49 protein-coding genes and 5 tRNA genes (1 of these 54 only partly in view) are annotated in these 57,092 nt (G+C 39.9%); 33 read left to right on the plus strand and 21 right to left on the minus strand.

The annotated features are described in order from the left end of the window. Positions 1-365, minus strand: the 5' end (the start) of a protein-coding gene (gene nadB, locus H5182_RS10730) for an L-aspartate oxidase (RefSeq protein WP_145237612.1). Its footprint begins 1,261 nt before the window's first position; the window shows 365 of its 1,626 coding nt (coding positions 1-365); it begins with the start codon at positions 363-365; the stop codon falls past the left edge of the window. Positions 366-628: 263 nt separating this feature from the next. Here nadB and rpoE point away from each other — a divergent pair, with 263 nt between their 5' ends. The 10 genes from rpoE to pdxJ all read left to right on the plus strand — a co-directional run bounded on the left by rpoE (position 629) and on the right by pdxJ (position 9,181). Further along, the gene (gene rpoE / locus H5182_RS10735) at positions 629-1,210 is read left to right on the plus strand and encodes an RNA polymerase sigma factor RpoE (protein ID WP_145237609.1); all 582 of its coding nucleotides are present in this window, start codon (positions 629-631) and stop codon (positions 1,208-1,210) included. A 1-nt stretch (position 1,211) separates the two neighbouring features. Continuing rightward, positions 1,212-1,823 carry a sigma-E factor negative regulatory protein gene (locus H5182_RS10740; protein ID WP_145237606.1) on the plus strand — a complete coding sequence of 204 codons (612 nt, stop codon included), beginning with the start codon at positions 1,212-1,214 and terminating at the stop codon, positions 1,821-1,823. 4 nt (positions 1,824-1,827) lie between these two features. Continuing rightward, positions 1,828-2,784 carry a MucB/RseB C-terminal domain-containing protein gene (locus tag H5182_RS10745; protein ID WP_182731874.1) on the plus strand — a complete coding sequence of 319 codons (957 nt, stop codon included), beginning with the start codon at positions 1,828-1,830 and terminating at the stop codon, positions 2,782-2,784. A 12-nt stretch (positions 2,785-2,796) separates the two neighbouring features. Beyond that, positions 2,797-3,246 carry a SoxR reducing system RseC family protein gene (locus tag H5182_RS10750; protein WP_182731875.1) on the plus strand — a complete coding sequence of 150 codons (450 nt, stop codon included), beginning with the start codon at positions 2,797-2,799 and terminating at the stop codon, positions 3,244-3,246. A gap of 69 nt (positions 3,247-3,315) precedes the next feature. Next, on the plus strand, positions 3,316-5,103 hold the full coding sequence (lepA, locus tag H5182_RS10755) for a translation elongation factor 4 (RefSeq protein ID WP_182731876.1): 1,788 nt from the start codon (positions 3,316-3,318) through the stop codon (positions 5,101-5,103). 39 nt (positions 5,104-5,142) lie between these two features. Continuing rightward, the gene (gene lepB / locus H5182_RS10760) at positions 5,143-6,078 is read left to right on the plus strand and encodes a signal peptidase I (protein WP_182760008.1); all 936 of its coding nucleotides are present in this window, start codon (positions 5,143-5,145) and stop codon (positions 6,076-6,078) included. A 2-nt stretch (positions 6,079-6,080) separates the two neighbouring features. Continuing rightward, a complete protein-coding gene (gene rnc / locus H5182_RS10765) occupies positions 6,081-6,758 on the plus strand; it encodes a ribonuclease III (protein ID WP_145237595.1) in 678 nt (225 codons plus the stop codon). After that, on the plus strand, positions 6,748-7,680 hold the full coding sequence (era, locus tag H5182_RS10770; RefSeq protein WP_145237593.1) for a GTPase Era: 933 nt from the start codon (positions 6,748-6,750) through the stop codon (positions 7,678-7,680). The genes rnc and era overlap by 11 nt, the downstream gene beginning before the upstream one ends. A gap of 17 nt (positions 7,681-7,697) precedes the next feature. After that, positions 7,698-8,387 carry a DNA repair protein RecO gene (gene recO, locus H5182_RS10775; protein WP_145237591.1) on the plus strand — a complete coding sequence of 230 codons (690 nt, stop codon included), beginning with the start codon at positions 7,698-7,700 and terminating at the stop codon, positions 8,385-8,387. 62 nt (positions 8,388-8,449) lie between these two features. After that, positions 8,450-9,181, plus strand: a complete 732-nt coding sequence (pdxJ, locus tag H5182_RS10780) for a pyridoxine 5'-phosphate synthase (RefSeq protein ID WP_182731878.1) — start codon at positions 8,450-8,452, stop codon at positions 9,179-9,181. A gap of 69 nt (positions 9,182-9,250) precedes the next feature. Here pdxJ and H5182_RS10785 read toward each other — a convergent pair whose 3' ends face one another. Further along, on the minus strand, positions 9,251-9,442 hold the full coding sequence (locus H5182_RS10785) for a hypothetical protein (RefSeq protein ID WP_149980895.1): 192 nt from the start codon (positions 9,440-9,442) through the stop codon (positions 9,251-9,253). A gap of 54 nt (positions 9,443-9,496) precedes the next feature. Further along, entirely contained in the window at positions 9,497-9,670 is a 174-nt protein-coding gene (locus H5182_RS10790; RefSeq protein ID WP_145237585.1) for a DUF1328 family protein, read from the minus strand. A gap of 521 nt (positions 9,671-10,191) precedes the next feature. Between H5182_RS10790 and H5182_RS10795 the strand changes: the two genes are divergently transcribed. The 4 genes from H5182_RS10795 to H5182_RS10810 all read left to right on the plus strand — a co-directional run bounded on the left by H5182_RS10795 (position 10,192) and on the right by H5182_RS10810 (position 13,690). Beyond that, positions 10,192-10,437, plus strand: coding sequence for an OadG family protein (locus H5182_RS10795; RefSeq protein ID WP_182731879.1), 246 nt, complete (start codon positions 10,192-10,194; stop codon positions 10,435-10,437). A 10-nt stretch (positions 10,438-10,447) separates the two neighbouring features. Next, positions 10,448-12,232: a sodium-extruding oxaloacetate decarboxylase subunit alpha gene (gene oadA, locus H5182_RS10800; protein WP_182731880.1), complete on the plus strand. Its 1,785-nt coding sequence runs from the start codon at positions 10,448-10,450 to the stop codon at positions 12,230-12,232. Positions 12,233-12,243: 11 nt separating this feature from the next. After that, complete coding sequence (locus tag H5182_RS10805) at positions 12,244-13,374, plus strand: sodium ion-translocating decarboxylase subunit beta (protein ID WP_145237582.1); 1,131 nt, start codon at positions 12,244-12,246, stop codon at positions 13,372-13,374. A gap of 139 nt (positions 13,375-13,513) precedes the next feature. Beyond that, complete coding sequence (locus H5182_RS10810) at positions 13,514-13,690, plus strand: hypothetical protein (RefSeq protein WP_167542971.1); 177 nt, start codon at positions 13,514-13,516, stop codon at positions 13,688-13,690. Between the two features lie 486 nt (positions 13,691-14,176). On the opposite strand, the gene H5182_RS10815 is transcribed toward H5182_RS10810, so the two are convergent. Beyond that, a complete protein-coding gene (locus H5182_RS10815) occupies positions 14,177-14,602 on the minus strand; it encodes a hypothetical protein (protein ID WP_182760009.1) in 426 nt (141 codons plus the stop codon). Positions 14,603-14,982: 380 nt separating this feature from the next. Further along, a complete protein-coding gene (locus tag H5182_RS10820) occupies positions 14,983-16,296 on the minus strand; it encodes a peptidoglycan DD-metalloendopeptidase family protein (RefSeq protein ID WP_145237580.1) in 1,314 nt (437 codons plus the stop codon). A 150-nt stretch (positions 16,297-16,446) separates the two neighbouring features. Here H5182_RS10820 and tyrS point away from each other — a divergent pair, with 150 nt between their 5' ends. Then, on the plus strand, positions 16,447-17,646 hold the full coding sequence (gene tyrS / locus H5182_RS10825) for a tyrosine--tRNA ligase (protein WP_145237578.1): 1,200 nt from the start codon (positions 16,447-16,449) through the stop codon (positions 17,644-17,646). 63 nt (positions 17,647-17,709) lie between these two features. Here tyrS and H5182_RS10830 read toward each other — a convergent pair whose 3' ends face one another. The 4 genes from H5182_RS10830 to folE2 all read right to left on the minus strand — a co-directional run bounded on the left by H5182_RS10830 (position 17,710) and on the right by folE2 (position 21,074). Further along, positions 17,710-18,657, minus strand: coding sequence for a cobalamin biosynthesis protein (locus tag H5182_RS10830; RefSeq protein WP_145237575.1), 948 nt, complete (start codon positions 18,655-18,657; stop codon positions 17,710-17,712). A gap of 1 nt (position 18,658) precedes the next feature. Continuing rightward, positions 18,659-19,366 carry a 5'-methylthioadenosine/S-adenosylhomocysteine nucleosidase gene (gene mtnN, locus H5182_RS10835; RefSeq protein ID WP_182717012.1) on the minus strand — a complete coding sequence of 236 codons (708 nt, stop codon included), beginning with the start codon at positions 19,364-19,366 and terminating at the stop codon, positions 18,659-18,661. 102 nt (positions 19,367-19,468) lie between these two features. Further along, on the minus strand, positions 19,469-20,062 hold the full coding sequence (locus H5182_RS10840) for a DUF2726 domain-containing protein (protein ID WP_145237569.1): 594 nt from the start codon (positions 20,060-20,062) through the stop codon (positions 19,469-19,471). 91 nt (positions 20,063-20,153) lie between these two features. Beyond that, complete coding sequence (gene folE2 / locus H5182_RS10845; protein WP_182760010.1) at positions 20,154-21,074, minus strand: GTP cyclohydrolase FolE2; 921 nt, start codon at positions 21,072-21,074, stop codon at positions 20,154-20,156. Positions 21,075-21,287: 213 nt separating this feature from the next. Here folE2 and arcB point away from each other — a divergent pair, with 213 nt between their 5' ends. Then, entirely contained in the window at positions 21,288-23,612 is a 2,325-nt protein-coding gene (gene arcB, locus H5182_RS10850) for an aerobic respiration two-component sensor histidine kinase ArcB (protein ID WP_145237561.1), read from the plus strand. Positions 23,613-23,639: 27 nt separating this feature from the next. On the opposite strand, the gene arcA is transcribed toward arcB, so the two are convergent. From arcA to trmB, 5 genes are all read right to left on the minus strand, one after another. Further along, positions 23,640-24,356, minus strand: coding sequence for a two-component system response regulator ArcA (gene arcA / locus H5182_RS10855; RefSeq protein ID WP_016709833.1), 717 nt, complete (start codon positions 24,354-24,356; stop codon positions 23,640-23,642). A gap of 108 nt (positions 24,357-24,464) precedes the next feature. Next, a complete protein-coding gene (locus H5182_RS10860; protein ID WP_145237558.1) occupies positions 24,465-24,989 on the minus strand; it encodes a YfiR family protein in 525 nt (174 codons plus the stop codon). Then, positions 24,986-26,611, minus strand: a complete 1,626-nt coding sequence (locus H5182_RS10865; RefSeq protein WP_145237555.1) for a sensor histidine kinase — start codon at positions 26,609-26,611, stop codon at positions 24,986-24,988. The genes H5182_RS10860 and H5182_RS10865 overlap by 4 nt, the downstream gene beginning before the upstream one ends. 147 nt (positions 26,612-26,758) lie before the next feature. Beyond that, positions 26,759-27,784 carry a 16S rRNA (guanine(1207)-N(2))-methyltransferase RsmC gene (rsmC, locus tag H5182_RS10870; protein WP_182760011.1) on the minus strand — a complete coding sequence of 342 codons (1,026 nt, stop codon included), beginning with the start codon at positions 27,782-27,784 and terminating at the stop codon, positions 26,759-26,761. Positions 27,785-27,817: 33 nt separating this feature from the next. Continuing rightward, a complete protein-coding gene (gene trmB / locus H5182_RS10875; RefSeq protein WP_145237549.1) occupies positions 27,818-28,543 on the minus strand; it encodes a tRNA (guanosine(46)-N7)-methyltransferase TrmB in 726 nt (241 codons plus the stop codon). A gap of 166 nt (positions 28,544-28,709) precedes the next feature. On the opposite strand from trmB, the gene mutY reads away from it, so the two are divergent. Together mutY and H5182_RS10885 are read left to right on the plus strand one after the other, a co-directional pair. Beyond that, positions 28,710-29,777 (plus strand): A/G-specific adenine glycosylase, encoded by a 1,068-nt coding sequence (gene mutY / locus H5182_RS10880; protein ID WP_220493125.1) that lies wholly within the window; start codon positions 28,710-28,712, stop codon positions 29,775-29,777. Between the two features lie 30 nt (positions 29,778-29,807). Next, a complete protein-coding gene (locus H5182_RS10885) occupies positions 29,808-30,080 on the plus strand; it encodes an oxidative damage protection protein (protein ID WP_145237543.1) in 273 nt (90 codons plus the stop codon). A 49-nt stretch (positions 30,081-30,129) separates the two neighbouring features. On the opposite strand, the gene H5182_RS10890 is transcribed toward H5182_RS10885, so the two are convergent. Next, a complete protein-coding gene (locus tag H5182_RS10890; RefSeq protein WP_145237540.1) occupies positions 30,130-32,901 on the minus strand; it encodes a hybrid sensor histidine kinase/response regulator in 2,772 nt (923 codons plus the stop codon). Between the two features lie 513 nt (positions 32,902-33,414). Here H5182_RS10890 and H5182_RS10895 point away from each other — a divergent pair. The 11 genes from H5182_RS10895 (at position 33,415) to H5182_RS10945 (ending at position 43,338) form a co-directional block, all read left to right on the plus strand. Next, positions 33,415-33,490, plus strand: a tRNA-Phe gene (locus H5182_RS10895). A 72-nt stretch (positions 33,491-33,562) separates the two neighbouring features. After that, positions 33,563-33,638: transfer RNA gene (locus H5182_RS10900), tRNA-Thr, on the plus strand. A gap of 47 nt (positions 33,639-33,685) precedes the next feature. Next, a tRNA-Phe gene (locus H5182_RS10905) sits at positions 33,686-33,761 on the plus strand. A 58-nt stretch (positions 33,762-33,819) separates the two neighbouring features. Further along, positions 33,820-33,895 (plus strand) — tRNA-Thr (locus tag H5182_RS10910). 134 nt (positions 33,896-34,029) lie between these two features. Beyond that, positions 34,030-34,105 (plus strand) — tRNA-Phe (locus tag H5182_RS10915). A gap of 513 nt (positions 34,106-34,618) precedes the next feature. After that, the gene (locus H5182_RS10920) at positions 34,619-36,019 is read left to right on the plus strand and encodes an efflux transporter outer membrane subunit (RefSeq protein ID WP_182760012.1); all 1,401 of its coding nucleotides are present in this window, start codon (positions 34,619-34,621) and stop codon (positions 36,017-36,019) included. A gap of 2 nt (positions 36,020-36,021) precedes the next feature. Next, positions 36,022-37,323, plus strand: coding sequence for an efflux RND transporter periplasmic adaptor subunit (locus tag H5182_RS10925; RefSeq protein WP_145237533.1), 1,302 nt, complete (start codon positions 36,022-36,024; stop codon positions 37,321-37,323). Then, positions 37,320-40,403 carry an efflux RND transporter permease subunit gene (locus H5182_RS10930; protein ID WP_182760013.1) on the plus strand — a complete coding sequence of 1,028 codons (3,084 nt, stop codon included), beginning with the start codon at positions 37,320-37,322 and terminating at the stop codon, positions 40,401-40,403. Before H5182_RS10925 ends, H5182_RS10930 begins: the two co-directional genes overlap by 4 nt. A 114-nt stretch (positions 40,404-40,517) precedes the next feature. Further along, entirely contained in the window at positions 40,518-41,870 is a 1,353-nt protein-coding gene (locus H5182_RS10935) for a magnesium transporter (protein ID WP_182732439.1), read from the plus strand. A 173-nt stretch (positions 41,871-42,043) separates the two neighbouring features. Continuing rightward, positions 42,044-42,181 (plus strand): hypothetical protein, encoded by a 138-nt coding sequence (locus H5182_RS10940; protein ID WP_182732438.1) that lies wholly within the window; start codon positions 42,044-42,046, stop codon positions 42,179-42,181. Between the two features lie 239 nt (positions 42,182-42,420). Then, positions 42,421-43,338 (plus strand): tetratricopeptide repeat protein, encoded by a 918-nt coding sequence (locus tag H5182_RS10945; protein ID WP_182732437.1) that lies wholly within the window; start codon positions 42,421-42,423, stop codon positions 43,336-43,338. A 65-nt stretch (positions 43,339-43,403) separates the two neighbouring features. Here H5182_RS10945 and H5182_RS10950 read toward each other — a convergent pair whose 3' ends face one another. The 4 genes from H5182_RS10950 to H5182_RS10965 form a co-directional block, all read right to left on the minus strand. Beyond that, a complete protein-coding gene (locus tag H5182_RS10950) occupies positions 43,404-45,953 on the minus strand; it encodes a TonB-dependent receptor plug domain-containing protein (protein WP_404936214.1) in 2,550 nt (849 codons plus the stop codon). A gap of 104 nt (positions 45,954-46,057) precedes the next feature. Beyond that, complete coding sequence (locus H5182_RS10955; RefSeq protein WP_182734459.1) at positions 46,058-47,050, minus strand: sensor domain-containing diguanylate cyclase; 993 nt, start codon at positions 47,048-47,050, stop codon at positions 46,058-46,060. A gap of 179 nt (positions 47,051-47,229) precedes the next feature. Next, entirely contained in the window at positions 47,230-47,595 is a 366-nt protein-coding gene (locus tag H5182_RS10960; protein ID WP_145237518.1) for a DP-EP family protein, read from the minus strand. A 22-nt stretch (positions 47,596-47,617) separates the two neighbouring features. After that, on the minus strand, positions 47,618-50,866 hold the full coding sequence (locus H5182_RS10965) for a winged helix-turn-helix domain-containing protein (protein WP_182760015.1): 3,249 nt from the start codon (positions 50,864-50,866) through the stop codon (positions 47,618-47,620). 230 nt (positions 50,867-51,096) lie between these two features. On the opposite strand from H5182_RS10965, the gene H5182_RS10970 reads away from it, so the two are divergent. Together H5182_RS10970 and H5182_RS10975 are read left to right on the plus strand one after the other, a co-directional pair. Further along, positions 51,097-51,531, plus strand: coding sequence for a hypothetical protein (locus H5182_RS10970; RefSeq protein WP_145237512.1), 435 nt, complete (start codon positions 51,097-51,099; stop codon positions 51,529-51,531). Next, positions 51,528-51,725, plus strand: a complete 198-nt coding sequence (locus H5182_RS10975; protein ID WP_145237509.1) for a helix-turn-helix transcriptional regulator — start codon at positions 51,528-51,530, stop codon at positions 51,723-51,725. The genes H5182_RS10970 and H5182_RS10975 overlap by 4 nt, the downstream gene beginning before the upstream one ends. Positions 51,726-51,769: 44 nt before the next feature. On the opposite strand, the gene H5182_RS10980 is transcribed toward H5182_RS10975, so the two are convergent. Together H5182_RS10980 and H5182_RS10985 are read right to left on the minus strand one after the other, a co-directional pair. Beyond that, positions 51,770-52,972 (minus strand): MFS transporter, encoded by a 1,203-nt coding sequence (locus tag H5182_RS10980; protein ID WP_182734456.1) that lies wholly within the window; start codon positions 52,970-52,972, stop codon positions 51,770-51,772. 236 nt (positions 52,973-53,208) lie between these two features. Then, a complete protein-coding gene (locus tag H5182_RS10985; protein WP_182734455.1) occupies positions 53,209-54,096 on the minus strand; it encodes a LysR family transcriptional regulator in 888 nt (295 codons plus the stop codon). A gap of 104 nt (positions 54,097-54,200) precedes the next feature. Between H5182_RS10985 and H5182_RS10990 the strand changes: the two genes are divergently transcribed. Then, the gene (locus tag H5182_RS10990; protein ID WP_182734454.1) at positions 54,201-55,067 is read left to right on the plus strand and encodes an MBL fold metallo-hydrolase; all 867 of its coding nucleotides are present in this window, start codon (positions 54,201-54,203) and stop codon (positions 55,065-55,067) included. Between the two features lie 137 nt (positions 55,068-55,204). Further along, positions 55,205-57,092 (plus strand): TonB-dependent siderophore receptor (locus H5182_RS10995; RefSeq protein WP_182760016.1); only part of this gene is annotated, 1,888 nt, incomplete at its 3' end.

The following is a 57,092-nucleotide window of genomic DNA, read 5'->3' on the forward strand; positions in this document are numbered from 1 at the left end:
TCACGGGTTAAATGAAAGCGCTCTTTGCCTTTGCTATCAAACTCCATATCAAAAGGCACGCCTTGCTCGATTAGCCATTGCAAGCAATCATGGGCATTACTAGCGGTGTATTGCACGGCGGCTTTGTCACATAAACCACCACCGGCATCTAAGGTGTCTTGTACGTGAGATTCAATGCTGTCATTCTTTTTATCAAACACGGCAGCAATGCCGCCTTGTGCATAAAGTGTGGAACCTTCCGTCAATTCACCTTTACTGATCACGGTAACTTTACAGTGATTAGCTAAAGATAATGCTAATGAGAGGCCAGCTGCGCCGCTGCCAATAATAGCGACATCCGTGATATGGTGTTTATTTTGGTTCATGTCCGTGGTCTTTGCGGTTACAATGCCCAGATACTAATGTATAAACAGTAATGAGCAAATAATAATATTATGATAGGCGTATATGTATCATATTTGGCGCGACACTATTAGTGATTTTCAACTTTCGCCAACATATTTATATGCTATTTTATAAAAAAATAATATTAAACAGAACTTTTCATTCATGCAGCAGTCAGAGTATTTGTAAACAATGGCAGGATATGAATGACAAGCAATAATCAGACAGAGGAGTACCGGCTCGAATGAGCGAGCAGGATTTGGATTTAGCGCTAGTAAAAAGGGTCCAGCAGGGCGATAAAAATGCCTTCAATCTTTTAGTAAAGAAGTATCAGAACAAAATAGCCGGTTTGATTTCACGTTATGTATCAAATCAAGGCGATATTGCTGATGTTGCTCAAGAAGCTTTTATTAAAGCATACCGCGCACTTCCAAACTTTAGAGGGGACAGTGCCTTTTATACTTGGTTATACCGTATCGCCGTTAATTGTGCTAAAAATTACTTAGTGGCTCAGGGCCGCAAACCGCCAGCAAATGATATAGATGCTGACGATGCAGAGTTTTATGAAGGGTCTGATGCAATGCGTTCAAATGCATCCCCTGAAAACTTGCTACTAAGCGAAGAAGTTCGCGCAGTGATTTTTAACACCATTGATAGTTTGCCTGAAGATCTTAAAACCGCGATCACTCTACGAGAAATCGAAGGGATGAGCTATGAAGAAATAGCCGTGGTGATGGATTGCCCAGTCGGGACGGTGCGTTCGCGTATTTTCCGTGCCCGTGAAGCAATAGATAACAAATTAAACCCATTAATAGGCGAGTCTTAATATGACAAAAGCACACGTTAACAAGTTGGATAATCAGCATCTATCCGCATTACTTGACGGCGAACAATCATTAACTGATGAGGTTATTGCCCAGCAAGATGCGGCAACCTTAGGACGTTATGCGCTAATAGGTGACGTAATGCGTGCTGAGTCAGAAGATGCTTTCGTCTTTGATATAAGCGATAGTGTTGCGCAAGCGCTGGAAAGTGAACCAGTTTATGCTGATTTCACACAATCTGCGTCACAACCTGCACCATTGGCTGCCACGGGCACCGATAACGTAGTGGCGTTTAACTGGCGCAAACCAGTTGCACAACTTGCAATTGCAGCAAGTGTTGCCATGTTTGCAATTGTTGGTGTACAAACATTGCCACAAGGTGAAAACTCACCTAGCAATGAAATTCCGATGTTACAAACAACACCAGTAACAGGAATGGCATCACCAGTTAGCTATTCGTCAGAACCCGCTTTACAAAATGCAGAGCAAGGTTTGCGTGAGTTACAGCAACAGCGTATTGGCGCGTTAGTATTAGAACATCAACGCCAAGCACGAGTTGCATATTCATTAGAAAAAGCTCACACTGAGGCGCAAGCCGAAGAGGAAAAAAACTAATTAAATGAAAGTAATTACTTTTATTTTGTCGTTGGTATTAATGGCTCCAGCCTTTGCTGACGACGAAAACCCCGCAAAAGAGCTTCTGCTCAAAATGGCTGACGCCGTTCATAATCGTAACTTTGACGCATCATTTGTGGTCGTCAAAGGGAAGACAATGGAACCATATCGTTGGTTGCATGCAAAACAAGGTAATACAGAACTCGAGCATTTGAGCTTACTCAATGGCGCAGGCCTTGAAATGGTTCGTATTGATGATCAAGTTACTTATTTTGAGCCACAGTCTGAACCTTATTCAATAGATACTGATTCTATAGCAGGCCCAATCCCAGAAGTGTTATTCAAAGATGTTGAGCGTTTAAGCCAACATTACGATTTTGTGCTCGGTGGTAAAGGCCGTATTGCAGGGCGTGCTGCGCAGCTTGTGCGTATCGAATCAAAAGACGAGTATAAGTTTAATTATTGGCTGTGGCTTGATGCTGAGTCATCGCTATTACTAAAATCTGCTTATGTTAATCATGCCGGTGAGATGTTAGAACAACTACAGTTAACCCATATTAGTGTAACCGAAGAGCCCGCTGCGTTATTACTTGAAATGCTAAATCGTAAGTTTCCAACGCCATTACCAGCAGCGGCAATTACCAAAAATGAAGCAAGTACAGAAAGTAATAATTGGCAAATAGGCTGGTTACCGGAGGGGTTTAGTTTGTTAAAATCAGACCGTCATAAGCTTGATTTGAACAATGAACTGACGGATTATTATTTATACTCAGATGGTTTTGTCGAAATTTCAGTGTTTGTACAAAGACCATTACCTGGTCGCAGGCCAAGCGGTGCATTGTCATCCGGTGCCACGACAGTATATGTGCATAATAGCGGTAGTTTTGATGTGTCAGTGGTGGGGAATATTCCAGCAATGACTGCAAAAGCAATTGCTGAATCGGTTGCAAGACCCTTGTAATATAAGCTGATAATGATAGAACAAACCCTTACAGTGGTGTCGATTCAAGGCGCCACTGCGCATTTAGAAGCCCAACAAAAGCAAGCCTGTGAAGGGTGCAACGGCCGTTGTGGTTCTCAAATATTTAGTAAGTTATTTGGCACTGCTAAAAAAACCTTCCCCTATCGCTTTGAAATCCCTGTTGTGGTTGGGCAAAAAGTAACCCTAGCACTGGATGATAGCCACATGGTAAAGCATGCTTTTGCAGTGTATATGTTGCCTTTGGTATTAAGTCTGGTATTTGCGTTAGTGGCTGCTGAGGTTTTTTCTGTGCCTGAATGGTTGCAAATCATTGCCGCTATAGGTGGTGGTTTTACTGGCTTTGGCATTGCTAAAAGCCGAGTGAAAAGCCTAAAGCATGATGTTAAAGTAATAAAAATTCACCCAATTAGCCTCCCTTTAACTCAAATAGATGGTGATTGAAGCCAATTAAATGTAAAATTGCGGCTTTATACACTCAGTCCATTAAAATAGAAGTTTAGAATCCAGTTTATGAAGCATATCCGTAATTTTTCGATCATCGCCCATATTGACCACGGTAAATCGACCCTTTCAGATCGTTTGATCCAAGTTTGTGGTGGTTTAACAGACCGCGAAATGCAAAAGCAAGTATTGGATTCAATGGATATTGAGCGCGAGCGTGGTATCACCATTAAAGCGCAAAGTGTAACTCTAAATTATAAAGCCAACGACGGTGAAACTTACCAACTTAACTTTATCGACACCCCGGGACACGTTGACTTTACTTATGAAGTATCGCGCTCGCTGGCAGCGTGTGAAGGTGCATTATTAGTTGTTGATGCCGGTCAAGGTGTTGAAGCGCAAACTCTAGCGAATTGTTACACTGCCATCGAAATGAATTTAGAAGTAATTCCGGTATTAAACAAAATCGATTTACCACAAGCTGATCCACTTCGTGTAGCCGAAGAAATTGAAGATATTATTGGTATCGATGCCCTAGATGCCGTGCAATGTAGCGCTAAAACAGGTGTGGGTATTGCCGAAGTTCTTGAAATGATTGTTAAGGACGTACCGCCACCAGTGGGTGATAAAGACAAACCGCTACAGGCGCTTATCATTGACTCATGGTTTGACCCGTATCAAGGTGTTGTATCGCTGGTGCGTATTAAGCACGGTGAATTAAGAACGGGCGACAAGATAAAAATTATGTCGAACGAGCATATACACACTGCAGATCAGGTTGGTGTTTTTACACCAAAGCAAACCAACACCGGTATTTTAAGAACTGGTGAGGTAGGTTTTGTTATTGCGGGTATTAAAGAAATACATGGTGCGCCAGTAGGTGACACTATTACCCATCAAAAAAATGCAGCACCTGAGCGCTTACCGGGCTTTCAAAAAATTAAACCACAAGTTTATGCCGGTATGTTTCCAATTGCCTCGGATGAGTATGAATCTTTCCGTGATGCGCTTAATAAACTTAGCTTAAATGATGCGTCGTTATTCTTCGAACCAGAAAATTCAACAGCACTTGGCTTTGGCTTTCGCTGTGGTTTCTTGGGCATGTTGCACATGGAAATCATTCAAGAGCGTTTAGAGCGTGAATATGATATTGACTTAATTACCACCGCACCAACGGTAATTTATGAAGTTGTAACTAAAGAGGGTACGATTCAGATTGATAACCCATCTGATTTACCTGCTGTAAACGATATTTTAGAAATTCGTGAGCCCGTTGTTGAAGCTAATATTCTTGTACCACAAGAGTACTTAGGTAGCGTTATTACGCTTTGTATTGAAAAGCGTGGTATGCAAACTAAGATGAACTATCACGGTAAGCAAGTCGCTGTTACTTATGAACTGCCAATGGCAGAAGTGGTGATGGACTTTTTCGATAAGTTAAAGTCAACCAGTCGTGGTTTTGCCTCGCTGGATTATAACTTTAAGCACTTTCAAACATCAGACATGGTGCGCGTTGATATATTAATCAATGGTGAGCGCGTTGATGCGCTTGCGATTATTGTTCACAGAGACAGCGCGCAATCGCGTGGTCGTCAATTAGCTGATGCGTTGAAAGAACTTATCCCTCGTCAAATGTTTGATATAGCAATTCAAGCGGCAATTGGCGCGCATGTTATTGCTCGTACCACTGTTAAGCAATTACGTAAAAACGTAATTGCGAAGTGTTATGGTGGCGACGTGAGTCGTAAGAAAAAGCTACTTCAAAAGCAAAAAGATGGTAAAAAACGTATGAAGCAACTAGGCAATGTTGAAGTGCCTCAAGAAGCATTTTTAGCGATTCTTAAAGTTGGTAAGTAAGTTTCTTAACCAAATTACGTAAGATAAAGGATTTAATGCATGGCAGGTTATTTTTCAATATTTTTAGTTTTGTTAACTCTAGGCTCAGGCTTAATTTGGTTAATTGACCATTTTATGTTTGCACCAAAAAGGCAGCAACGCTTAGCTCTTGCGCAAAGCTCTGCTGGCGGCGAGCTTGATGAAGAAACTGCAGCATTAATTGCGCCAGAACCGACGATTACTGAAACGGCAAAATCAATTTTTCCGATGATTGCGGCTATTACGATTTTTAGATCGTTTATATTCGAGCCGTTTCAAATACCATCAGGTTCAATGATGCCGACACTATTAGTTGGCGATTTTATCTTAGTACAGAAATATTCGTATGGCGTGAAAGACCCTGTTTGGCGCACTCAATTAGTTGATGTTGCAGAGCCTGAACGTGGTGATATTGTGGTATTTAAATACCCATTAGACGAACGTATTGATTATATTAAACGTGCGATTGGTTTACCGGGTGATAAAATCGTTTACCGCGATAAGCGTTTATACATTCAGCCAAATTGCGAGCAAGGACAAACACAACAAGGTAACTTATTGTGTAATGAATTTAATAAAATTGATATGGAGATCATTAATCGCGATGAATTTAAGCAAGGCTCTATGGATTTAGTCCGGTTAGATGAAAATTTGACTACGCTAAAACATAATATTTTAATTAACCCTGAAGCGCTGGAAATGAAAGGGCGTTACTATCAACAACCGGGTACACGTTCTGATGAATGGGTAGTGCCGGCTGATCATTATTTTATGATGGGTGATAACCGCGATAACAGCCAAGATAGTCGCGTATGGGGCTTTGTGCCAAAAGAAAACTTGGTGGGTAAAGCTGTCTTTATATGGATGAGTTTTGAATTTGAGAATGGCCCAGATGACATTTTACCAGGCTGGGTTCCAACTGGTGTTCGTTTTGAACGCCTAGGTAATATTCAGTAACAATGAAAAAAAATGTAACAGAGTTATATAGCAAAATAGGGTATACCTTTATTGATCAAGTATTGCTTGAGCAGGCGATGACCCATCGCAGCCATAAAGGACAACACAATGAACGCTTAGAGTTTTTGGGCGATTCCATTTTAAGCTTTGTCATTGCCAATGCTTTATATAGTAAGTTCCCCAAAGCGCGTGAAGGCGATCTTAGCCGCATGCGTTCAACGCTTGTGCGTGGACAAACCTTAGCTGAATTTGGTTTAGAGTTTGGCCTAGGTGATTACTTACGCTTAGGGCCGGGTGAACTTAAAAGTGGTGGTTTTAGACGTGAATCAACTTTAGCTGATGCGGTTGAAGCAATTATTGGTGCGGTATTTTTAGATGCTGGCATTGATGTTTGTGGAGACTTGATTTTGGCGTGGTACGAATCTCGCCTTGATGCCATTTCGCCAGGTTTAAACCAAAAAGATCCTAAAACATTACTACAAGAATACTTACAAGCCCGCAAATTACCTTTGCCAGGCTATACTGTAGTAGATACTAAAGGTCAGGCACACAATCAAACGTTCACGGTTGAATGTATTGTTGAAGGTATGGATAGCATCATCTCAGTTGGCAGTTCTCGTCGTAAAGCTGAACAAAAAGCCGCTGAAAAAGCGTTGAAGATACTTAAAAATGAATCTTGATACATTGATCCAACCGCACACGCGTGATTTAGATACTTTTTGTGGCATGGTGGCTATTGTTGGCCGCCCAAACGTTGGTAAATCTACCTTGCTTAATGAAATTATTGAGCAGAAAGTAAGTATTACCTCGCGTAAACCGCAAACCACACGCCACCGTATTATGGGTATTCATACTGTAGGTAAGCACCAAGCCGTGTATGTTGATACACCAGGCCTGCATGTTGAAGAAAAGCGTGCCATTAACCGTTTAATGAACCGTGCTGCTTCAAGTTCATTAGGTGATGTTGAGCTAGTTATTTTTGTTGTTGAAGGTACTCATTGGAATGCTGACGATGAAATGGTGCTTAACAAAGTAAAGCAAAATGGCAAACCAGTATTACTTGTGATGAACAAAATTGATCAAGTAAAAGACCGTGACCTTGTGCTACCGCATATGAAGTGGTTAGGCGAAAAGTTTGATTTTGTTGGCATTATGCCAGTATCTGCGACTCAAGGTAAAAATATCAACCTGATCAAAGATGAAGTAACTAAGCGTTTACCACCGTGTGAATTTTACTTCCCTGAAGATTACGTAACAGATCGTTCAATGCGCTTTATGGCAGCCGAAGTGATCCGTGAAAAGTTGATGCGCTTTATGGGTGAGGAGCTTCCTTACTCAGTTACCGTTGAAATTGAGCAGTTTAAATGGCAAGAAAATGGCATTTGGCATATCAATGGCTTGATTTTAGTTGAGCGTGAAACGCAAAAACGTATGGTTATTGGTAATAAAGGCGAAAAGCTTAAAGTGATTGGCCGCGAAGCCCGTAAAGATCTCGAAGAAATGCTTGATAATAAAGTGTTTTTAGAACTTTGGGTGAAGGTTAAATCAGGTTGGGCTGACGACGAGAGAGCACTTCGCAGTTTAGGCTATGGTGAAGATTAATAGCCTAAGCGATATTTATGGATAGCGACTTCTACACGGCATATTTATTACACCGACGTCCTTTTAGTGACTCACAAGTAATGCTTGATATGTTAGTAGAAGGCGTTGGCCAGTTGCGCATGCTGGCGCGAATTAGCGGTCGCCAAGCAACAAAATACAAAGCTCAGTTACAACCCTTCCAAGCTTTACTGGTAAATTATACCGGTAAACACGACCTGAAATATATCCAACGATTTGAACTACATGGCACGCAATCCACACTAGTTGGGGATCAGCTTTATTGTGGGTTTTACCTCAATGAACTAACCAACCGCATTGTACCAATTAATGAACCAATTGATCATGCCTATCAATTGTATAAAACTCACCTACAACAGCTTAACCAGCACCCTAACTTACAAGCTGTATTACGTTCTTATGAATTTCAATTATTAGAATTATTAGGCTATGGCGTTGACTTTAGTTTTGATGCCGCAGGCGATCCAATTTCGGCAGAGCAAACGTATAGTTACTTTGCTGAATACGGCTTTGTTGCCCAAGAAAATCAAGGCAGTGGCTTTTCTGGCGCGCAGTTAAATGCAATTGCAGCTCATGACTTTAGTGCGCCGGATGTGTTATATATGGCGAAACAATTAAGTCGTCATTTAATGAAGCCTTTATTAGGCAAAAAACCATTAAAAAGTCGCGAGCTGTTTATATCCAAATAGTTTGGGTATTCACCAACAATCTTAATACGGTATTTTTAACCGTTATTTTTACAGGTAAAAAAATGAAAGATATTCTTTTGGGTATAAACGTTGATCATATTGCTACCTTACGCCAAGCTCGGGGTACAAGTTACCCAGATCCAGCACATGCTGCGAGTGTTGCTGAGCATGCTGGCGCTGATGGGATCACTATTCATTTACGTGAAGACCGTCGTCACATTCAAGATCGTGACGTGTATGTGATGGCTAAAACAATCCAAACACGAATGAACCTTGAAATAGCGGTTACAGATGAAATGATTGATATTGCTTTAGATGTTAAGCCAGCTTATGTTTGCTTAGTACCAGAAAAACGTGAAGAGTTGACCACCGAAGGCGGTTTAGACGTTGTTGGTAATCTAGATAAGATTAAAGCCGCGACAGCAAAATTAACTGACGCCGGTATAAAAGTGTCGTTATTTATCGATGCAGACAAAGCACAACTAGATGCAGCTACAGCCTGTAATGCCCCATATGTTGAAATTCATACTGGCGCTTATGCGGATGCGCAAACTGATGCTGAGATACAAAAACAACTTGAGCATATTCATCAAGGTGTAAAGTATGCAGCAAGTTTGGGTTTGATAGTAAACGCCGGCCACGGACTTCATTATCATAACGTGAAACCGATTGCTGCTATGAAAGAGATTTACGAACTAAACATTGGTCACGCAATTATAGCGCGTGCAGCCATAGATGGATTAGATAAAGCAGTACGTGACATGAAGCGACTAATGCTAGAAGCGAGAGCTTAATTTTAACTTCTCTTAAAATGCAAAAAACGACTCAAAAGAGTCGTTTTTTATTATTTGTATCTAACTGGATTAACAGTTAGTTTCTTTAGCGTTAACGCCTTCTTTTACTTCTTCACAGGCGTCTTCTACTTTGTTTTGTACGTCGGTTACAGCTTCATCGATGCGTTCACCGGCCTCTTCTGCATGATTGTCTTCACAACCCATGATAAAAAAACTAGCGAATAAAGCGATCACAGCAGTTTTAATAGTTGTCGATTTCATAATGTAATTCCTTGTAAAATTAATAAATGTGTTGTTATTTAAAATAAATTGTTATCACTTAGGGACATTGCCGCGCAACGCACCTGAAACGAGTGAAATAACTAACAATACAATAAAGATAAAAAAGATAATCTTAGCAATTCCTGCTGCGGCACCTGCGATACCACCAAAACCTAACACTGCAGCAATAAGCGCAATAACTAAAAATGTAATTGTCCAGCGTAACATTGTCGTCTCCTTGGTTTGTTAATTTGTTCAGAGTAAATAATGCCAGTTACATGCCATGTGTTTAAATCCTTTATTATCAATTGGATAGTGTTTATTTTATTTATTTTCATGAATTAGGTGGGAATTATTTACAGCTTTATCTGTAACTTATACTCGGCGTCCTGGAAAATAAATATTTCAGCATGATTTTTTGGTAAGACCAATTTCATGTTGAGTGCTTTTTCATTAATTTAACAGTTGTTGAGTAGTTCGGTTGGTAAGTTATTAAGGTGCAGATTAGATTTCACTTATAAGTTATAGCTATATTCAGTATTTTTATCATCTATATCCTATTAAATTATAGTAAAAAGCAGTGTGTTAACTTTGCTGAAGATATGTTAGCTTTATATTAATTGGTTTTACCAATTTACAAAGTGTTGGACTTGGTCTGTTTCTTTGATATAATTATTGCATAAATATTTAAATAAAGTGATTTTTTACCTATCTTTCGGGTGGGTAAGAATACTCAGGGGGGGGGCAGAATGGATATAGGTCAATTACTTGCTACTGCAGCAAACTTAATGCTCACTGGGATGGTGGGAGTTTTCGTTTTTCTTTCGTTGTTGATTGCAGCAATTACCGCTATGTCTAAATTAGCGAGCCGCTTTGAACAGCCGGTTGTAATGCCAACGCGCACACCATCGATCAAAGCACCCGGTGTACCAAGTGAACACATCGCTGCGATAAGTGCTGCCATAGCTCAGTACAAAAATAAACAAAAACTATAAGGGATGACTTGTGGCTAAATTAAAATTAACAGAATTAGTACTTAGAGACGCGCATCAATCATTATTAGCAACGCGTATGCGTTTGGATGACATGCTACCGATTGCACAAAAATTAGATGATGCAGGTTACTGGTCGATCGAATCATGGGGTGGGGCTACTTTTGATTCATGCATTCGTTATTTGGGTGAAGATCCTTGGGAGCGTATTCGTGCTCTTAAAAAAGCTATGCCAAATACTAAACAGCAAATGTTATTACGTGGTCAAAACCTTTTAGGCTATCGTCATTATGCAGATGATGTTGTTGAAAAATTTGTAGAGCGAGCGCACAAAAATGGTGTTGATGTGTTTCGTATTTTTGATGCGATGAACGATGTTCGTAATCTTGAAACGGCTATTAAAGCTGCGATTAAAGTTGGCGCACATGCACAAGGTACAATTTCGTACACAGTAAGCCCGGTTCATACACTTGATATGTGGTTAACGCTTGCCAAGCAGCTTGAAGAGTTAGGCTGTCATTCAATTTGTATTAAAGATATGGCTGGTTTGCTTAAACCATACGATGCAGAAGAGTTAATCAAAGCGTTAAAAGAAACAGTCTCTATTCCAATTGCAATGCAGTGTCATGCCACAACAGGTTTAAGTACTGCTACTTACCAAAAAGCGATTGATGCAGGTATTGATATGCTTGACACCGCAATTTCATCAATGAGTATGACTTACGGACACAGCGCAACTGAAACGATTGTATCGATTGTTGAAGGTACTGAACGTGATACTGAGCTGGATTTAAATCAACTCGAAGAGATTGCAGCTTATTTCCGCGATGTTCGTAAAAAATATGCCGCGTTTGAAGGCAGCTTAAAAGGTGTTGATGGCCGTATTTTATTAGCGCAAGTGCCTGGTGGCATGTTAACTAATATGGAAAACCAGCTTAAAGAGCAAGGTGCTGCGGATAAATTGAATGAAGTATTACTTGAGATCCCACGTGTACGTGAAGACTTAGGTTATTTACCGTTAGTTACACCAACATCACAAATTGTTGGTACACAAGCAGTATTAAATGTATTGACGGGCGAGCGTTATAAAACTATCACCAAAGAAACTGCCGGAGTGCTAAAAGGTGAGTATGGCGTAACTCCTGCGCCGATGAATAAAGAATTACAAGAGCGCGTACTTAATGGTGCAGAAGTCATTACTTGCCGCCCAGCTGATTTATTGCAACCAGAACTAGAAATACTCCAAGCTGAGTTATTAAAAGAAGCAAAAGAGCAAGGCTTAAGCTTAGCGGATGAGCAGATTGATGACGTGTTAACGTATGCATTATTCCCACAAATTGGGTTGAAATTCATTAAAAATCGTAATAACCCAGATGCTTTCGAAGCTGTACCAAGTGCTGAATCTGCTAATAAAGAACAACCAGTTAGCAATAAAAAAAGTAACAGCAACACAGTAAAAGCAGAGCAGTACAGCGTAAAAGTAGATGGTAAAGTTTATGATGTAGTGGTTGCACAAGGCGGTGAGCTTAAAGAAGTAACACTTAAAGATAGTGAGCATATTCCACAATCGGCGTCAGTTGCTTCCGGCGAAACACTTAACGCTCCACTTGCTGGTAACATCTTTAAAATCAAGGTGAAAGCGGGTCAAACGGTAAATGAAGGCGATGTAGTGATCATCATGGAAGCGATGAAAATGGAAACTGAAATTCGTGCAACCCACACCGGTACTATTGCTGAAATTCTTGTTGCTGAAGGTGATTCAGTGGCAACGGGTGACGCTATGATAGCACTAGCTTAGGAGCGCAGAGGATGGAAGCATTATTAAACCTCTGGCAAGCAACAGGTATTGCTAATTTTACATTTCCTGCGCTTATTATGATCGCAGTAGGGTGTTTATTGTTGTATCTGGCAATTGCGCGCAACTTTGAGCCGTTATTATTATTACCAATTGGCTTTGGGGCAATATTAACAAATATCCCCGTAGCTGGCTTATCAGACCCCGGTGGTTTGCTGTATTACGTTTATCATATTGGGATTGATACCGGTGTATTCCCATTATTAATATTTATGGGTGTTGGTGCACTCACTGATTTTAGTGCCTTGATAGCTAATCCTCGTATGTTATTGCTAGGTGCTGCAGCTCAGTTTGGTATTTTTGCAACCTTGTTTGGCGCAATTTTACTAAACTATGTACCAGGTTTTGAGTTTTCTTTACAAGATGCGTCAGCAATTGCGATTATAGGTGGTGCAGATGGCCCGACGGCAATCTTCTTAGCCTCAAAACTTGCTCCTGATTTATTGGGTGCTATCGCCGTAGCTGCATACTCATATATGGCGTTGGTGCCAATTATTCAGCCGCCAATTATGCGGGCTTTAACCACACCAGAAGAACGTAAAATTCAAATGCCACAGTTACGCACCGTATCAAAAAAGGAAAAAATTATTTTTCCGTTAATGGTATTGAGTTTAACGATTTTGTTTTTACCTGCAGCAACGCCACTGGTAGGCATGTTCTGTTTAGGAAACTTGATGCGAGAGTCTGGTGTGGTTGACCGTTTAAGTAATAGTGCACAAAACGAGATCATAAATATCACCACTATTTTCCTTGGTTTAGCTGTAGGCTCTAAGCTTGCTGCAGATAAGTTTTTAACCGTAGAAACAATTGGTATTTTGGTACTCGGCGCCTTGGCTTTTGCAATTGGTACAGCTTCAGGTGTATTTATGGCAAAAGGTATGAACAAGTTCTCTAAATCACCAATCAATCCACTCATCGGCGCGGCTGGTGTATCAGCTGTGCCAATGGCTGCACGCGTAGTTAATAAAGTGGGTCTGGAGAATAATCCGCATAATTTCTTATTAATGCATGCAATGGGACCAAATGTTGCGGGAGTACTGGGTAGTGCTGTGGCTGCAGGTATCTTGTTAGCACTGGTAGGTTAAATAAATCATTAAACTATACCCAGCGAGCTGAGTATGGTGAGGTAACTTTTACTTCCAACCGACTGCGCAGTATTTACTGCGCTTTTTTTTGCTTGCATATTGGGTATACTCGATAGATATTTTATTAAATAGGAATGGTATGAATATCTTCGTGATTTTAATTTCACTGTTTGTTGCATTAATCATTCTTGTGCCACTACTTGAAAAGTATCAGTCTAAAATGGGCCTAGATGGTGCGACTAAATATGCCAAATACATCTGGCCATTAGTGATGATTTCATTGGTTGTGCAATTGATTTATGTGTTGGTGAGATAGAGCGTAGCCGTCAGTTTTAAGGTTCAGGGCAGCTAGAAGCAGTAAGTTGCCCAGCGTTAAAATTGCCTGCGTAGGTTGTGGTTGAACACCCCGAAACCCAACGAAAAATATCCTGCCAGTCTGCATCAATGCACAGCATTATCGGATGTCTTAAATGCAATAACTGACGATTCATGAACCATTATGTGTGAAGTCAAACTTTTAGCTTGTACTATTTAGCCTCAACAGGTTTAAAATCATCGATAGATATTTGGATACATATTCAGCATGAGAAATAAATCGCTTCTCCGTCCTTGTTGTCCTACTTATTCAATAAATTTCATTGCTGTTGCAAGTGAGTTTGCAGATGAAGTACTTAACATGTTTTTTGACTAATAAGTCATGTAATTCTTGGTTGTCTAGTTTCATACAGAATCATTGATGGGGGCACAATGACAAAGCCAGTCAAAACTAAACGTAGCAAAAGAGTTCCGTATGACAAACTTGTTAGGCATCTGCAAGGTTATTGACACGAATAGCTCCCATGTGAAGTCCGTATACAATTGAGAGTTTACTTTTGGTGTTATGAAAAAATATCATATAGGCAGTGTTATTTGGCTCACCATACTCTTCCTTGCTGCCGTAATATTCCAAAAACCAATTAAGCTTCTCCGCCTTTTCATTCTCACTGCTATTAAACTGATCTGTGAGATAGTTTATGTATGAAACCCTATCATTCGCAAAGCCTACGTGAATACGAGTTACGTCATTTTCAACAACAAATTCAAAATCTATGTCTTTTTTACTTGAATCTTCAATCCTTTCTACTGATGAGAAAGTCGATAGCTTTCTGAATACTTTATCAGGAGTTAAATTCAACTCTATGATTGGGAATTCGGGCTCAAACTTTACCTTTTTGAAGATGTTAAACATAGGGTTGCCTAATAATTTTATCTACGACATTTGTCGTTTTATAAACCGACAAATCTCCATATTACGATGTATTTATCTTAGTCATCAAATAAACAGCTGTATATAATTAGTAACTTCGTTTCACTTTTCTAAATGCAGCAATACACCCAAATGGTAGAGAGCAGTAACATTGGACAAAATTCAAGCTGCTATTGATGTATACAGTTAGTTGCTGATTAGTTTTGTTTTATTGTAAATTAACGCGTGACTATTTTATCGGGGTCAGAACACACAATCTTATGGCTTATGGCTTATGGCTACAGCTCCACAAGAAAACCGTTGCTATTGGCATAGCAACGGTTTTATATTTTCTGGCCGCTGGCCGCTGGCCGCTGGCCGCTTTACTTAAGCGCTAACTGTAGCTCTCGGTTGCGCTCTAGCTGCGCTAAGAAGTTATCTGCTATTGGTTTAAACTTAGCAAGCTCGTCGCGAGGCAGAGGCTCTGACTTCGGTAACTTAACCGTTTTAGGGTTACGGTGAACGCCGTTAACTAAAAACTCGTAGTGTAAGTGCGCGCCTGTTACACGACCGGTGGAGCCGACAGTACCAATTTTTTGACCTTGCTTAACTTTTTGACCAGTTTTAACTAGTTTCTTGTTAAGGTGTAGGTATTTAGTGACGTACTGTGTGCCGTGACTAATAAATATATAGTTACCATTATACTTACTGTAACCAGCTTTAATTACTTTACCATTACCAGAGGCAACTACTGGCGTTCCAGTACGAGCTGCGTAGTCAATCCCACGGTGTGCTCTTACTTGTCCTGTTACAGGGTGTAAGCGACGCGGATTAAAGCTTGAGCTAATATATTTAAAGTTAACTGGTGCACGTAAAAATGCTTTTTTCATACTACGCCCTTCAGGCGTGTAAAAAGTACCATCGCTGTGACGGATAGCCGCGTAACGTTGACCTTGGTTAATAAACTCAGCGGCAATAATTTTACCTGTACCAATAAACTCGCCATCAACATAATGCGATTCATAGATTAAACCAAATTGATCGCCTTTACGGATATCATTGGCAAAATCCACATCCCAACCGAATATATCAGCAAAGTTCATTATTTGCCGTTCACTTAAACCAGCAGCAATACCTGAGGTCCAAAAGCTGTTAGTAATTTCTCCGCCTGTTGATTTAGTTAATGTTTCAATTTCTTTACTATCAATAGACGTATCGTAGTTACCTTCTTCATTTAATGTAACGAACAGGGTATCTGTTTTTGAAATCACATAACGTAACTGTGCCAAAGAACCATCTTCGGCGGTAGCAAAGCTTAATGTTTCACCTGGGTGAATTTTACTAAGTTTACGTGTTTCTGCATTGGTATTAAGCAGTTTATGAACGGTTTGCGCCGAGAATCCGGCGCGTTTGAAAATAAGTGCTAAATTGTCACCGTTTTTAACTTCGAAATCGATAAGATCGTATTCTGGGAGTTTTGCTGCATCTTCTTGCGAATTTAATTCAGTTAATTGCTCAACGTCATCAACTTTAATTTGTAATTCGTAGCGCTTGCCAATTTCTAACGCATCAGCGCTATTGTCTTTAGAGGCGGTGGCTTTTTCTGAAGGAATGAGTGTTAAAGCAGCAATAGCAGAAACCAAGCCTAAAATAAGCAATTTGTGTTTTTTTGGGAGAGTGTGCACAACGCGAACCATAACGTGCCTTTTCCTGCTGTCAAGATAATTAATCACTAATATTGCAGGATATACTTAATAAAGCGTTAATACCAGTGTTTTGTAGATTTAAACTGGCGCGGATTTACGCTAGAATCACCAGATTGACTGAATTTTTTGGAGTAATACATAGTGGACTTACAAACCGCTCTAGCAGAGATAAAACGCGGTGCTGAAGAAATATTAATTGAAGACGAGTTAGTCGAAAAGCTAAAGTCTGGTAAAAAGCTAAAGATCAAAGCTGGTTTTGATCCAACTGCACCTGACTTACACTTAGGTCACACTGTGCTAATTAATAAAATGAAAACCTTCCAAGACTTAGGTCATGAAGTGATTTTCTTAATTGGTGATTTCACCGGTATGATTGGTGACCCAACGGGTAAAAATGTAACTCGTAAGCCACTAACCCGTGAAGATGTATTGGCAAATGCTGAAACATATAAAGAACAAGTATTTAAAATTCTTGATCCGGCTAAAACCACGGTTGCTTTTAATTCAACTTGGATGGAGAATTTAGGCGCTGCAGGTATGATCAAGCTAGCAGCACGTCAAACGGTTGCTCGTATGCTAGAACGTGATGATTTTAAAAAGCGTTATGCTGGCGGACAATCAATTGCGATTCATGAGTTTTTGTATCCATTAGTGCAAGGTTGGGATTCAGTTGCGCTTGAAGCTGATGTTGAGCTCGGTGGTACTGATCAACGCTTTAATCTATTAATGGGTCGAGAGCTACAAAAAGACGAAGGCCAAAAGCCACAAACCGTATTAATGATGCCTTTACTTGAGGGCACTGACGGTGTGCAAAAAATGTCTAAGTCATTAGGTAACTACATTGGTATTACTGATGCCCCTAACGATATGTTTGGTAAGATCATGTCTATTAGTGATGAGCTGATGTGGCGTTATTATGATTTGCTAAGTAGCTTATCAATTGACGAAATTGCTGCGCTTAAAGAAAAGGTTGCACAAGGTACTAATCCGCGTGATATTAAAATCGATTTAGCAAAAGAAATGATTGCTCGTTTTCACAGCGATGCGGCAGCTGTTGGTGCGCATGAAGATTTTATTAAACGTTTTCAAAAAAATGCGTTACCGGATGATATCCCAGATATGACTGTAACGATTGATGAAGATACCGTATTTATTACTAACTTGCTTAAAGAAGCAGGCTTAGTTGCGAGTACATCAGAAGCTATGCGAATGATCAAACAAGGTGCAGTTAAAATCAATGGCGAAGAAAAGGTCACTGATACTAAGCTTGAAATTGCAAAAGGCAGCACAGCTATTTATCAAGTTGGTAAGCGTAAGTTTGCAAATATTACCTGTGCTTAATAGGTAAAGAATGAAAATTCAGTTTTAAAAACCAGCTTCGGCTGGTTTTTTACTCTTTGTGATCTACAACATTGTTTTAATGATTTCGATGCCAAATATAACCAGTAACCAAAAGCCACGCGCTTGATTTAGCCGATTGATCAATACAGTAATATCATCAGCCTGCGGTAAACGTTCAGTACCAATACGCATTTTATCAAATCGAGTATCTTGGTATATGGCAGGGCCACCGAGTTGCACACCAACAGAGGCCGAACAACAACTTAATAACCAGCCACTATTTATTTGATAAAAATGTCGTCCATAATGCTTGATATAATGAATGCTCAATTTACTGGCTTTACTTGCTGCAATAGTCAGCGCCAATATCCGCGTAGGTAACCACTCAAGAATATATAATAGCCAACTAAGTGATTTTAAAAATGGGCTATTAGGCATAATATCTTTGCGCCAAGCTTGGTGGATCAAAGTCAGTAAGCGATAAGCCAGTGCAGCCATAGGGCCAAATAGTAGATAAAAGAAAATAACGCTAAAGTAATGACGAGCAACTCTTAAGATCAGCGTTTCCATGATGGCTTTGCAAAGACCTGGGCCTGATAATTTATCTACCTGACGAGCAAGTAGCGGTTTTAATAACTCTCGGGCTGTAGACTTTTGATTTTGTTTAACGAGTCGTGCAATGCGCAGTGCTTTACTTTCTACACTTCGCCACTCTAGGCAGAGGTATAAAATTAACCCAGCTAATAGTTCAGGGTAATAGGCGAATTCAAGCAGTAAGACTACCAAGGTCATGATCACTAAAATGACTAAGGTGAAACATAACGAGGATGACAAATATTGGTAACTTGCAGGTTCACTCTTTCTAAAAACGCGTTTCCCAAGAGCTCTAAATACCGCAGTTAAAAATATATTTGGGTGATACCAGCTTACCAAAGGTAAAAAGCGCTCAGCAAGGAGCGCTAATATAAATACAATAAAGTCCAAATGTTGCTGAACTAAATTGAGTAACACGTTAGAGCGTTACCGTAGTCAGCTTTTCTAGTAATGCGACCACCATTTTTGATGAGTTTATTGAAGCGGTTTCTAGGTATTCTTCAAATGACTGTGGTGACTCTTTACCTGCAATATCAGACATTGAACGGATCACTACAAACGGTGTAGCTAAAGAAAAGCATACTTGTGCAATGGCAGCGCCTTCCATTTCTACAGCTAACATAGTAGGGAAGTCCGCGCGGGCTTTATCAATACGCACCGGATCACACATAAATGAATCGCCAGTACAAATTAAGCCGATCAGGGTCTTCACGTCACTGATGCTTTCAACACTTTGTTGTGCAGCCTCTATTAATTTAGGGTGAGCGGCAAAACCAGCAGGCATCTGTGGTACTTGGCCAATTTCATAACCAAAAGCGGTTACATCAACATCATGATGACGTACCTCAGATGAAATTACCACGTCGCCAACACTCAGAGATGGATCAAAACCACCGGCAGAGCCTGTGTTGATCACACAGTCTGGTTGAAAATTATCAATCAATAACGTTGTTGCAATACTAGAGGCGACTTTACCAATACCTGATTGCACTAAAGTCACAGTGTTACCAGCTAATTCACCTGTATAAAAAGTGAAACCTGCTTTAGTTAGAATTTGTGGATTTTGCATTGCTTCACGCAAAATTTTAACTTCTGGCTCCATCGCGCCAATAATACCGACATTCATAATTTTAAATTCCTCTAATTAGATGTTTAGATTATACGTGAAGTTAGCGATAAAAAACAAAAATGCGAGCTTAAAAGCTCGCATTTTATCGTTTAAGAAAACTTATATTTCAGCTAAAGCTGTGGAATGGGCTTTAGCTTGCGAAGGAGATAGTACCGCCGGCTTAGTAACACGGTTGCGTGTCGGGCGACTACTTTGTGCTGTCGGCTTGCCAAGCTTAAACATAATTGCTTCGCGTACTTCTGATGGCCGATAGCCAGATTTAACTTTCATACGGATATGTGGAATGCCAGCAGCTTCAAGTGCACCATTAACAAACCAGTCTCGTTGTGCTTTATGACCATCTTTATTGGCGTTGTTTACTAAGTCAACCGCTGCCACAATCGTCATCTTTTCTTTATCAATCAGCACATAATCCAGTTGTTTGTTTTTTGCTTTAGCGATTGCAGCACGTTTAGCTTTAGCAGATAAACCTTTTTTACAATCGATGATATCGATTAATTTTACACGGCTAACAATTTTATATTGATCGCCTACAGCACGTTCTAAAAGGTTTAAGAATGAGCTTTCAACTTGCGTAAATACACTGGTTTTACGCGTGAATGGGTAAGGGTTTCCGCCATCATCGGTAAACTTTGACGCAACAACAGATGCCCCTACGACTAATACTAAAATTGATAATAAAGCGAATTCCATACGGTAACTCCACAACAACAAATTGACACTATAAATTACTTAGCAATTTACGTGCCCAGTTGTAATGAAGTTACACTTTATAACAGCTAAGTTATGGCTGGTATCCGCCAGCAATTCCTTTTACTGCAATCGCTACAGCATCATGGGCATGCAGAGATTCATAATGGTTTATTTGTAACCAGTAATCGGCGTATTGTGCATCTTCTAACACGGCTTTGATTTTACGCGCAGCATCTTCACAAAACATCAGATTTTGACCATTTAAACGGGCGAATTCTTGCTCATCTTCACGCTTAACTGCCGCTTGTACAGGGGTTTTAAGCTCATCTTCAAGAGTATCGATCAAGCTCAAAATATCAAACTCACGGATGCTACTATCTAGTTTGACTTTTACATTGGCAATAGAGCGTTGAGAATGCGGTGTGGCGATTATGCCATCGGTACTGCCAAGCCAGTTGACCACTTCTTCATGGCTAAGAGTATGCTGCTGAAACTTTTCAACAAAGGCTTGTTGAATAAGTTGGCGAGCTAATGCCGCTGAGCATGGGCAAGTTGATGAGTAAGTTACATCAAGGCTTAATTCAAAACTAAGTACACCGCGGTCAATTTTTGCCACTATGGTCAACGGGTAGCTTTTCCAACCCGCTTTGCCGCTAAGGAGTGATTTTCTGCGCAGCGGTAGTTCAAACTTAAATTCAATTTTAGCTTGGTCGCTTAATCCAGTGTGACTAGAGATAAAGCTATCGAGCGCTTGTGCAATAGTTTGCGGGTTAACGTGTTGCTCAGTTGACAGGGTATCGAGCGCTAAAAATAACCGCGACATATGAATACCTTTTGCGTCTTCTTTGTGAAGATTAACAAAAGCACGAGCTTTAGCGTTGACATTAATAGGCGCAAGATCACGAGATTCAAATAAAAAAGGCAGTTCAATATCAGCCATACCAACCCAGTCTAATTTACCTGTTTGTAAGGCGGGAGCCGTATCTGCTATATCGGGCATGTTGCTTTGCATGGAAAATCTCGTTATTGGCAATTGTAAAGCGCAATATTTTACACGAAATAAATAAAAAATACGTGGTAGATGAAAATTTTCTGTTTTCGTCGCGGAACATGAAAATAGTTAATGCAAAAGTGCTAAAATCCTAACACTAGTCGTTTTTTTATAGCTGTGTAGTCAGCTGATTTTTTATATACTTATATGTATAGCTAAGAGACAGATTTATATATGATCGATTCCTCTTTGAGTCCATGGGCTCGAATACTTTCTAGTTTAATTACTCGATTTGGTGAATTCAAAACCGCAACTATTTGTTATGTCTTACTATTAGTACTGGCATTAATATTATCGTGTATGTTTTATTATGTTGCAGTAGGCGAGGTGATGCTTGTCGATGTGCTTGCCGTGATATTTTTTACTGCAGTAGTGTCGCCCATTATTATCAGTGTGTTAATCAATTCAATCCGCCAGTTAGATGCTTCCTATGCGTATTTAGATAGTGCCACTAAGCAAGAAAAATTATTAAATCAAACTTTAAAAGATAATATCAATCGCTTAAATGTAGAGATAGATGAACGTAAAATGGCATTTCATGCCAAGCACCGTGCAATCGAAGAACTCAGGCGAGAAATAGTTGAACGTAAAAAAACCCAGCAAGAGCTTGCTCAACAAGGCATGTTACTGCGCTCTATTGTTGATTCATCCCCTGATTTATTTTATTACCGTGATAACAATGGTGTTTTTGCCGGCTGTAATAAAATGTTTGAAGAGGTTATGGGGAAATCAAGTGACGAGTTAATAGGTAAAACTGCAGAGGAGATTTACCCAACGCAATTCTTACCGGAAGTATTACTAACTGATAACAAAGTCGAAAAAACTCACGCCGCTTTAACGCTTGATGTTGAATACCCTGTAGGCAATGAAAACCGTTGGTTTGAAATGCGCAAGCTCCCATTTATTAATGATGACGGTGATTACATTGGCTTATTAGCATTTGGGCGTGATATCACCAGCCGCAAAGAAGCAGCTCAAGCACTTGAAACCGCTTATAAAGACAAAGGGAAATTTATTGCCACCCTAAGTCATGAATTACGAACTCCACTCAATGGTATTGTGGGTTTAACCCGTATGTTACTAGACACCGACTTGGATAAGCAGCAACGTAGTTGGTGTAACACCGTATTTTCTAGTGCTGAAACATTAGGAAATATTTTTAATGATATTATAGATTTAGATAAGATAGATCGCGAACAACTCGATATTGTTACCGACTCAATAAACGTCTCTGATTTTATTAATGATGTGGTTAACTTTGCAGGATTGATCGCTGAGCAAAAAGACTTAGAGTTTGAAATTAAGCGCAAAGGTATGCTGGATATTTATGCGCAGCTAGATCCGACCCGATTACGCCAAGTGGTATGGAACTTAATAAATAATGCGGTTAAATTTACCCAAAAAGGTAAAGTTCAATTAGCGTGTGCTCGGGAAAATCGTGCGGATGGCGCGTGGTTAGTCATGAAAGTAACAGATACCGGGCAAGGTATTCCACAAGAGCAATTACATCGTATTTTTGATATGTATTATAAAGCGCCGGATTTAAATGGTACTAATGCGATAGGATCAGGTATTGGTTTAGCGGTCACCAAGGCTTTGGTTACAGCAATGAAAGGACAATTACATGTAAGCAGTACCGAAGGAGAGGGCAGCTGTTTTGTGGTTGAAATACCGCTGGCGCTTTGTATCGCTCCGGCTGAACAAAGTTATGTTGGCCGTAGTTTGAATATCTTGCTAGTTGAAGATGTGCCGCTTAATGCTGAAATCGCCACTAACTTACTTGAGCAACGTGGTCATGAAGTTATCTGGGCTGAAACCGGTGAAGATGCATTGTCGTTTGTTGAAACTGAGGATGATCTGGATTTAGTACTGCTAGATATGCAACTGCCAGATATTAATGGCGATGAAGTAGCAAGACAGATCCGTGCCGATAGCCATTTTGATAAGTTACCTATTGTCGCGCTTACGGCTAATGTGCGTAGCGCCGAAGAAGAGTTACAAGGGATCTCAATTCAAGGCGCATTAGCTAAACCTATCAATACCACGAAGCTTGATAAAATGCTGGCTGAACTATTTGATATTAAACATCTACAACAGTCTGATGAAACACGCCTGACGGTTAGCAAAGAAGCCAGTGAAAATATCAATGTAGAGTTACTTGATGTTGAAACCATTGAAGATTTTGTTAATTCGATGGGCATAGTAACATTTAAGCGCAGCAGCAGTTTATTTGAAAAGCTAAATCCACAGTATCAGCAAGAGTTAGCAACGTCATTAGCAGCTGGTGACCGTGAAGAGTATAAGTCTGTAGCACATAAGCTTAAAGGTGCTGCAGGTTCAGTTGGTTTAAATGATGTACAGTTACACGCTAAGACCATGGAACATGGTTCTATTGAAGAAAGTGATGAAGTATTAAAGACTTGGTTAGTAATATTGGCAGATAAAATAAATGAAGGGCAACATGCCCTTCATTTATTCTTACAGCAATTAGAACGTTAATGCTGTCATTACTTGGTAAAACAGATATTAACTATCAATTTTACCAATGAAACGATAACCTTCACCATGGATGGTGCTGATAAGCTCAGATGTGCTGTTATCACTTTCAAAATGCTTTCTGATACGACGGATCGTTACATCAACGGTACGGTCATTCGCACGTAACTCACGACCAGTCATATGCTTGATTAGTTGCTCACGACTGAAAATACGGCCCGGAGAGTCAAGCATTAGACGCAGTGCTCTGTATTCACCTTTAGGTAAACGTTTGGCATCACCATTTGGCGATGTTAAACAGCGACTATTTTCGTCAAGTTCCCAGCCATTGAATGTGATCACACCATTTGTTTCAAGGCTTGATTCTTCACCACCAAGGGCAGTACGAGAAAGCAAGTTACGAGCACGAATAGTTAATTCACGAGGATTGAACGGCTTAGTAATATAGTCGTCCGCGCCAATTTCTAGGCCTAAAATACGGTCTACATCATTATCACGACCGGTTAGGAAAATAAGTCCAACGTTACGCTTTTGACGTAATTCACGCGCTAGTATTAGCCCGTTTTTGCCTGGCAGGTTGATGTCCATAACTACAAGGTTCACATCATCATTATTTGTAAGCTTGTCATGCATGTCATCGCCATCAATGGCTTCAATAACTTTGTAACCTTCAGCTTCAAATAAACTAACGAGGTTTAGTCGAGTTACGTCTTCATCCTCTACAATCAGAATGACTGGCGTTTGCATTATTAATTAACCTTTTTCGGAATATTTTATTTACAATTAATTCGGTATTGTATTATAAAACCGAATACTAGTGATTATAGGAGTATATCCAATTGTTAACAAGTAAAATCAATTCGGATGAAATTTAGAAACAGCTAATAACCGAGATTGCACTTTAAAACTGCTGCGCAACAACTGCTGCTTATTGATATACAGTCGGATTTTATTCCCTTCTTGGACCAAAGAGACAACGCCTCCTTTTTCTAAAAAACTGATACTCTCACCAACTGTTAAGGTACTTAATGAAATGGTATCGATCCAAAGTGGAATTATATCATCTTCCATTGTTTCATCAATGTATGTGATATCACAAAAGCGAGAAAGTTCAGAAATTTGCTGTTTTTTATTAATTAATACGGTTTCAATCGGTATATCGTTAATTTTAAGATTCGAATTATCCTTTAATAGCTCACCAATCCCATGTTCAACGTCATAAAAACAAAAAGTCACAGCCTGTTTATTGTTAACTTTAGGGAACTCGACGAATTTTGCAATCTGAAATAGGAACGCCGATTTGACTTGTTCAGGGGATTTGGCCTGTAAAAAGGTAGGAAACAGCAGCATCAGAGCCAGTAATAAACCTGTTAATCTCATACTTTACTTGCCTCTGTTAATGGCAAGGTAATTATAAAGCGCGTACCTTCTATATTTTGATCATCAAAGTAAACACTGCCTCCTAAGGCTTGTGTGACTAAATTGTAAACTAAATGCATACCTAAACCACTGCCACCTTCGCCGCGCTTAGTGGTAACAAAGGGATCAAAAATGCGTTTTTTAACGCTTTTATCAACTCCGATACCATTATCGTAATAGTTGATGATCAAGCTACTTTCGTTACGTTCCACTGTGACTTCTATTTCGTTATTTTTATTATCTTTAAAGCCGTGGATTATCGAGTTACTTAATAATTGCTGTAATACCTGTTGTAGGGGACCCGCTTTACTTTCGATCATCAATTGTTCAGAACAATGAATAACGATTTTAGGAGCCTTGATCTCTAGTTCAGTACGCATAGAAAGCATTACGTTAGTTATAAGATCATGCATATTGATCAGCGAATTAAGCTCACCATCTTGGTTTACTGCTACTTTTTTAAAGCTGGATACCAGTTCCGCAGCACGATTTAAATTTCGATAGATAAGGTCTAAGTTTTCTATGCCATTGTCGATAAAGCGCTTCAATTGGTTTGAGGTTAAGGTTTTTTGCTCAAACCCTAGACTTATTTCTGCCAGTTTATCGCGAAGCAGGGTAGAACCAGTGATCCCCAAACCAATCGGTGTATTTACTTCATGTGCAACACCTGCAACCATCTGCCCTAAAGAGGCCATTTTTTCACTTTCAACAATTTGGTTTTGGTATTGATGCATTCGCTCAAGGGTTGTTAGCAACTCTTGATTTGCCTCTCGGAGTGCGATTGTACGTTGATTTACTTTTTCTTCTAGGCTTTGGTTTAACTGTTTAATTTCTTGCTTATCATTCTTATGACGCTCTATTTGATTTTGTGTGCGAGTTAGCATGATATTTAAACTATTCGAAAGCATATTGACTTCGGTAATATTAGTTTTCGGAGCTCGGGCGCTATAATTATGATTTTTCGAAACATCTTGCAGCAACGTACTTAATTGGTCAATGGGGTCGGCAATACGCTTTTGAATTCGTTTTGCGACAAAATAAACCAGTATTAAAACGAATAGCGTTAAAAGGATATCAATAAGAATTTTTTGGTTAATATAGGCGTTAAGGCGCTCTAAGCCACCACGAATATACACATAACCCTTAATATCACCTTCGTAAGTAATTGGTTTGATTAGCTCTATGTAGTCTTCAGTGATTCTAGGTTCTTGAAGTTGCTCAATACTATCAACTCGAAGTGGCACTGGTGGGGTTTTTCGTGCATTGAAACTGGTAAAAAATACTGCTTTATTTGATATTTCGTCGATTGCATAAATATGTATGTTTTTAATGAGTGGAATTTTTTCGAAAGATTTAAGGCGTTGCTCTTCGGTTTTCCTATCATCAAACAGTACACTTACTTGTGCATTAAAAGCGATTATTTCAGCGAGAATATTGAGCTTGTTGACAATTAATTGCTTTTGCTCTTTGACATCTAGGTAGGTTGAAATAGAAATAGATAACGATAAACACAAGGCAGTAACAAGCATGACTGCGCTTATCAGTGCTTTGCGAATACTTGTTGGCGATGTTGATTTAGACATTATTGTAATGAAGGCCAAGTTATTTAATTTTTATCTAGTTGCTGTAAGTCTAGCAAAGACCTATCAAAGTGACTAAAAAATATAATAACTTTGTTGAAAAGCTGCCATTTATATTATTTGGCAGCGTTTGTGAGGTTATAGCAGCAATTAACTGCTATACACTGAAAACTTATTGGTTTTGTGTACTACTTGATAACTACCGAACTGAGCTTCTAGAATTGGCGGGTATTTCAAGAAGCAGTTTGCAACAATGGTTAACTTGCCTTGCTTAGTCAAGTGCTGTTTAGCACCACTTAAAAACTGTTCAGCAACAGTATAATCAGTGGCAATACCGGTATGAAATGGTGGATTTGAAATAATAAGCTCAAATTTTCCAGTTACATTTGCTAACCCATCACTTAGTAAAGCGCTACCGTTAACACCGTTAAGTGCCAATGTTTGCGTGGTTGCATAAGCTGCAAGAGCACTAACATCCGTACAGGTAAAATTCAAAGCTGGATTTTTTAAACCTAAGAAGGTCGCAATAAGACCCGCGCCACAGCCAAAATCCAGTACATTGCCAGATTTAATTACAGGTGCATTCTCTAACAGTATTTTAGTACCGCCATCAAGTTCACCGTGATTAAATACACCAGGTACGCTGATGGCATTAAAACTAACGCCAGCAACATCAACATTAAATTGCTTATGGTAACGAGTAATAACAAACTCAGCTAAGGTTTTTATCTCGGTGAATAAATACAAAGCACAATGGCGGGCACTATCGATTTTATTGCTGTATTCACAGTGGCTACTAAATTGCTTTTCAATCGATTTCACACCACTTTTATTTTCACCAACCACCAGTAACTCAGCGTCTGGGTTGATAACCGCGCGAATATTGTCCAACATCATCAATGCTTCAGGTTTTGCTTTTGGGTAATAATAAATAACGAGGTCAAAGTGTTGACCGGCTATCTCATGGCTAACACAAACATCAATACTGTTGATATTTTTAGCAAACTCACCATTAGCATGGTTGTAACTAAAAGCGCTGATCTTGCTGTTTGGATTTAACTGGCGCAGTTGTGACAAAAAGCCATCTTGCACAAAATTAACTACTAAAATAGAGTCCGCCATTAGGTTTGCACTATTGCGTAGTAAAAGTGAACTTGGATTAGTTAATGCGCTCATAAATGGCTTTGCCTTAAAGTTGTTTTGATTAATTTAGCTAATACGCTCGAACATTAAATCCCAAACGCCATGACCTAAACGATGGCCGCGTTGCTCAAATTTCGTCAAGGGACGTAAATCAGGACGTGGTACATAATCGTTAGTCTCAGATTGGTTTTTAAAATGCTCCGCTGCTTGCATTACTTCAAGCATATGTTCAGCGTAGTTTTCCCAATCTGTTGCCATATGGAATACACCGCCAATTTTTAATTTGCTACGCAAGCTCTCTACAAATGCAGGTTGCACAATACGACGCTTATGGTGGCGTTTTTTATGCCATGGGTCAGGGAAGAATAGTTGCACCGTAGTAATGCTGCCCTCTGCAATACAATCAGCAAATACTTCAACAGCGTCATGCTCAAAAATACGTAAGTTTGTAATGCCTGCTTCATCAGCATCCATTAAACATGCGCCAACACCTGGGCGGTGTACTTCAATACCAATAAAGTTAAGGTGTGGTGCGCTCTTGGCCATTTCGACCAATGATTTACCCATGCCAAAACCAATTTCTAAAACAACGTCGTTGTCATTACCAAATACTTGGGCTAGATCAAGCATGCCTTGTTGATGTTCAAGCCCCATGGTTGGCCAGCATTTTTCAATTGCCGCAGCTTGCCCTTTGGTTAAACGACCTTCGCGCTTAACAAAACTGCGAATGGTACGAATATATTTACCTTCTTGCATCGCTTGCTCAAGGTTATCGTTACTTGAATCACTCATATATTTTGGCCTGATGAAAACAACATGTCTTAAAATGGTGGCGTATTATCCCTGACCACGGCGTTGATCACAAGGCCTTATCTTTTGTGTATGTTTATAACTTGATATTTTAACTCACTGCAATAGACTGAGCGCCATTAAGAGTCGGGTTTAAAAAGTAATTATTTTGAAGTTAAACAACAGTGAAGCAAGCTGGTTTTCTCAGCAAGTAGTCGATTGGTATGAATTACATGGGCGTAAAACCTTACCTTGGCAATTAAATAAAACACCTTACAAGGTGTGGGTGTCTGAGGTGATGTTGCAACAAACTCAGGTAGTCACAGTTATTCCTTACTTTGAAAAGTTTATGCAAAGTTTTCCAGATATTATCGCTTTAGCAAATGCAGATGAAGATCACGTGCTGCATCACTGGACCGGATTAGGCTATTATGCTCGAGCTCGCAATTTACATAAAACCGCAAAGATAATTCGAGATCAATACAAAGGTGAGTTTCCAACAACGTTAGACGAGGTTGTCGCTTTGCCAGGAATTGGGCGCTCGACTGCAGGAGCTGTTTTATCGCTTTCTCTTGGCCAACATCATCCTATATTAGATGGTAATGTAAAACGTGTGCTTGCCAGATTTTTTATGATTGAAGGTTGGTACGGAGTCAAAAAAGTTGAAAACCAATTATGGCAACTATCAGAGCAGTTAACTCCAGCAAAACAAGTGACTGAGTTTAACCAAGCAATGATGGATTTAGGAGCAAGCCTTTGCTCACGTAGCAAGTTTGACTGCCAACCTTGCCCGTTGCGTTCGCGTTGTGGAGCGTATAAGACTGAGCAGGTAAAACAGTTCCCTCATTCAAAACCTAAAAAAGCAGTGCCAAAGAAAGTGTGCCATCAATTAATTATTCAATGTAATGATCAAGTATTGATGGAAAAAAGGCCTAACTCAGGAATATGGGGCGGTTTATTTAGTTTTTTTGAATTTGAGCAAAAATCTCAGTTAGATACTTTTTTAGCGCAGCAAGGGCTTGCTGTTACAACTGTGCCAATTGAGCCTTTTACGCATATATTTTCGCACTTTGAATTAACTATTAATCCGCATGTACTCACTTTGCATAAAGTGCCTGATGTGGTGAATGAGCGACAACTAGTTTGGTACCCGTTGGACCAGTCAATAGAGGTTGGTTTAGCCGCCCCAACTAAAAAGCTAGTTAAACAAATTGCTACAATAGTTTACACTAACTGATATCGTTTCGAAGAGCACAAGAGAGCAATCATGGCACGTACTGTATTTTGTCAAAAGTTACAAAAAGAAGCCGAAGGGCTTGGTTTCCAACTTTACCCAGGTGAGTTGGGTGAAAGGATTTTTAATAATATTTCTAAAGAAGCATTTGCACAGTGGCAGCACAAGCAAACAATGCTGATCAATGAAAAACATTTAAATATGATGGACCCAGAGCATCGTACTTTTCTAGAAGAGCAAATGGTTGGCTTTTTGTTCGAAGATAAAGATGTAGAAATCGAAGGCTACCGTCCGCCAGAAAAATAATTTTCACATGCGAATAAAAAGGGCAATAAGCCCTTTTTTACTGCTTGAATTAAATCAGATCATCTTGCTCTTGGGCATTACTAACTTGTTCTTTTAAAAACTGCGCAACACGGGAGTACTCAATCTCTAAATTGTCACGCAGTTCAATTAGTTGATCACTGGTTAAGTCTTGTTCTTTACAGTTATCTTCAAAGTCAGCAGCTAGCTCAGCTACTTTTTCTGCGCCAATTGTTTTTGATATAGATTTAAGTTGGTGGCAAGCTGCAATTATTATTTCTTTATCACTGGTCATTACCCCTGTGTTAATGTCTTTAGCTAACGTATGGCTTTGCTCTAAGTACATTTTAAAGAATCGTAACTGCTTTGCTTCATCATTGTTTATGTATTTAGCGAGCATTTCAAAGTTAATTGGTGCTGACGGCTTATTAGGAGAAGCCGTAATCGGTCCTTGCTTGCTTTCACTCCAACTATTAAGAGTTGCCTCTAGCGTATTTAATTCAACTGGTTTAGTAATGAAATCGTTAATACCAGCATTTAAACAGCGTTCTTTTTCACCCTTTAAGGCATTTGCTGTTATTGCAATAACATAAGGCTGAGCGTTGATGTCTTCAAGTTGTGCAGCTTCGTCGCGAATTTTTTCAACCATGTCGTAACCTGACATTTTAGGCATATGTAAATCAGTTAAAATTAACGGGTAACGGCCGCTTTGCCACATTTTTAAACCTTGCTCGCCGTTATCAGCAACTTCAACGCCAAACCCAAGTAAATGTAGTTGATCGGTAAGTACTTGTTGATTCAAAACATTGTCTTCAACAAGTAGCACGAGTTTGTTTTCTTCACGTGCTTGTTCAATATTTAAATAATTATTAAGGGTTTTAACAGGTTTAACTTGTTTTGGTGTATGCAGCCCCGCAGCAACCAATAACGACATCATAAAGTTTGACTTACACAATGGTGACGCATTGAGATAGAAGATGTTTTTATGATTTATTGCGGCTTCATCTAATTTACTAAGTACGATCACCTGTTGGTTATTATCTTCAAGGGTGTACAGTAAACGGCGTAATAAGTAATTAATGCTATCCATTGAATCGATCCCATCAAGCACCCAGATAACGCCAGGGTTATCTTGAGATTGTTCAATTTCTTGCACCGTTTGCGCCGTAATTGTGTTTGCCCCCATAAATGATAAATAACGAGAAAGCGTTTGTTTTCTGCTTTGATGCTCAGTGATGAGTATTACAGAATGATCTTTCAACGCACCTTTATGGGCATACTTTATGGTGTTTTCAGTACTAAATGGCAATTCCACCACAAAGTCACTACCAATACCTATATCGCTGGTAACACTAATGGACCCTAACATTAACTCGGTTAAACTTTTACAAATAGATAAACCTAGGCCTGTGCCACCGTACTCACGGGTAATTGATCCTTCAGCTTGAATAAATGGATTGAATATTTCACGCAGTTGAGCTTGGCTCATACCTTTACCATTGTCGCTGACGCTAAAACGCAGAGTAAAATGGTCTGCAGTATTTTGTGCCACTTCTACAGCAATGCGTACCTGACCTAGACGATTTTCATCGGTGCTAGTAAATTTAATTGCATTACTACATAAGTTATAAAGTACTTGGCGAACGCGAACAGTATCACCAATTAAATTAACTGGTATATCAGGTGCTATAGCTAGCTCTAAATCAAGCTGACGTTTTTTTGCAACCGATGATAATACTCTGGCAACTTCCTCAATAGTATCCGAGACCGAAAAAGGAGTTGGGTCGATATTTAGTTTACCCGCTTCAATCTTTGAAAAATCTAAAATATCATCCAGAATCCCCAATAGTGAAAAGGCTGATTCACGAATAATTGTACTTAGGCGATGCTGAGCGCCATTGAGATCTGTTTGTCTCAGTAAATCAATGGTGCCAATAACGCCATTCATTGGGGTGCGTATTTCATGGCTCATAGTTGCTAAAAACGTGGTTTTGGCTTCGCTAGCTTGCTCAGCTCTATGGCTCGCTTTTTCAAGCGCTAAAGTGCGGTTTTGCACTTCAGTTTCCAGACTGCTTTGCAGTTTTTGCAAATCTTTTTGGGCTACGTCATTACTATTGATAGCATCTTGTACTTGCTGTAATAGTTGATTGATATTTTTAGCTACAACGCCAAGGCCGATATCTAATTGTTCGTCTATATGTGTATTGTAACTGCCAGATTTAGTGATGCTCTCTAATTCATGTGCAAGAGTGTCACTACTTTTGCGGATCCGCGTATTAAGATAAACGTTAAAAAACAGCGCTAGTAAAAATAAACTTACTCCAGCAACTCCTGCAATAGCCAATGCAAGCACGATGGAATAATTTGGCAGTAGAGGGGGGGCAGTGATTTTTTGTTTAATGATTAATTCACCAACGGGTTGATCATTTAAATTTAATTGATGATGGATAATACCTTGCTCAGCTAAATGTTGATCAAGTTTTAGCGGTGCAATTGCTGGTTTATTACTGGCAAAAACCAATTGTGTTTGAGCAGTAGGTGTATATCTATATAAGTAGTAATCAAATTGATTATTTAGCGAAGCGCTTAAATTTAGTAGTTGAGTGGCATTATCTTGTCCTGTTCGAGTCAATGCATTAACCAAAGGTGTGTCTAATTGCTCAGCTAACGTTATTAAGCTTAGTGAACTTGGTGGTGCTTTTGAGTCTTCAGTGTTACTAGGGTAAAAAGAATAAGCAACCACAGCGAGTGCTGTTACGGCTAAGTTTATTAGTATAAAAAGAGGTAACAGCCCTTTTACAGGAGAAGAAAATTTACTCTGCATTTATTATCCAACTTAATCTATTATCAACCGCAATCTAAACAGTCGCTTGTGTACTGGAAATCAATCCTACCATTTACCAGAAATAATTCACTACGTTTTTAGTGCTGTTGTTTACAAGGAGCCTAAATTAATAGACAGTTACGTTAAACTACAAACAGCTGTTGTAATAAACAGCGTTTTTTACGTTTATTAAACAGTTTGTTGAAAAACCGTGCAAACAGTTATAAAGAATAAAAAAAAAGTTGACTTGAAAGGGCAAAACCAGTTTAATACGCCGCACACGCAGATAGCTCAGTCAGTAGAGCTAAGCGGAAAGTGTATAAAAACACTTTATAATTTTTTATTAAAACTGAAATTGCCCAGATAGCTCAGTCAGTAGAGCTAAGTGGGAATTGTATTGAAAATCCTTTGTGATTTTTTATTAAAACTGAAATCGCCCAGATAGCTAAGTCAGTAGAGCTAAGTGGGAATTGCATTGAAAATCCTTTGTGATTTTTTATTAATACTGAAATTGCCCAGATAGCTCAGTCGGTAGAGCAGAGGATTGAAAATCCTCGTGTCGGTGGTTCGATTCCGCCTCTGGGCACCATTATTTAAGTAGTGGTGTTTAAATCAAATGATTAAAACATTATTATGCGTGCCTTAGCACACAGTTTAGTGTGCCGACTTAGCTCAGCTGGTAGAGCAACTGACTTGTAATCAGTAGGTCAACCGTTCGACTCGGTTAGTCGGCACCATTTATTTAAATTAAATGTTTTAAACATTTAATTAGCACTGTTTAAGTGCCTCGATAGCTCAGTTGGTAGAGCAGAGGATTGAAAATCCTCGTGTCCCTGGTTCGATTCCGGGTCGAGGCACCATTTATTAAAAGTTATCAATCTTTAAAATTGAAACGTGCCTTAGCACACAGTTTAGTGTGCCGACTTAGCTCAGCTGGTAGAGCAACTGACTTGTAATCAGTAGGTCAACCGTTCGACTCGGTTAGTCGGCACCATTTATTTAGATAATTTGAAAGAGCAACTGACTTGTAATCAGTAATTCGTTCAGGTTATCAGTTCGACTCGGTTAGTCGGCACCATTTATTTAGATTAAGTGTTTAATTTAACAATTAATCTGCACAGTTTCTGTGCCTCGATAGCTCAGTTGGTAGAGCAGAGGATTGAAAATCCTCGTGTCCCTGGTTCGATTCCGGGTCGAGGCACCATTTATATCAAAGCCCTGCATTTGCAGGGCTTTTTTGTATCTGAAATAAACTAAGCTAGCAGTTTACGAAGAAAAACAGCGTCAATTCTGACTCTTGTACAATACCATTCTTTAATTTGTAATCTTTAATCTCAAAAACTCGCGCCTTTTATAAATAACGTGCAAACTAGCGCTCTTATAATTTATACCAATCGACTTAAATATTTAACTATTCTAGCGAGCTAAACAAAGCGCTAACTGTGTTATAAATTTTTCATGTAGAGCAACTAGATGTCAAAATTTATGCCTTGTTATCAAATGGTCAGTAACTTAAAACGATTGGTATTAAGGCAAGCTTGACTTTCTAAACGTAAACATCGGCTTGCATTTCCCACTAGTAAATATAAATTGGCAAACTCAACCCTCAAAAACGACTCTTTATTGTGATATTTGTAATGTTATGTAAAGTCAGTTGAGCTATCTGTGAACTGGTGCTTGAATTACACTCATAAATATAAGTAATTCAGGTTTTTATATGATTTGGCAACTTAAGCCGAGTTTAGTGGTAGTCAGTGCCTTGCTGCTCAGTGCATGCAGCAATCAGCTAAATCCAACTGAACGAGTGCAATATACAGCAAATGCTCCTGAGCAATGGCAACAAGCAAAGGCGTCAGCATTTAAGGTTGAAGATAATTGGCTTCAACAATTAGAAAACCCACAGGTATTTGCATTGGTTGAACAAGCATTAGCAAGTAACCAAGAGATTTTACAATCTGGGTATGATGTTGCAATTAAACAGCAGCAATTAATTGCGTCGGGCGCGGCTCTTTGGCCGAGTTTAGATTTATCTGCGCGAACTAATCGCAGTAAAAACAATCGTCCAGTTAGTTATAGCAATGTCAGTTCAGCAAATTTAACACTTAATTATGAAGTTGATTTATGGGGCAAGCTTTCTGATGCGCAGCGCCAGGCAAACCTTGATTTTCTAGCGCAGCAGGCAAATTTTCAACAAGCAAAACAACGCTTAGTAGGTGATGTGGTCAGTGGTTGGTTTAATGTAATAACGGCGCAAAAATTATTGGCGCTGTACCAGCAACGAGAAAAAAACGCAGAGCAGAACCTAGCAATTATTGAGTCGGGTTATCGTCAAGGTATAAATGATGCCTTAGATGTTTATTTAACGCGTAATGAGTTAAGCAATGAGCGTTCACGTATTGCTGGTCAAAAAGCCACTCTCAGTCAAGCAATTCGGGCTTTAGAGCGTTTAACTGGCGACTACCCGCGCGGTGCTTTAAGTGTTGAGGCTGACTTACCTCTATTAAATAAATCTATCCCTTTAGGTTTACCGTCAGAGCTTATCACACGTAAACCAAGTTTAATGGCGAGCTGGTATCAGTTATTAAGTACTGATGCTAATTTAGCTTATGCTCACAAGCAGCGTTTTCCAAGTTTAAATCTGAGCGCTACGTTAGGTGACAGTGCTGATCGTGTCAGTGATTTATTTTCACCATCAAACTTAGCATGGTCATTAGTGGGTAGTATTTCTTCGCCACTTTTTGATGCTGGTAGGCTAAGTGCTGATGAAGAAGCTGCCCGTTTAGCTGTGTTACGTCAGGAGCAAGTATATTTAGCCAGCCTATATGATGCATTTAATGAGGTGGAAACAGCTATTTCGCAAGAGCAATCTTTGCAAATTCGCTACTTAGCTACACTTAAGGCACAAGAAAATGCCATTGCAGCAGAGCAACTTTCTTTTGAGCAATATCAAAGTGGCTTAGTAACTTACACTACGGTACTCGATGCGCAAGATAGGTCCTTTGACGCACAAAGCTCTGTCATTGAAATTAAGAACCAATTAATTATTAACCGAATTAATCTCCATATTGCCCTTGGTGGCGATTTTTCACAGCCAACCAACGAGTCAACTGAGCAATAATTATGAATATTAAACAAACCAAAATTATTATCCCTGCGGCTATAATCGCAGCTACTGCCTTGTTAGTAATGTTTATTAGCTCAAACCCACCAGAAGCAAAGCGTTTTGGCTCACCACCTAAAGCGCAAATAAGTGTGGCGGTGCAAACTTTACAGCTACAGCCGTATCAAGTGATGGTTGACAGTTTTGGTACTGTAAAGCCGCGCACTCAAAGTATCTTGGTCGCTCAAGCTTCAGGACAGATCATCGCCAGCAGTGAGCAATTTAGAGAGGGGGGCTTTTTTGAAAAAGGCGATGTACTCTTACAGCTTGATGACAGAGATCACCGCGCTGAAGTGAAAGAAGCGCAAGCTAATTTACTCACTGCGCAGCAAGGCTTTCAAGAAGAACAAGCACGTAGTCGTCAGGCTATTATCGATTGGCAGCGTTTAGGTAATGGTGAGCAGGCAAGTAATTTAGTACTGCGAGAACCGCAACTAGCCGCAGCTCAAGCGCAAGTACTTTCAGCACAAGCAAAACTTGAAAAAGCGAATTTAAACTTAGAGCGCACAAAGATAACAGCCCCTTATGCAGGGCGAGTATTAAGTCGCAGTGTGGATCTTGGTCAAGTGGTGAGTAACAATACACAATTGGCAACTATTTACGCCATAGATAGTGTTGAAATACGGTTGCCAATTAAAAACAAAGACTTACCTTTTATTGATTTGCCAGAGCAATTTCGAGATGGTATGAAAAATGCCAATGGCTCAACTGTCGAATTTAGCTCTGACCTAGTTGGTATGCAAAAGTGGCAAGGACAAGTTGCCAGAACTGAAGGGGCCATCGATGAAAATGCTCAGCAGCTTTATGTTGTTGCCCAAATCAATGATCCTTACAAAGCAACTGCTCAAAACCAATACCCGATTAAGATTGGTCAATATATTAAAGCGCAGATCAGTGGCAAATTAGTCGCTGATGTCTTGGTTATTCCAAACAGTGCTATTTACCAAGGTACTTATGTATATATTGTTGATCAAGGTGTATTACAGCGTAAAAATATCCGCTTAGCGTGGCAAAATGCCACGCAAGCAATTATTGCCGATGGTTTGAACATGGGTGATAAGTTAGTGCTTACACCACTTGGTCAAGTTAGTTCAGGTACTGCTGTTAAAGTTATTGGTGAAGCTGATAAAGAGGGCAGTCAGCCTACTGGCAAAAGACCGTCACGTGAACAGTTAGCAGCGATGGCTAAAAAACAAGGGATCACTGTTGAAGAGCTGATGCAAAAGCGTAAAGCTGCTCGCTCGCAAGGAGATAAGCCATGATAGCTTGGTTTACTAAAAACCATGTTGCAGCTAATTTATTGCTGATCAGCATTGTTTTTGCGGGTTTATTTAGCCTTACCACGCAAATTCCTTTAGAAGTTTTCCCGTCTTTTGAAACCGATCGTATTAGCGTCAGTGTTTCCTTGCGAGGCTCAACTCCTGAAGATGTAGAGCAAGGGGTGACCATTCGCATTGAAGAGGCAGTACAAGATTTAGAAGGCATCAAACAAATATCGAGTCGCTCATCTGAGGGGTCAGCGTCAGTGAGTATTGAGGTCGACAGCGGTTACGATTCTCGAGAGTTATTGGCCGATATAAAAAGCCGAGTCGATGCAATTAATACCTTCCCAGCAGATGCTGAAAAGCCAGTTGTTGCCTTAGCTGAGCGTAAACGTGAGGTTATTGCGGTTACCGTTGCCAGTGACTACGGTGAAAAAGAAACCCGTGAATATGCAGAGCAAGTGCGCGACCAATTACTGCGCTTACCCAGTGTTACTCAAGTTGAACTCAGTGGTGTGCGTGATTACGAATTAGCAATTGAAGTAAGCCAAGATACATTGCGTCAATACAGTTTGAGCTTAAGTGATATTTCACGGGCGATATCAAACTCAAGTACTGATATTTCAGCGGGGAATTTAAAAACCCAAGGGGGAGATGTACTTATTCGCTCTAAAGGGCAAGCATATCGCAAAGACGAGTTTGCTCGCATTGCAGTTAAAAATCAAAGAGATGGTACTATTATTCGTCTAGGTGATATTGCTACTATCCGCGATGACTTTGAAGAAACCCCAGTGCGGACTCGGTTTAATGGTAAGCAAGCGGCCTTTATCGATGTATATCGTATTGGTCCACAAAGTGCCATAACAGTAGCCGATGAAGTAAAAGAATATATTGAAGGCCAGCAAAGTAAATTACCACAAGGGTTTGATTTAAGTTACTGGGATGATGATTCAGAGCTGGTTAAAAGTCGTATTGCCACACTCACCACCAATGCTTTACAAGGTGGTATTTTGGTACTGGCGTTATTGACGCTATTTTTACGTCCCGCCATCGCTTTTTGGGTATTCATTGGTATTCCAGTATCATTTATGGGCGCATTTTTAGCCATGCCATTGTTTGGGGTAACGCTAAATATTATGAGCTTGTTTGGCTTCATCTTAGTGCTAGGGATTGTGGTTGATGATGCAATCGTTACCGGTGAGAACGTTTATACCCATTTAAAAACCGCTGAATCTGGCGAGCAGGCAGCTATTCGTGGCACCCAAGAAGTTGCTACCCCTGTGACTTTTGGTGTTTTAACCACGGTTGCGGCATTTTTACCGTTAGCATTTATAGAAGGTAGTCGTGGTGCTCTGTTTGCACAGATCCCTGTAGTTGTGATCCCGGTATTATTATTCTCACTGATTGAATCTAAATTTGTATTACCTGCGCACCTAAAATATATAAAGTTACGCCATCAAAAAGGCGAACCATCTAAGTTTGATAAATTTCAACAGCGTTTTGCTGATGGTTTTGAGCATGCAATTTTAAAGTATTATCAACCGTTATTAAACTTGGCCTTACGCCATAAGCTAGCTACGGTAAGCTTGTTTGTGGGGATCTTTTTAATTATTTTAACTATGGTTACCAGTGGGTGGACTAAGTTTATTTTCTTCCCTCGTATTCCGAGCGAAACGGTGCGTGTTAGCTTAACATTACCGACAGGTACTCCATTTGAAGTGACTAATAAATACGTGATTGATATGTCGGATAAAGCACGTCAATTACAAGATAAGTACCGTGATGAAAATACAGGCGAAAGTGTTATTTTAAACATTTTAGCCACCACGGGTGGTCGTGGTGGTGCATCAAACTCAGGGAGTGTACGCTTTGAAATCACCCCTGCTGAAAAACGTGACTCTAATATAGGCTCGCGGGAGCTTGCCAGTGAATGGCGCGATTTAATAGGTGTGATCCCTGGCGCTGAAAGCTTAACTTTTAGGGCTGAAATAGGTCGCAGTTCAGATCCAATTGATGTCCAGCTTACAGCAACCTCGCTATCAACCTTGCAAGAAGTGGCTGAGCAGGTCAAAGCGCGTTTGGCGACTTACCCAACAGTATTTGATATTGCTGATAGCATGTCTGATGGTAAAGAAGAGCTGCAAATTGAGCTAACAGAGCAAGGCTTAGCACTGGGTTTAAATCGGGTTGATGTATCACAGCAAGTACGTAACTCGTTTTTTGGTGCTCAAGCACAGCGTATTCAACGTGGTCGTGATGACGTCAGAGTTATGGTGCGTTTACCTCTTGATGAACGTCGCTCGGTGGCTGACTTAAAAGATATCCTTATTAACACCCCAACCGGTGGCACAGTACCGTTATCACATGTAGCTAAACTAGTGCCTGGGCAAAGTCCTTCAACGATTAATCGTATCGACCGCTATCGGACTCTGAATGTTACGGCAGATATCGAAAAAGAAAACACCAATATGACAGTGCTGCAAGCCGATTTAAAAATTTACCTTGATGAGTTGGTGCAGCAATATCCTGGCGTTAGTCACTCTCTTGAAGGTGAGGCGAAAGAACAACGTGAATCGTTCGGCTCGCTTGCTTGGGCGTTGGTATTTGTATTTTTCATTATCTATGCGTTATTAGCTATTCCGTTTAAATCTTACTTACAGCCGCTGATCGTCATGAGTGTGATCCCGTTTGGTATGATAGGTGCCGTGGTAGGACACTGGATTATGGGAATGGAATTAACCATTATGAGCCTACTTGGGATGTTGGCCCTGATCGGTGTTGTGGTTAATGACTCGCTAGTATTAGTTGATTTTATAAATAAAAAACGCAGTGAAGGCGGCGAATTACTGGAAGCGGTAAAACTGGCTGGCGCGTCACGTTTTCGCCCTGTAATGTTAACCAGTTTAACCACCTTTATAGGCTTAATGCCGTTGCTGTTTGAAAAAGCCACTCAAGCGCAATTTTTAATCCCAATGGCTGTAAGTTTAGGCTTTGGGATTATTTTTGCGACCTTTATTACCTTGTTGCTAGTACCAGTTAATTACTTGCTGATGGAGCGAGCACAAAGCTGGTTTAAGTAAATAATAAATACCCGCAGCTTTTTGAGCTGTGGGTATTGTTACGAAAATTTCTCAAACTATTTTTTCAAGCTGAGGTAAACTAAACACAAAGTAGTTAAATTCAAAGGCTTCAACATGATTGAATACCCGATTGATCAACTCCCACAGCTTATTGATGAGCTTTTACAATGTGATACCACAGAGCGTAAAAATAAGCTGTTAGCTGACGCCAAAGAAATACTTTCGACAGAACATTTATCGTTATTATTTGAAGCCTTACCAAAAGATCAGCGTATAGATATTTGGCAGTTATTAGATGAAGACACCCAGCATGAAATATTCATTAATTTAGGCGCCGATAGCTGTCGTTGGTTATTACAAACACTCGATGAAGATGACGGTTTTAAATTACTTGATGAAGTAAGCGTTGCTGAGTTACTTGAACTTGAAGAAGTGATCCCTGAGCGCTTTGTTGAATACGCTCGCCGTCAACTTGATGAAGTACAAACCAAGCAATATGAATTAGCGCAGCAGTATCTGCCAGAGCAACTTGGTCACTGGCTTGATTTTGATTCACTTAAGGTTTCAGACAAACTAACGGTCGGTGGCGCACGAAAAATCCTGCAAAAAGGCTTACCGCAATATACCGAGGTTATTTATTTAGTGAGCCGCAAAGGCACGCTAATTGGTGAGGTATCGGTTAACACGTTATTTAAAGCTAAGGACTCAGACACCTTATTAAGTTTTGCTGATCACGATATAACTTCACTGCATGCCGACGATGATTTATACGAAGCAGCTGAAGTGGTGATCCACAGTGAAAAAATGGCAATGCCCGTTGTCAATGTCGATAATAAGTTACTGGGGCGATTAAAAGTTACCTCAGCTTACGAATTACGCCAAGAGGTCACCGATGAAGCAGCGGCAAAAGCGGGTGGTTTACGTGAAGACGAAGATCTATTTGCCAGCGTACGAAAAAGTGCGAAGAACCGTGGTATTTGGTTAGGCATTAATTTAGCAACCGCATTTTTAGCATCCTGGTTTATTGGCTTATTTGGCGCAACCATTGAGCAAGTGGTTGCATTGGCAGTATTAATGCCGGTAGTTGCGTCAATGGGCGGTATAGCAGGGAGCCAAACGTTAACCGTAATCGTGCGCGGTTTAGCGCTTGGTCAGGTGACTGACTCAAACCGTAAGGCGCTACTTAAAAAAGAGCTTAGGGTAGGTGCCGTAAATGGCTGTGTGTGGGCTATGGTAATTGGTGTGCTTACCTATTTTTGGTTTAGTGATGTAATGCTCAGTATTACCATTACAGTGGCTATTTTGCTTAATTTAATTGCAGCCTCTTTGTCTGGCGTGGTGATCCCTTCTATTTTAGATAAAATGAAAATCGATCCCGCACTGTCAGGTTCAGTAATCTTGACAACAGTGACCGATATCGTTGGTTTTGTCACTTTCTTAGGGTTAGGTAGTTTATTACTACTTTAGTATTTTAGTTTAGGAAGTATGATAGCTTTTACAGGCATTTTATTAATTTCAGTTTTATTTCTGTTGTATGAACTTTTAGTGAAGAACTGGTTGGCGCGTATCATCTGGTTCTTTTTTATCATAAAGTACAGCTCTCGCAATAGCGAGTTACATAATTAAAAAGGAAATACTCAATGTCAAAGAAACCAGCTAAAGCAATCAGTAAAGAAGTAAAATCGATTAAAAAAGAAATCAGCGCTCGTAAAGATAAAGTCGCAAAACAAAAATCCAAAATAGGTAAGCTTAAAAAAGCGCTGAAAAAAGCAGCTTAATTTAGCATACGAAAATATTGCTGTGTGATCAGTTATTCTGCACTATCAGTAAAGGTTATAATTATACTTTTCAAATGCTTAGGCAATTATAAAATACTTTTGTAATTGCCAAGCCAGTTTTTTACCTCCACTCCTAGCACGCCATGATCTGCTAGCGCACAATATTTGTTAATAATTTTATGCAAATATGTTTTAATCTATGTATATACTTTACAGCATTAAGCGTTTGCTTAAACTTTATGATAAAAAATCACTTAATAATCGCTATTTTTATCTGTATTTTTTCTACGCTAACTAATGCGTCTGAACACTTTAGTGATCACGAACAATTCTGCTTACAACAGCCAGAGAAAGACTGCTTAGTTTATATTAATGAACGTATAGAGCAATCAGAGCTACATTCAACTCGGTGGTATAAAGCCAAGTCTTACTTATTTGATTATTATTACGATAAAAATGATTATGAAACCTTAAAAATCATTGTTGAACCATTCGCAGAACGAGATGATTTACCTGAAGTATTTAAAGTCCAAGCTTATTTTTACTATGCCAAAGCTTTGCATTTTTATCACGATGATGAGCGTGCAAAAATCTATGCAAATAAGGCATTTACAGATATAAAGTTGATGTACGATGCGTTTGCAGATCCAATGCGAATGCTCGAGTTAGCTAATTTGCAGTATGTTTTTGGTAATAAGGAATCCGCTTTTCAGATGCTGCTCAAAACCGAACGAAAGTTTGGCAAGAGTAAAGATCCAATTTTTAATTTTGAGTTACAGTCTAATAAAGCAAATATTTATCACGCTTATGGCGATTTAGAAAATGCCAGAGAGAGCAGAAAAAAAGCGCTTGATTGGATACTACCAACCCAGCATCAAGGCAAAATTATTGTGGCACAGGGGAATTTAGCGCGCACATATCAATTGCTCGGACAGTATGACCTTGCTATTAAGTACTATGTAGATTCGTTGAGTTATATGGTAGAAGGTAGTGATGATATTGCAAAAGCTGCGCATACATTAAGGTTGGCAGAAATATGCTGGCAAGCAAAAGATAATCAGCAGGCTACTAAGTGGTTTAAAACAGTTAAAGAGAGTGATTTAAATCGTAACCATAAAATAGTCTATAAGCAATTAGCTACAGCCTTAACTTTGTAGCGATTGTAACTATACATCCCCGATAAGACGGCCCATATTTATATGGGCCGTAGTTACTTGTTTAATTAAAAGTTAAACGTTACATTCGCATAAACAAAGCGGCCATCTAAACTATATGGCGTGAACCCGCTGTAAGTGAAAATTTGGTTGAAATCACTATAACCAATATTACTTACCGTATCTTGCGGGTACTGATCAAATAGATTGTTAGCACCTAAAGCAAGTTTCCATTGCTCGGTTGGGCGATACGCCACTTCAATATCAGTGAGCCATTTCGCCTTAAGAAGCTCATCGCCCTCAGCACTACTTGAGGTATCAACTACTTCACCATAGCGAGTTGCACGAAGCGTGGCCTGTATATTTTCATAATCCCATGTTGCAGACAGGTTCCATTTATCTGCTGGTGTGCCTTTTTCGAATCGAGAAATTTCACGTCGTGCAAAGTATTGATATCCATCACCTAACGCTTCGAGTTCTGGTGGATTGTCTTTCACATGAGTAACTTCTGTATCGTTAAAGTTTACAGCGGCACTTAAGCGTAAGTCACCATAATCAGCTAAACCGAGTAAATAGGTGGCAACAATATCAACCCCTTGAGTACGCGAATCGATAGCGTTGGTAAAGTAGCGCACACTTTGGGTATTAAGCTCAGCGGCTTGTTGTAAAATAGCTTCAACAGCAGGGCCTTCTAAGTTTTCAGAAAGCACAATGCGATCATCAATATCGATACGATAAGCATCAAGCGTGAAGCTAAAATTACCTTCTGTGAAGATAAAACCAGCGGTCATATTGACAGACCCTTCAGCGTCTAAATCTTTTGCGCCAAGCGCTTTGGCAGCAGCCTCACTACTTGGAAATAATCCGACTTCTCTAGGTACGCCATTTTCAAATACAGTGCTGACTGATTTATAAGATGTTTGTGCAAGAGACGGTGCTCTAAAACCACTACTGATAGCACCACGTAACGATAATGAAGGAGTAATGCTATAGCGGCTGGCAAGTTTCGCTGTAAAAGTACTGCCAAAATCACTATAGTCTTCAAATCGACCTGCTAGCACAGCATTCCAATTTTCAGTGAGGTAGGTATCAAATTCAGCAAATAGGGCAATGTTATGGCGGCTTTTATCAGTTGCACTATCGGGTGAAAAACCTGATAAAACTTGTGCACCACCGGCGGCAACAGGTACGCCTTGTGCATCAAGTACCGTTAAATACGAAGCTTGTTCACCGGCTTTGATTTGGTAGTTTTCATGGCGATATTCAGTACCAATGGTAACAAACACGTCATCAGGCAAGCCTAAGTCAAAGCTATTGCTGGCATCCATGTTAACAAGGAATTGTTCATACACTAATGCGCCATTATCAAACTCTGTCGGACTGTTAGCACCCATAGAGGTATTGATACTATTGCTAACACCTAATGCAAAATCATTGCGACCATAATTAGTGCTGATATCCCATGTCCAATCATTACTAACCCCATTTAAACCGATAGCAAACGAATAGTCGTCAACATCAGTGTCAATGTTTGGTAAAAACCCATCAGGATAAACGCTTGGCACATTACGGTTGTCTTTGGCACGGCGATAGAAACCGCCTGAGTTACCTTTACGATTTGAATAGCTGGCAAAAGAGTAAAGTGATAAGTCATCACTAAAGTCGTAGCCAAGATTATAAAATAGCGCGATATCTTCAACATCGGCTTTACCAAAGCGGTGGTTATAACGGTCAAACGTCAGCTCTTTTGGATCAAGCGCGCCGTTTTCATCACGATTATATTGTTCTCGCTCATCAATACCTGAGCGGTTAGTTGGCTCGTTGTTACGGGTTTCAATTGAGATATTGATAAAGCCATTCTCGCTAAGCGAAAAGCCCGCATTGGCACTTGCAGTTCGGGTAATACCATCGTTAACGCGGCGGTCATCACCTTTAACAAAACCAAGCTTACCTTGCGAGTCGATGATTGTTTCTTTTAACTGTGCAGAGCCTGCCATTTGCGAATCATATTGACCATAAGTGTAGCTTACACTACCGCCTTCATCGGCATCTTTGAGTACAATATTGATCACACCGGCGATGGCATCTGAGCCATATTGCGCAGCTGCACCATCACGCAGTACTTCAACGCGTTTAATCGCAGAGGTTGGAATATTATTTAAATCAACAGCCGTAGAGCCACGGCCAACTGTGCCACCTAAATTTAATAAAGCACCAGAGTGACGGCGTTTACCATTGACAAGTACTAAGGTGTGATCAGGAGCTAGGCCTCGTAATACTGCTGGTTTTGCATGGTCTGTACCATCAGCGAGGGTTGCACTTGGGTAGTTAAAGCTGGGTAGTTGCGCAGCAAGCACTTGGCTTATTTCAAGCTGGCCTGTGGTTGCCAGATCACGACTGGTTAGCAAGTCTACAGGAACTGTACTTTCCGACAGGCTGCGTAAACTACGACGTGTGCCGGTAACCGAAATAACTTCAATATCTTGTGCTGTTGTGTCAGCTGTTTGCTCAACAGCGATTGCAGTCGCTGAGGTTGCCAATGTACTTGCAATAGCAAGTTGTAAAGGTAACTTGTTAAATAGTTTCATTGTTGATCCCGAGTTGTTGTCATACGCCATCTAGTTTATATAGCGTATTGGGAACAAACAAATAACATTAAAATATAGTATATGTGTAACTAATGCATTTCGTTAAAATAAATCAAACCTTGTTAATGTTGTGTTTATGAGCTGATGCTGATTTTATTTCTGCCGTCAGATTTTGCTCTATATAAAGCAGTATCAGCAGCACATATTAGTGCTTCGCAGGTACGGTATTGATTATCAAGTTCACAGGCTATACCTTGGCTCACACTTACTTTAACTTCTGGCGGCAGGCCTATATCAGTAAACGTCATCGCATTTATTTGTTGTTGAATATGTCTGGCAACAACAGCGGCGCTATCGCGGTTGCAGCGTGGCAGAATAACAGCAAATTCTTCACCGCCATAGCGAGCGGCTAAACAATCTCTTGATGGTATACATTGCAAAATAATCTTGGCTATTTTTTGTAAGCACTTATCGCCTTTAATATGGCCATAGGTATCGTTGAATCTCTTAAAATGATCGACATCAATTAATATACTAGTTAATGGCTGGTGGCTTTGAATACTTTCTTGCCAGTATTGTTTTAATGATTCATCGAGCGTGAAGCGATTAGCAAGCCCAGTTAAATGATCTATTGAAGCTTGTACTTTTAATTTGTTATATATTGCTTTGTGAATACTTAAATCATGTAATATGCACACATAAAGTTTTTGCGCTGACGCAATGCTCGAAGGCATATTAGAAATAGATAAGTCGGCCTCAATTATATTGCCATCCGTTTTGTTTATTTTTACTTCATTAGGACCAAAGTTAAGGCGAGTATCTTTTATATCTAACCAGTTTAGTAACGTATACATGTATTTATCGCGGTCAGTTTCATGTAAAAACTGTAGTAGGCTTTGACCAATCAATGATTGCTGGGAGTCGCCTAAAAACTGTGCCGCCATTGGGTTTGCAAACTCAAACGTACCTTGCTCATCGATGATAAAAATACCTTCACTGATGCCGTTGAATAATTCAATTAAAGAACCAAACTGTAAGTGAGAAAGACAGGCTGAAAGGGTTTTGCCAATAGTAGCTGATTGCTTATTTGCGTTAAGTGTTTGGTTATTATTTGTTTGGTTAGACACGTTTAATCCTTTACGTTTTGCTATACGTTTTTGGTGTCTATAAATTTACTTAAAAAAGTGCAAATAAACCTTCTGGTAACCTTCTGGTTTTAAGTTTTTGATTTTTAATAATAAAATTAAAATACGCAGGTGAGGTAACGCCTGCGAAGCAAGAGAAAGAAAGGGATAGGTTGCAGTAATTAAATTTCTTCTTTGTTTATAACCTGAGGGTCGCTACTGCTGTAAGAGGTGCCATTACATTCCACATTAAAAATGATTGATGCTGTACCGCTGGTTTCATCGGTATCTGTAATGGTAATAGACTTACCGTTATTATTAACTACGTAAAGGAAGTCATCAGCACAGTTGCCAGTGATTGTTGCGCTGCTAAATAAGAAGCCTTTATTAAATGTGTCTTGTTTTAAAGTGTAAATAGCAGCAGTTTTGGTTCTTACCTCACCTCCACCTGAGACTTGGTCATCTCCTATATAGTATGTAAAATTTGCTTTGTTATCTACAAGCTCGATTTCTACTGAAAAGTTAACAACTTGTTGGTTGTTATTCATGTTATTTCCTCTATCATTTTTGTTATAGGCTAAAGTCATCAATACCTAACTGTATTAGGTTTTCTTTTAATTTTTTCGCTTCATTTTTTCTATTTGAGCAGCTATATGCTTGAACCAAAGGGTACGTTGTTTTTATACTTTTATTTTCTCGGAATGAAATTATTTTAATTGCTTTTTCACAAAATAAGCTTCGGTCATCATTATTTGTTGCAAGTTTAGCTTTAATTAAATATATCCTTGCTAAAACTAAGGAGTTTGCTGTTTGCCATAGTTTTCCTATTTGTACTTTGTAATCATTGTTGTTTTCAAGTTTAATTAGTAGTTCATTTGCTTTGGAATTTATACCTATGTTGATGTAGTAATGAATAATACTGATAAATATATTAATAGTTTCAGTATCATTTAAATCCTGCTCTGTTAAAAAGTTTAATATTTCTTTTATGTTATCGTTAAGATCTTGCTCGTTCGATAACATCAATTTATAAGATAAAGAACGGTAATATATTTTCTGGAATTTATTATTATTTGGATCTTGAAGAAGAGCATTACTTATACTGTCATTTGCTAGCTTAGCTTTTTCATAAGAGCGCTGCTTATCCGAGAAATAACTTAGTAGGAAACTTTGTTGCATATAAATATAAGTAAGATTGCTTAATACGCTGGCATCATTGGGATATTGTGCCAAAATATTATTCAACTCATTAGATGCATTTTCTAACATTGTTAATGCCGTATTAAAATTACCCAAATTTTCTTCTGTACTGGCAAGCCAGCTAATTGTATCTGTTTTATCACGTAATAAGTTTTTATTGTTGGGTTTAAGCTCGAGTGCTTTGTTTTTAAGATTTAGCGACTCTGTGAAGCTTTGTTTTGCAGCAGCATAGTTAAATTGTTTTAAATATAACGAGCCGAGAGAGTTATGTGAATAAGACAACTCCATAATGGAGTTAAAATCATTGGGTGCTAGGGAGTACATTGTTTCACTATAGGCTTGGTATTTTTTAAACATTGGCTCTGTGGCAGCGTAATCACTTTTATCATAATGAAGTTGCCCTAACCAAAAGGCATTGGCACCCGCAAGCGTAAGTAACTCTAAGTTGCTAGGTTGGGTTTTTAATAATCCCTCAAGTCGGGTGCGGGCGCTCTCAAACGCGGTAAATGCTTCGTCGGTTTTACCGCGGGAATAGGCCACTTCCCCCATTGCCTCAAGGGTTTGTGCATATTGAAAGCGGTTGTTAAATTCGGTTTTTTGGTCTGTAAAGCGAAAGAGAGAGTTGTCCTCATCAGCTTGATTAGTAAAATACTCCAGCGCTTTATTGCTAATGCCATCGAGCAAATCCATACGTTTAACGCTACGCAGTTTATCGGCAAATTCACCCACCATAAAACCAAGTAGGCTTTCGGCTTCTAAGCGTTTTTGCTGCGCGACTTGCTCGGCGTGGTAGCTGCGTACGCTCATAAAGGTGGCTATAAAACTGAGTAAAATAAGTGCAACCGCGGTGGCTTGTAACACTCTTTTTTTACGTTTTGCCCTGCGGTTTGATGCTTTAATTAAACTCAGTTCAGCAGCACTGAGGCTAAACATCGGGTTATTTATAAGGCTTTGTGCTTCTTGTAACGGCTTGCCCTGCGCTAATAAAAAGTCGGCATGTTTTTGCTCGTTTAACCAACGCTCGGTGGCGATTTGTAAGCGACTTTTAATGGCTAAGCTTTGTTGGTGTTGGTTTATCCAGTCTATGGCGCGTTGCCACTGACGTAGTAGTGCTTCGTGTGCCAAACTAAAACAGGCTTGCTCGTTTTTAAGGTGCGACACAAATAAGCGGCTATCGACCATCGCTTGTGCAAGTTGTGTTTGTGCAGGGGTGGTGAGTTCATCCCACCGGGCTGCGCGGCTGGTGAGGGTTTCGCCATCAGCGTGCAGGGTAATTAGTTTTGATAATACCAAGCTCAGCTGGGCTTGTTGTTGCTTGGGCAGTTGTGTAAAAACGTGCTCAGCTTTTTGGCCAATCGCGCCTTCAATACCGCCCAATGCTTGGTATTCAGAGACTAATAGCTCATCGTTTTCGCTGCGCTGTAAGTACAGTTGTTGCAAAGTGTATTGCAGCATTGGCAGGGCGTCGGGGTTATTGGCGGTGTCGTTACAGAGCATTTCATCCAGTGGTGTTTGGTGCTCAGGGTCAAGCTGCCAACTAAGCCCTGCGGCTAAAGCTGGCAGGCGGATCATCTGTTTTAATTCAGAACGCGTTGGCGGTAGCAAGTCAAAATGCGCGCCATTGGCTTTACCAGCCATTAAACTGGGTTGATTAACCACTTGGGGGTAAAAGTCATTTCGACAGGCGCTAAATATAATAATGCAGTTACTGGTGGCCAGTAACTCTATAATTGTTAAAAACTGGCTGCGCTCTTGCTCGCTAAATACTGGCGACGACAGCAATACTTCAAGGCGGTCGATAAATAAAAATAAATACGGTTTTATATGGGTTGTTTGCCCTTGCTTTAAAGCCATTTGGCAACGCTCAATAACTTGCTCAGGCGTTGAGAGTAATAACTCACTGAGGGAGTCGGCACTGATATTTGTTAAAACTGGCGCATCGTTGATTTCTAAATCAAGTAAAGTAGAGGCTAGATCGAGAAATAGCCGACCTTTACTTACGTCTGCAAAGTCGAGCAAGCAGTATGACTCAATTCGAAAGCCATCAAAGCCTGCTTCACTCATTAGTGCTGGTAATACACCTGCATTGACCAGTGATGACTTACCTGAGCCACTTGAGCCGAGCAATAAGCAAAATGCGCGGCAATAATTAATTTGCGCAGATACCCGCTGTAATAGTGTGTTTATTTGCTTGCTGCGGCCAAAAAACACCGCGGCTTCATTGTGGGTGAACGCGCTTAACCCAACAAATGGCGAATCACCTTGCCACTTACTATGGCTGGCTTTTTGCTCATCATCAAGAGGGAGCTCTATTTTGGCGATAACGCGATAGCCGCGCTTGCGGATTGTCTCTATGTATTGCGGATCACTGGCTTTATCGTCAAATGCTTTACGCAATTGCGTGATGACTTTATGCAGGGGATTATCGCCCACTGCAACTGTGCGCCAACAGTGGTTAAGGATCTCTTCACTGCTAACTAACTCTCCTTGTTTTTCGCATAATAACAATAAAACATCCATCGCTTTGGGCTCAAGTTGTTTGATTTGCGCGCCTCGTATTAAACTATTGGTGGTAGCTGTTACTTGCCATTCGCCGACAAAGAAAACGGATTTACTCATGCAGGGCTCATCATTGTTATTGTTAAAATTGAGGTTACTTCAACAGGTTTTTTTATCCTACTGCAAGCAATAAGTTAATACAATATTCTGAGTCAAACGTTAAGAATCTTAATTAAACAGTTATAGTATAGGTTATGTCTAATCTACATTACTTTATGTAAAGCTTGCTTGACTTAAATGTATTCTTCAATAATACTTAGTCAAGTTTACTTGACTAAAAAGGTGAGAACATGAAACAACAAACAGGATTAACATTCAAACAACGTAACAAACTAAACACAGTTTATTTAGCAAAGTGGACTCTGGCGTGGGTTTTAACTTTGGCGCTTGCGTCATTCGGGCCATTGTTGCTGTGGGGCGAGCAGAACACGCTACTTAGTATAGTGGCAATTATGGTCAATGTTTTCGCAGGTATTATGATGATTATGGCAAATAAACGCCATTTAGCTGGTTTAGATGAATTGCAGCAACGGTTACATTTAAATGCGATGGCGATTACCTTAGGAGGGAGTTTAGTATTTGGTTTAGCATACTCGGTATTACAAACGAGCGGGGTAATTTCGTTTCGACAAGGGATTTCCCATTTAGTGATGTTTATGGGGATAACTTATTTAGTGTCTGTCGTAGTGATGAATAAACAACTTGGCGCTGAGGACGAAGAATGAAAAACCGCCTTAAAGTATTGCGCGCGGAGCATGACCTTACTCAGGCAAAATTAGCAGAGCTACTTGATGTATCAAGGCAAACGGTGAATGCTATTGAAAAAGGCAAGTTCGATCCTAGTTTACCATTAGCGTTTAAAGCAGCTCGTTTATTTAAATTAAAAATTGAAGATATCTTTCAAGATGAAGAGGTATAAATTCTACACTCTGCGTGCTTAAAGTACGCAGAGTGTAGTGCTGTTTATGGGGCAACTAGTTGCGGTTTTTGTTTACCCATTTGCAATGCACTCAGTAACCACATAATAAATCCACCAGCAAATAACACTGCGGCGACATAGCCGGTTTGATTAGGTTGCGCGCCTTGTGCAATTGCTAAGCCGCCAACCCAAGGACCAATTGCATTTGCAGTATTGAATGCGCATTGTACAAGTGCGCCAATCATTGCGTGCCCATGCGGAGATACATCCATCAACATAGTTTGAATAACTGTGCCAAGTCCGACACTAAAACCAATAAAAAATATAACCGCATAAAGTAACCAAATGTTATGGCTTGCCATTACATAAGTTGTAGCAAAAATGATTGCGCCAACAAGTGCTATACCGGTGGTTTTAAGGGGCGAATGATCAGCTGCCTTACCTAAAATATAGTTGCCCAGCGTACAACCAATACCGAACATAACCATCGCAATTGATATAGTGTAGGCTGGTGTGTGGGTGACCACTAAAATTGTATCGGCAATATAAGTATAAATGCAAAACACCCCGCCAAAGCCAACAATAATGATCCCTAAAATTGACCAAACCAGCTTATTTTTCAGTACGCTCAACTCGCTTAATAACGACGAAGGGGCTGAATTTTTTGTGTTTGGTATGAACTTTACAATTAGAATAAACGCAACAAGTGCCAGCACTGCGGTGCCCGCTAAACAATAACGCCAACTAAAATTTTGACCGACTAAAGTAACCATAGGCACGCCAACAATCGTTGCTATGGTAAGGCCCATAAATACTTTAGACATAAAGCTGGCGCGTTTATTGGCAGGTGCTATATCTGCGGCTAATAAAATGGCAACAGCAAAATAAGCTCCGTGGGGTAAACCACTTAAAAAGCGAAATAATATAAGCTGCTCTAACGAATTAGCAAATGCGCTTAAGCCGTTAAATATAAACATCATCGACACAAATAATAGCAAGGCATTACGCTTGCGCATATTTGCTGTGGTGATCATAAAAAACGGTGCACCGATCACTACGCCAATCGCATAGGCGCTAATGGTATAACCGCTTTGTGCTGGTGTTGAGGCAAATGTTTCGCTGAACAATGGCAGCATTGGCATCATCGAAAATTCCGATAATCCTAAAATAAAAGTACCCAGTGCAAGTACTAACAAAATAGCGGTAGTGCTTAGCGTATTGTTCACGACGCTAGGTTCAGGTGACATAGATAACCCTTGTAAAAAGACTGACGAAAAAATATGAATGATTTATTTAATAAAAAGCAGGAAACTGCAATTTTGAAGAACCAATTAAACCGCGATTGTATGATAAAAATAAGTCAGCGTATTACACGAAAAATGGCGTACTTAGATTTTTAAATATAACGTTAGATTCAAGCGTTCTTACTTTAATAGGAACGTTCCAGTTTTAATGGGTAGATTTTACATTTAAGCTGCCAGTATTACCAGTGTTCTGTTTTAAAGTACGTGCATAAATGATCGATGAGTGCCCGAATAGCTGGAGATAAATGCTTACGGGAACTATACAAAGCATAAATGTTTAGTGCATCAGGATGCCAATCAGGCAAAATGTGCACAAGCTCGTTACGTGCTATATAGTCATTAGCTAAATAGGTTGGCAACACCGCAATACCTAAGCCATTAATCGCGGCACTTAATAAGGTAGTTGCTTCATTAGCGCAAAGGCGACTGGTTACGTTAATAGAAGCAAGTTGCTGGGGCATTTTTAAATGCAAGACATGATTAGCAAAATGTTTATGTGCCAAATAGGTATGCTCAGATAAGTCACTAGGTTGAGTTATTTGCGCGTGCTTAGCAAGGTAGTCAGCTGATGCAACAATCGCAGAGTGACAAATACCAATAGGTTTGCCGATCAATGATGGGTCTGGGTTTGCAGCAATTCTAATTGCTAAGTCTATTTGTTTTTGCGCCAAATTGGTTGCTGAGTCATTTAATTCTAGTTCAATATTCACTAATGGGTGTTGTTGTAAAAATGGTTTTAATGCGGGCATTAATTGTGACTGACTAAACGACATACTCGTGGCAATGCGAATACTGCCAGTCAGCGCTGCATCAGGAGTTGCGTGTAAAACTAGTTGTTCACTTTGCTGATACCAGTTTTCAATATTTTCAAGACATGCTTTACCAGCACTAGTTAAGGCAACTTTACGGGTAGTGCGATGCAGTAGCCTTGTTTGTAGCCAGTTTTCCATTGTTTCGATGCTGCGACTTACCATTGCTCGTGACATGTTTAGGCGCTCAGCGGATGCTGTAAAACTACCTGAGTGAGCAACATCCAAAAATACTTTTGCGGCAGTGACTCTATCCATTAATTAGATCGTTTTTTGAAATAATGATGTTTATTGTTGTGCGTTTATTTGAGTTAATCAATTCTTTATTATTCACCTAACAGTATTTATTTTAGGTATCTTAAATGAAGGTTTTAGTAAAGTCGCTATCTGTTTCATTGTTAATGCTGGCTGCAAGTACGCAGGCTAAGTCGCAATTAACGGTGGATGTTTATAACGCTGATAGTAATAGTTTTACGGTTAACTCAAGTATCGTCTACGGTGATAAGCAAGCTATTGTGGTCGATAGTGGCTTTACGAATGCGGATGCACTGCGAATTGCAGCTAAAGTGTATGATTCAGGTAAAGAGTTAACCACCATTTTTATTAGCCAAGCAGATCCTGATTATTACTTTGGTGCGCAGTTGTTACAGCAACTATTCCCCAATGCAAAGTTAATAACTCCCGAGGCTGTGGCGCAAGTAATTGCAAAAAATCGTCTTAATAAAATCGCATTTTGGGGGCCTAAAATGGGCAGCAATGCGCCAGCAAACCCCATTGTTCCAACAAGTTACTCACTACAAACATTGCAGCTTGAAGGGCATGAAATTCAGATCAGAATGCAAGCTGGGGTGTTAGCGCATCGTCCTTATTTATGGATCCCTGCAAATAAAACAATTTTAGGTAATGTAGCCGTTTCAGCTGGGCACCATGTATGGATGGCTGATACGCAAAGTCAGCAAAGTATTGATGCGTGGCTAAAACAGCTCAATGAAATGAAAGCGCTTGAACCAGCAATGGTGATCCCTGGGCATATGGAAGCAGGCTCTGCATTAGATGCTAGCGCCATTGATTTTACCTTTAACTATATAACTGCGTTTGTGAAAGCAAAACAGCACAGTCACAATAGCCAAGAGTTAATCGCCAAAATGGTTACGCTTTATCCCGAATTTACTGATACCAGTAGTTTAGAATTAGGCGCTAAAGTGCATATGGGTGAAATGATCTGGTAAGGTGTTTACTTATCTAGTTACGATATTCTCAGCACTGAGTTTATAGCATTATAGGTGCGACAATTTGTCACGTGTTCAGGCAACGTCGCACACTATATACTTTGTTCATCTTAAACCTGCTGTAATTAAAGAATAAAATGAGCAACCACAATCCACTTATCAATTCACGTTATGCACTTTCTCCGTTAGCACTTTGCATAGCGAGTTTAGTTTCTCCTTACGTTCTTGCTGATGATTCAATTGAAGTGATTGAGGTACAAGGCCAAAACGTTAACAGCCATGCAAATTTAGGTTCTGCAGAACAGCTTTTAACTGAGTTGGGGGTGGATTTCTCTGCGGCAGGTGGCGTTTCTAGTTTACCTATATTAAATGGCATGATGGGCGATAGAGTTAAAGTACTGGTCGATGGCGCAGATATTACTGCGGCCTGTGGCAATCAGATGAACCCACCATTATCTTATATTTCGGCTAATCAGCTATCGTCTTATCAAGTGATTGCAGGTATTTCGCCAGTAAGCGCTGGTGGCGATAACATTGCCGGCGTTATTGTAGTAAACACCATTGCTGCGCAATATGGTGAGAGTGATACGTTAGCGTGGCATTCAGGTTATGTGTCGGCGCAGTATCGCAGTGTAAATAATGCGCAAGCGGTAGGTGTTGGCGCACGACTTGCCAGTGGCAGCTTGAGTTTAAATTATCAAGGTGCCTTTGAAGACGCTGATAGTTATGACGATGGTAATGGTGATTTAGTATTAGATACTCTATATCGTGTGCAAAATCATGCATTAACTGCAGCGCTGCGAGATGAAAAACAACAGCTAGTGGTTAAATTAACGCATCAAAAAATACCCTTTCAGGGCTTTGCTAATCAATATATGGATATGACGGATAACACCAGTTATGGCATAGTCACTCAGTATAAACGCCAGCTTGAAAGTGGTGAGTTTCGAGCGCAAATAAACTTTAATGATATAAAGCACGAAATGGGTTTTTTCAGCGCTGAAAAAACCGGCATGATGCCGATGAATACCGACGCGCAAGATATCAGTTATCAACTTAATTGGCGTTTAGACTTTGATGCTGACACTGTATTACTGCTCGGCCAAGAATACTATGGTTACCGCATTGATGATTGGTGGCCTGCGATTGAAGGCTCAATGATGATGGGGCCTAACGACTATGTAAATATTAATGACGGTGAACGCGACCGCTACACCGGTTTTGCTGAGCTGCAAAAGCAGCTAAATAACAAGTGGTGGGTCTCTGCTGGTACGCGTATTGAATATGTGCAAACGGATACCGGTGAAGTGCAGCCATATTCAGACATGGGTGATGGCATGAATGGAATGTCAGGTATGGGAAGTATGCCAGCAATGAATATGGCAGATCCAAATAAAGATGCTGCAAAAGAGTTTAATGCCATGGATCGCGCGCGCAGTGACACGCTTGTGGATGCCAGCCTATTATTACGCTACCAAATTACTAATGAAGATGAACTACAATTTGGCTTAGCACGTAAAAATCGTGCGCCTAATTTATATGAACGTTATAGCTGGGGTGTCAGCACAATGTCGACCAGTATGATTGGTTGGTTTGGTGATGGTAATGGTTATATTGGTAACCCAGACTTAGTAGCCGAAACCGCGCATACCATCAGCACCAGTTACACTAAATCGGCAAAAGATGGACAGTGGCAAATAACAGCTAACGCTTGGTATACCCAAGTAAATGATTATATTGATGTTACTGTTGTTGGCAGTACTAACCGCACAGATAAGGTATTAACTGAGCGTAATACCCTGCAATTTACCAATTTAGACGCCACACTTTATGGCACTAAGCTTGAAGGTATTATCCGTGTTGTTGATAGTAAAAATGCAGGCACATGGGATTTAACCGCCGCGCTTACTAGCACCCATGGCGAGCGTGATGACAGTGATGAGCCGTTATATCAAATAATGCCACTGCACAGCAAAATAGCCCTTGAGCAACAACTCGGTAAATGGCAAAACTCATTAAGCTGGC

It is taken from the genome of Pseudoalteromonas sp. SG44-17, assembly GCF_014164235.1.
In the GTDB taxonomy this organism is placed as follows: Bacteria; Pseudomonadota; Gammaproteobacteria; order Enterobacterales; family Alteromonadaceae; genus Pseudoalteromonas; species Pseudoalteromonas rhizosphaerae.

Coding starts and splice junctions, on each gene's coding strand:
- H5182_RS10795 (WP_182731879.1), top strand. CDS start 10,192: ATGGATATAGGTCAATTACTTGCTACTGCAGCAAACTTAATGCTCACT.
- H5182_RS10940 (WP_182732438.1), top strand. CDS start 42,044: ATGTCAAAGAAACCAGCTAAAGCAATCAGTAAAGAAGTAAAATCGATT.
- recO (WP_145237591.1), top strand. CDS start 7,698: ATGGATAGCGACTTCTACACGGCATATTTATTACACCGACGTCCTTTT.
- trmB (WP_145237549.1), bottom strand. CDS start 28,543: ATGAGTGATTCAAGTAACGATAACCTTGAGCAAGCGATGCAAGAAGGT.
- H5182_RS10945 (WP_182732437.1), top strand. CDS start 42,421: ATGATAAAAAATCACTTAATAATCGCTATTTTTATCTGTATTTTTTCT.
- mtnN (WP_182717012.1), bottom strand. CDS start 19,366: ATGAATGTCGGTATTATTGGCGCGATGGAGCCAGAAGTTAAAATTTTG.
- lepB (WP_182760008.1), top strand. CDS start 5,143: ATGGCAGGTTATTTTTCAATATTTTTAGTTTTGTTAACTCTAGGCTCA.
- H5182_RS10935 (WP_182732439.1), top strand. CDS start 40,518: ATGATTGAATACCCGATTGATCAACTCCCACAGCTTATTGATGAGCTT.
- pdxJ (WP_182731878.1), top strand. CDS start 8,450: ATGAAAGATATTCTTTTGGGTATAAACGTTGATCATATTGCTACCTTA.
- H5182_RS10965 (WP_182760015.1), bottom strand. CDS start 50,866: ATGAGTAAATCCGTTTTCTTTGTCGGCGAATGGCAAGTAACAGCTACC.
- H5182_RS10885 (WP_145237543.1), top strand. CDS start 29,808: ATGGCACGTACTGTATTTTGTCAAAAGTTACAAAAAGAAGCCGAAGGG.
- arcB (WP_145237561.1), top strand. CDS start 21,288: ATGATCGATTCCTCTTTGAGTCCATGGGCTCGAATACTTTCTAGTTTA.
- H5182_RS10840 (WP_145237569.1), bottom strand. CDS start 20,062: ATGGAATTCGCTTTATTATCAATTTTAGTATTAGTCGTAGGGGCATCT.
- H5182_RS10950 (WP_404936214.1), bottom strand. CDS start 45,953: ATGGCGTATGACAACAACTCGGGATCAACAATGAAACTATTTAACAAG.
- H5182_RS10810 (WP_167542971.1), top strand. CDS start 13,514: ATGAATATCTTCGTGATTTTAATTTCACTGTTTGTTGCATTAATCATT.
- H5182_RS10745 (WP_182731874.1), top strand. CDS start 1,828: ATGAAAGTAATTACTTTTATTTTGTCGTTGGTATTAATGGCTCCAGCC.
- H5182_RS10960 (WP_145237518.1), bottom strand. CDS start 47,595: ATGAATAACAACCAACAAGTTGTTAACTTTTCAGTAGAAATCGAGCTT.
- H5182_RS10920 (WP_182760012.1), top strand. CDS start 34,619: ATGATTTGGCAACTTAAGCCGAGTTTAGTGGTAGTCAGTGCCTTGCTG.
- H5182_RS10865 (WP_145237555.1), bottom strand. CDS start 26,611: ATGTCTAAATCAACATCGCCAACAAGTATTCGCAAAGCACTGATAAGC.
- arcA (WP_016709833.1), bottom strand. CDS start 24,356: ATGCAAACGCCAGTCATTCTGATTGTAGAGGATGAAGACGTAACTCGA.
- rpoE (WP_145237609.1), top strand. CDS start 629: ATGAGCGAGCAGGATTTGGATTTAGCGCTAGTAAAAAGGGTCCAGCAG.
- H5182_RS10985 (WP_182734455.1), bottom strand. CDS start 54,096: ATGGATAGAGTCACTGCCGCAAAAGTATTTTTGGATGTTGCTCACTCA.
- H5182_RS10750 (WP_182731875.1), top strand. CDS start 2,797: ATGATAGAACAAACCCTTACAGTGGTGTCGATTCAAGGCGCCACTGCG.
- lepA (WP_182731876.1), top strand. CDS start 3,316: ATGAAGCATATCCGTAATTTTTCGATCATCGCCCATATTGACCACGGT.
- H5182_RS10815 (WP_182760009.1), bottom strand. CDS start 14,602: ATGTTTAACATCTTCAAAAAGGTAAAGTTTGAGCCCGAATTCCCAATC.
- folE2 (WP_182760010.1), bottom strand. CDS start 21,074: ATGCAAAGCAACATGCCCGATATAGCAGATACGGCTCCCGCCTTACAA.
- H5182_RS10820 (WP_145237580.1), bottom strand. CDS start 16,296: ATGGTTCGCGTTGTGCACACTCTCCCAAAAAAACACAAATTGCTTATT.
- H5182_RS10990 (WP_182734454.1), top strand. CDS start 54,201: ATGAAGGTTTTAGTAAAGTCGCTATCTGTTTCATTGTTAATGCTGGCT.
- H5182_RS10805 (WP_145237582.1), top strand. CDS start 12,244: ATGGAAGCATTATTAAACCTCTGGCAAGCAACAGGTATTGCTAATTTT.
- H5182_RS10740 (WP_145237606.1), top strand. CDS start 1,212: ATGACAAAAGCACACGTTAACAAGTTGGATAATCAGCATCTATCCGCA.
- H5182_RS10890 (WP_145237540.1), bottom strand. CDS start 32,901: ATGCAGAGTAAATTTTCTTCTCCTGTAAAAGGGCTGTTACCTCTTTTT.
- H5182_RS10980 (WP_182734456.1), bottom strand. CDS start 52,972: ATGTCACCTGAACCTAGCGTCGTGAACAATACGCTAAGCACTACCGCT.
- H5182_RS10785 (WP_149980895.1), bottom strand. CDS start 9,442: ATGAAATCGACAACTATTAAAACTGCTGTGATCGCTTTATTCGCTAGT.
- H5182_RS10790 (WP_145237585.1), bottom strand. CDS start 9,670: ATGTTACGCTGGACAATTACATTTTTAGTTATTGCGCTTATTGCTGCA.
- rsmC (WP_182760011.1), bottom strand. CDS start 27,784: ATGAGCGCATTAACTAATCCAAGTTCACTTTTACTACGCAATAGTGCA.
- era (WP_145237593.1), top strand. CDS start 6,748: ATGAATCTTGATACATTGATCCAACCGCACACGCGTGATTTAGATACT.
- H5182_RS10970 (WP_145237512.1), top strand. CDS start 51,097: ATGAAACAACAAACAGGATTAACATTCAAACAACGTAACAAACTAAAC.
- H5182_RS10925 (WP_145237533.1), top strand. CDS start 36,022: ATGAATATTAAACAAACCAAAATTATTATCCCTGCGGCTATAATCGCA.
- H5182_RS10975 (WP_145237509.1), top strand. CDS start 51,528: ATGAAAAACCGCCTTAAAGTATTGCGCGCGGAGCATGACCTTACTCAG.
- rnc (WP_145237595.1), top strand. CDS start 6,081: ATGAAAAAAAATGTAACAGAGTTATATAGCAAAATAGGGTATACCTTT.
- H5182_RS10860 (WP_145237558.1), bottom strand. CDS start 24,989: ATGAGATTAACAGGTTTATTACTGGCTCTGATGCTGCTGTTTCCTACC.
- H5182_RS10930 (WP_182760013.1), top strand. CDS start 37,320: ATGATAGCTTGGTTTACTAAAAACCATGTTGCAGCTAATTTATTGCTG.